At 72.6% G+C, this 56,505-nt stretch carries 48 protein-coding genes, 4 pseudogenes and 1 riboswitch (1 of these 53 only partly in view); of the genes and pseudogenes, 19 read left to right on the top strand and 33 right to left on the bottom strand.

Annotation, left to right across the window (positions count from 1 at the left end):
- Positions 1-39: 39 nt before the first annotated feature.
- The 5 genes from ACFQO7_RS10560 to ACFQO7_RS10540 form a co-directional block, all read right to left on the bottom strand.
- Positions 40-1,131 carry an ABC transporter permease gene (locus ACFQO7_RS10560; RefSeq protein ID WP_376806185.1) on the bottom strand — a complete coding sequence of 364 codons (1,092 nt, stop codon included), beginning with the start codon at positions 1,129-1,131 and terminating at the stop codon, positions 40-42.
- Positions 1,128-2,690 carry a sugar ABC transporter ATP-binding protein gene (locus ACFQO7_RS10555; RefSeq protein WP_376806184.1) on the bottom strand — a complete coding sequence of 521 codons (1,563 nt, stop codon included), beginning with the start codon at positions 2,688-2,690 and terminating at the stop codon, positions 1,128-1,130. The genes ACFQO7_RS10560 and ACFQO7_RS10555 overlap by 4 nt, the downstream gene beginning before the upstream one ends.
- 25 nt (positions 2,691-2,715) lie before the next feature.
- Complete coding sequence (locus tag ACFQO7_RS10550) at positions 2,716-3,903, bottom strand: ROK family transcriptional regulator (protein ID WP_376806183.1); 1,188 nt, start codon at positions 3,901-3,903, stop codon at positions 2,716-2,718.
- 824 nt (positions 3,904-4,727) lie between these two features.
- On the bottom strand, positions 4,728-5,225 hold the full coding sequence (locus ACFQO7_RS10545; protein WP_360522797.1) for a GbsR/MarR family transcriptional regulator: 498 nt from the start codon (positions 5,223-5,225) through the stop codon (positions 4,728-4,730).
- A 117-nt stretch (positions 5,226-5,342) separates the two neighbouring features.
- Positions 5,343-5,780 carry a hypothetical protein gene (locus ACFQO7_RS10540; protein WP_360522794.1) on the bottom strand — a complete coding sequence of 146 codons (438 nt, stop codon included), beginning with the start codon at positions 5,778-5,780 and terminating at the stop codon, positions 5,343-5,345.
- Between the two features lie 159 nt (positions 5,781-5,939).
- Between ACFQO7_RS10540 and ACFQO7_RS10535 the strand changes: the two genes are divergently transcribed.
- Positions 5,940-6,863: a DUF1835 domain-containing protein gene (locus tag ACFQO7_RS10535; protein ID WP_376806182.1), complete on the top strand. Its 924-nt coding sequence runs from the start codon at positions 5,940-5,942 to the stop codon at positions 6,861-6,863.
- Positions 6,864-6,875: 12 nt separating this feature from the next.
- Here the strand turns inward: ACFQO7_RS10535 and ACFQO7_RS10530 are convergent, their stop codons facing one another.
- Complete coding sequence (locus ACFQO7_RS10530; protein WP_376806181.1) at positions 6,876-7,430, bottom strand: DM13 domain-containing protein; 555 nt, start codon at positions 7,428-7,430, stop codon at positions 6,876-6,878.
- Positions 7,431-7,543: 113 nt separating this feature from the next.
- Here ACFQO7_RS10530 and ACFQO7_RS10525 point away from each other — a divergent pair, with 113 nt between their 5' ends.
- From ACFQO7_RS10525 to ACFQO7_RS10500, 6 genes are all read left to right on the top strand, one after another.
- On the top strand, positions 7,544-8,248 hold the full coding sequence (locus ACFQO7_RS10525) for a response regulator transcription factor (protein ID WP_376806180.1): 705 nt from the start codon (positions 7,544-7,546) through the stop codon (positions 8,246-8,248).
- A complete protein-coding gene (locus ACFQO7_RS10520; protein ID WP_376806179.1) occupies positions 8,241-9,254 on the top strand; it encodes a sensor histidine kinase in 1,014 nt (337 codons plus the stop codon). The genes ACFQO7_RS10525 and ACFQO7_RS10520 overlap by 8 nt, the downstream gene beginning before the upstream one ends.
- Before the next feature lie 88 nt (positions 9,255-9,342).
- Positions 9,343-10,374: a lactonase family protein gene (locus ACFQO7_RS10515; RefSeq protein ID WP_376806178.1), complete on the top strand. Its 1,032-nt coding sequence runs from the start codon at positions 9,343-9,345 to the stop codon at positions 10,372-10,374.
- Positions 10,375-10,505: 131 nt separating this feature from the next.
- The gene (locus tag ACFQO7_RS10510; protein ID WP_203698648.1) at positions 10,506-10,796 is read left to right on the top strand and encodes a GlsB/YeaQ/YmgE family stress response membrane protein; all 291 of its coding nucleotides are present in this window, start codon (positions 10,506-10,508) and stop codon (positions 10,794-10,796) included.
- Between the two features lie 109 nt (positions 10,797-10,905).
- A complete protein-coding gene (locus ACFQO7_RS10505) occupies positions 10,906-11,403 on the top strand; it encodes a hypothetical protein (RefSeq protein WP_360522776.1) in 498 nt (165 codons plus the stop codon).
- Positions 11,404-11,530: 127 nt separating this feature from the next.
- The gene (locus ACFQO7_RS10500; RefSeq protein WP_360522970.1) at positions 11,531-11,920 is read left to right on the top strand and encodes a PaaI family thioesterase; all 390 of its coding nucleotides are present in this window, start codon (positions 11,531-11,533) and stop codon (positions 11,918-11,920) included.
- A gap of 21 nt (positions 11,921-11,941) precedes the next feature.
- Here the strand turns inward: ACFQO7_RS10500 and ACFQO7_RS10495 are convergent, their stop codons facing one another.
- Entirely contained in the window at positions 11,942-13,408 is a 1,467-nt protein-coding gene (locus ACFQO7_RS10495; RefSeq protein WP_376806177.1) for a pyridoxal phosphate-dependent decarboxylase family protein, read from the bottom strand.
- Positions 13,405-14,799 (bottom strand): MFS transporter, encoded by a 1,395-nt coding sequence (locus ACFQO7_RS10490; protein ID WP_376806176.1) that lies wholly within the window; start codon positions 14,797-14,799, stop codon positions 13,405-13,407. The genes ACFQO7_RS10495 and ACFQO7_RS10490 overlap by 4 nt, the downstream gene beginning before the upstream one ends.
- Before the next feature lie 141 nt (positions 14,800-14,940).
- Between ACFQO7_RS10490 and ACFQO7_RS10485 the strand changes: the two genes are divergently transcribed.
- Complete coding sequence (locus ACFQO7_RS10485; protein ID WP_376806175.1) at positions 14,941-15,561, top strand: GTP cyclohydrolase II; 621 nt, start codon at positions 14,941-14,943, stop codon at positions 15,559-15,561.
- Positions 15,562-15,687: 126 nt separating this feature from the next.
- On the opposite strand, the gene ACFQO7_RS10480 is transcribed toward ACFQO7_RS10485, so the two are convergent.
- The 4 genes from ACFQO7_RS10480 to ACFQO7_RS10465 all read right to left on the bottom strand — a co-directional run bounded on the left by ACFQO7_RS10480 (position 15,688) and on the right by ACFQO7_RS10465 (position 21,487).
- Positions 15,688-18,108, bottom strand: coding sequence for a glycoside hydrolase family 2 protein (locus tag ACFQO7_RS10480; protein ID WP_376806174.1), 2,421 nt, complete (start codon positions 18,106-18,108; stop codon positions 15,688-15,690).
- Positions 18,109-18,131: 23 nt separating this feature from the next.
- Positions 18,132-19,001, bottom strand: a complete 870-nt coding sequence (locus ACFQO7_RS10475; RefSeq protein WP_376806256.1) for a carbohydrate ABC transporter permease — start codon at positions 18,999-19,001, stop codon at positions 18,132-18,134.
- Positions 19,002-19,069: 68 nt separating this feature from the next.
- Positions 19,070-19,948 (bottom strand): carbohydrate ABC transporter permease, encoded by an 879-nt coding sequence (locus tag ACFQO7_RS10470; RefSeq protein WP_376806255.1) that lies wholly within the window; start codon positions 19,946-19,948, stop codon positions 19,070-19,072.
- 258 nt (positions 19,949-20,206) lie between these two features.
- Positions 20,207-21,487, bottom strand: coding sequence for an ABC transporter substrate-binding protein (locus ACFQO7_RS10465; protein ID WP_376806173.1), 1,281 nt, complete (start codon positions 21,485-21,487; stop codon positions 20,207-20,209).
- Positions 21,488-21,761: 274 nt separating this feature from the next.
- Between ACFQO7_RS10465 and arfB the strand changes: the two genes are divergently transcribed.
- Positions 21,762-22,187 (top strand): alternative ribosome rescue aminoacyl-tRNA hydrolase ArfB, encoded by a 426-nt coding sequence (gene arfB / locus ACFQO7_RS10460; protein ID WP_376806172.1) that lies wholly within the window; start codon positions 21,762-21,764, stop codon positions 22,185-22,187.
- Between the two features lie 141 nt (positions 22,188-22,328).
- Here arfB and ACFQO7_RS10455 read toward each other — a convergent pair whose 3' ends face one another.
- The 4 genes and pseudogenes from ACFQO7_RS10455 to ACFQO7_RS10440 all read right to left on the bottom strand — a co-directional run.
- Positions 22,329-22,676, bottom strand: coding sequence for a hypothetical protein (locus ACFQO7_RS10455; protein WP_360522753.1), 348 nt, complete (start codon positions 22,674-22,676; stop codon positions 22,329-22,331).
- Positions 22,677-22,783: 107 nt separating this feature from the next.
- The gene (locus ACFQO7_RS10450) at positions 22,784-23,749 is read right to left on the bottom strand and encodes an isopenicillin N synthase family dioxygenase (RefSeq protein WP_376806171.1); all 966 of its coding nucleotides are present in this window, start codon (positions 23,747-23,749) and stop codon (positions 22,784-22,786) included.
- Positions 23,750-24,931: 1,182 nt separating this feature from the next.
- Positions 24,932-25,390 (bottom strand): annotated as a pseudogene (locus ACFQO7_RS10445) (SigE family RNA polymerase sigma factor); the annotation flags it as partial.
- 1,267 nt (positions 25,391-26,657) lie between these two features.
- Positions 26,658-27,116 (bottom strand): annotated as a pseudogene (locus ACFQO7_RS10440) (SigE family RNA polymerase sigma factor); the annotation flags it as partial.
- A gap of 163 nt (positions 27,117-27,279) precedes the next feature.
- Between ACFQO7_RS10440 and ACFQO7_RS10435 the strand changes: the two are divergent.
- Together ACFQO7_RS10435 and ACFQO7_RS10430 are read left to right on the top strand one after the other, a co-directional pair.
- Complete coding sequence (locus ACFQO7_RS10435) at positions 27,280-28,926, top strand: FAD-binding dehydrogenase (RefSeq protein WP_376806170.1); 1,647 nt, start codon at positions 27,280-27,282, stop codon at positions 28,924-28,926.
- A 218-nt stretch (positions 28,927-29,144) separates the two neighbouring features.
- On the top strand, positions 29,145-30,569 hold the full coding sequence (locus tag ACFQO7_RS10430) for a carboxylesterase/lipase family protein (RefSeq protein WP_376806169.1): 1,425 nt from the start codon (positions 29,145-29,147) through the stop codon (positions 30,567-30,569).
- On the opposite strand, the gene ACFQO7_RS10425 is transcribed toward ACFQO7_RS10430, so the two are convergent.
- Positions 30,566-31,285 carry a helical backbone metal receptor gene (locus tag ACFQO7_RS10425; protein ID WP_376806168.1) on the bottom strand — a complete coding sequence of 240 codons (720 nt, stop codon included), beginning with the start codon at positions 31,283-31,285 and terminating at the stop codon, positions 30,566-30,568. The two genes, ACFQO7_RS10430 and ACFQO7_RS10425, sit on opposite strands and share 4 nt — an antisense overlap.
- Before the next feature lie 10 nt (positions 31,286-31,295).
- Positions 31,296-34,304, bottom strand: coding sequence for a putative bifunctional diguanylate cyclase/phosphodiesterase (locus ACFQO7_RS10420; RefSeq protein WP_376806167.1), 3,009 nt, complete (start codon positions 34,302-34,304; stop codon positions 31,296-31,298).
- A 328-nt stretch (positions 34,305-34,632) separates the two neighbouring features.
- Here ACFQO7_RS10420 and ACFQO7_RS10415 point away from each other — a divergent pair, with 328 nt between their 5' ends.
- Positions 34,633-35,676 carry a coiled-coil domain-containing protein gene (locus ACFQO7_RS10415; protein ID WP_376806166.1) on the top strand — a complete coding sequence of 348 codons (1,044 nt, stop codon included), beginning with the start codon at positions 34,633-34,635 and terminating at the stop codon, positions 35,674-35,676.
- A gap of 108 nt (positions 35,677-35,784) precedes the next feature.
- A complete protein-coding gene (locus ACFQO7_RS10410) occupies positions 35,785-35,988 on the top strand; it encodes a hypothetical protein (RefSeq protein ID WP_203694153.1) in 204 nt (67 codons plus the stop codon).
- Between the two features lie 8 nt (positions 35,989-35,996).
- On the opposite strand, the gene ACFQO7_RS10405 is transcribed toward ACFQO7_RS10410, so the two are convergent.
- The gene (locus ACFQO7_RS10405) at positions 35,997-36,479 is read right to left on the bottom strand and encodes a MaoC family dehydratase (protein ID WP_376806165.1); all 483 of its coding nucleotides are present in this window, start codon (positions 36,477-36,479) and stop codon (positions 35,997-35,999) included.
- A 186-nt stretch (positions 36,480-36,665) separates the two neighbouring features.
- On the opposite strand from ACFQO7_RS10405, the gene ACFQO7_RS10400 reads away from it, so the two are divergent.
- Positions 36,666-37,439 (top strand): helix-hairpin-helix domain-containing protein, encoded by a 774-nt coding sequence (locus ACFQO7_RS10400; protein WP_376806164.1) that lies wholly within the window; start codon positions 36,666-36,668, stop codon positions 37,437-37,439.
- 2 nt (positions 37,440-37,441) lie between these two features.
- Complete coding sequence (locus ACFQO7_RS10395; protein WP_376806163.1) at positions 37,442-38,473, top strand: OmpA family protein; 1,032 nt, start codon at positions 37,442-37,444, stop codon at positions 38,471-38,473.
- Positions 38,474-38,545: 72 nt separating this feature from the next.
- Here the strand turns inward: ACFQO7_RS10395 and ACFQO7_RS10390 are convergent, their stop codons facing one another.
- Complete coding sequence (locus ACFQO7_RS10390; RefSeq protein WP_376806162.1) at positions 38,546-40,213, bottom strand: PQQ-dependent sugar dehydrogenase; 1,668 nt, start codon at positions 40,211-40,213, stop codon at positions 38,546-38,548.
- Positions 40,214-40,338: 125 nt separating this feature from the next.
- Positions 40,339-40,827, bottom strand: coding sequence for a COG4315 family predicted lipoprotein (locus tag ACFQO7_RS10385; RefSeq protein ID WP_376806161.1), 489 nt, complete (start codon positions 40,825-40,827; stop codon positions 40,339-40,341).
- Between the two features lie 349 nt (positions 40,828-41,176).
- Here ACFQO7_RS10385 and ACFQO7_RS10380 point away from each other — a divergent pair, with 349 nt between their 5' ends.
- The 4 genes from ACFQO7_RS10380 (at position 41,177) to ACFQO7_RS10365 (ending at position 45,647) form a co-directional block, all read left to right on the top strand.
- Complete coding sequence (locus ACFQO7_RS10380) at positions 41,177-43,645, top strand: sensor histidine kinase (protein WP_376806160.1); 2,469 nt, start codon at positions 41,177-41,179, stop codon at positions 43,643-43,645.
- Positions 43,642-44,070 carry a roadblock/LC7 domain-containing protein gene (locus ACFQO7_RS10375; protein ID WP_166382903.1) on the top strand — a complete coding sequence of 143 codons (429 nt, stop codon included), beginning with the start codon at positions 43,642-43,644 and terminating at the stop codon, positions 44,068-44,070. The genes ACFQO7_RS10380 and ACFQO7_RS10375 overlap by 4 nt, the downstream gene beginning before the upstream one ends.
- Complete coding sequence (locus ACFQO7_RS10370; RefSeq protein ID WP_376806159.1) at positions 44,064-45,038, top strand: TAXI family TRAP transporter solute-binding subunit; 975 nt, start codon at positions 44,064-44,066, stop codon at positions 45,036-45,038. The genes ACFQO7_RS10375 and ACFQO7_RS10370 overlap by 7 nt, the downstream gene beginning before the upstream one ends.
- 78 nt (positions 45,039-45,116) lie before the next feature.
- Positions 45,117-45,647 carry a DUF6790 family protein gene (locus ACFQO7_RS10365; RefSeq protein ID WP_376806158.1) on the top strand — a complete coding sequence of 177 codons (531 nt, stop codon included), beginning with the start codon at positions 45,117-45,119 and terminating at the stop codon, positions 45,645-45,647.
- Between the two features lie 157 nt (positions 45,648-45,804).
- On the opposite strand, the gene ACFQO7_RS10360 is transcribed toward ACFQO7_RS10365, so the two are convergent.
- From ACFQO7_RS10360 to ACFQO7_RS10305, 12 genes and pseudogenes are all read right to left on the bottom strand, one after another.
- Positions 45,805-46,140, bottom strand: a complete 336-nt coding sequence (locus ACFQO7_RS10360) for a hypothetical protein (protein WP_465252381.1) — start codon at positions 46,138-46,140, stop codon at positions 45,805-45,807.
- A complete protein-coding gene (locus ACFQO7_RS10355; protein ID WP_376806157.1) occupies positions 46,137-46,862 on the bottom strand; it encodes a CbtA family protein in 726 nt (241 codons plus the stop codon). The genes ACFQO7_RS10360 and ACFQO7_RS10355 overlap by 4 nt, the downstream gene beginning before the upstream one ends.
- An 11-nt stretch (positions 46,863-46,873) precedes the next feature.
- Positions 46,874-47,113, bottom strand: a complete 240-nt coding sequence (locus tag ACFQO7_RS10350; RefSeq protein WP_376806156.1) for a hypothetical protein — start codon at positions 47,111-47,113, stop codon at positions 46,874-46,876.
- A gap of 32 nt (positions 47,114-47,145) precedes the next feature.
- Positions 47,146-47,341, bottom strand: a riboswitch (cobalamin riboswitch).
- 55 nt (positions 47,342-47,396) lie between these two features.
- A pseudogene (locus ACFQO7_RS10345) lies at positions 47,397-48,305 on the bottom strand (sirohydrochlorin chelatase); the annotation flags it as partial.
- Complete coding sequence (locus ACFQO7_RS10340) at positions 48,302-48,919, bottom strand: precorrin-8X methylmutase (protein ID WP_376806253.1); 618 nt, start codon at positions 48,917-48,919, stop codon at positions 48,302-48,304. The gene ACFQO7_RS10340 and the pseudogene ACFQO7_RS10345, both read right to left, overlap by 4 nt.
- Before the next feature lie 32 nt (positions 48,920-48,951).
- Positions 48,952-49,134, bottom strand: a pseudogene (locus ACFQO7_RS10335) (4Fe-4S binding protein); the annotation flags it as partial.
- The gene (gene cobJ / locus ACFQO7_RS10330; RefSeq protein WP_376806155.1) at positions 49,119-50,840 is read right to left on the bottom strand and encodes a precorrin-3B C(17)-methyltransferase; all 1,722 of its coding nucleotides are present in this window, start codon (positions 50,838-50,840) and stop codon (positions 49,119-49,121) included. The gene cobJ and the pseudogene ACFQO7_RS10335, both read right to left, overlap by 16 nt.
- Positions 50,837-52,129: a precorrin-6y C5,15-methyltransferase (decarboxylating) subunit CbiE gene (cbiE, locus tag ACFQO7_RS10325; RefSeq protein WP_376806154.1), complete on the bottom strand. Its 1,293-nt coding sequence runs from the start codon at positions 52,127-52,129 to the stop codon at positions 50,837-50,839. Before cbiE ends, cobJ begins: the two co-directional genes overlap by 4 nt.
- A gap of 88 nt (positions 52,130-52,217) precedes the next feature.
- On the bottom strand, positions 52,218-53,369 hold the full coding sequence (locus tag ACFQO7_RS10320; RefSeq protein ID WP_376806153.1) for a cobalt-precorrin-5B (C(1))-methyltransferase: 1,152 nt from the start codon (positions 53,367-53,369) through the stop codon (positions 52,218-52,220).
- 247 nt (positions 53,370-53,616) lie between these two features.
- Positions 53,617-54,414: a precorrin-4 C(11)-methyltransferase gene (gene cobM, locus ACFQO7_RS10315; protein WP_376806152.1), complete on the bottom strand. Its 798-nt coding sequence runs from the start codon at positions 54,412-54,414 to the stop codon at positions 53,617-53,619.
- Complete coding sequence (cobI, locus tag ACFQO7_RS10310) at positions 54,411-55,136, bottom strand: precorrin-2 C(20)-methyltransferase (protein ID WP_376806151.1); 726 nt, start codon at positions 55,134-55,136, stop codon at positions 54,411-54,413. The genes cobM and cobI overlap by 4 nt, the downstream gene beginning before the upstream one ends.
- Positions 55,127-56,505: the 3' portion of a cobyrinate a,c-diamide synthase gene (locus ACFQO7_RS10305; RefSeq protein ID WP_376806150.1), read on the bottom strand. The gene runs 22 nt beyond the window's last position; the window shows 1,379 of its 1,401 coding nt (coding positions 23-1,401); the start codon falls outside the window, past its right edge; it ends in the stop codon at positions 55,127-55,129. The genes cobI and ACFQO7_RS10305 overlap by 10 nt, the downstream gene beginning before the upstream one ends.

Raw genomic sequence — 56,505 nt, 5'->3', positions numbered from 1 at the left:
AGCCGGGGCGGGCCGATCGGGCCGCCCGCCCCGCGGCGGTCAGGTCTGCGGTTTCGCCCGGGTGAGACCGTGCCTCCGGGCGAACTGCGTGAGCGACGAGAACCGCACCTGCTGGAGAAGGACCGCGACCACGATGATCGCGCCCTTGACCATGTTCTGGACCTCGGTGGGCAGGTTGGCGATGGCGAACAGGTTGGTGATCGCGGAGAACACGATCACGCCGAACAGCGAGCCGATGATGGTGCCGCGGCCGCCGGACAGCAGCGTGCCGCCGATGATCGCCGCGGCGATCGCATCGAGTTCGTAGAGTTCGGCCGCGGCCGCCTGGGACGAGGTGGCGAGCGAGGTGAGCATGATCGCGGCGATGCCGCAGCACAGGCCCGAGAGGGCGTACAGCAGCATGGTGTGGCCGCGGACGTTGATGCCGGCCAGCCGGGCCGCCTCGGCGTTGCCGCCGATGGCGACGGTGCGCCGGCCGAAGGTGGTGCGGTTGAGCAGCACCCAGCCCAGCCCGGCGACCGCCAGCAGGATGATGACCAGCAGCGGGATGCCGACGATCCGGGTGGTGGCGATGCTGTTGATGAACTGGTCGCCGGAGATCTGGGTCTGCTTGCCGGAGATCTGCGCGGCCAGGCCGCGCGCCGCCACCAGCATCGCCAGGGTGGCGATGAAGGGCACCAGCTTGCCGTACGCGATGAGCACGCCGTTGACCAGGCCCGCGCCGATGCCGACGGCGACCGCCGTGAAGATCATGCCGACCGGGCCGAAGCTCTGCGTGGCCAGCGTCGTGGCCCACACGCCGGACAGCGCGATCAGCGCGCCGACGGACAGGTCGATGCCGCCACCGATGATCACGAAGGTCATGCCGACGGTGACCACGCCGATCGCGGCCGCCTGGGTCAGGATGACCATGATGTTGTTGACGACCCAGTCGGCGTCGCTGTAGAGGTCGGGCCGGATGTACGCGCCGATCGCGAACAGCGCCAGCAGCACCCCGACCAGGCCCAGGTTGCGCCGCATCGGCTCCTGCGCCTCGTCCTTCCACCAGCTCGTCTTCACGACGCGCTCGTCAGCGGCGTGGGGCGGGTGCCCCCCGGGCGCCTCCACCTTCTCCTCGCTGGACACGCTCATGCGGCCACCTCTTCAGTCGTCGCGGCGGTCAGCGATCCCGCCATAACCAGATCGAGTACGTCTTCCTCGTTGATGTCGGCCGCGGGCGCTTCGCGCACCACCCGGCCCTCGCGCATGACGAGGACCCGGTCGGCCAGGCCGAGCACCTCGGGCACCTCGCTGGAGACCAGCAGCACCCCGACGCCGTTCGCGGCGAGGTCGCGGATCACCTGGTAGAGCTCGGCCCGCGCGCCGACGTCGACGCCGCGGGTCGGTTCGTCGAGCAGCAGCAGACGGGTGCCGCCGAGCAGCCACCGGCCGACGACCACCTTCTGCTGGTTGCCGCCCGAGAGCGTGCGCACGGCCCGGCGCACGTCACGCGGGCGCAGTTCCAGCTGGTTCGCCACCCGCATGGCCTCGTCCTGCTCCTTGCCGGCGTCGGTGAACCCGGCGGTGGCGTACGAGCTGAAGTTGGTCAGCGTCATGTTGCGGTAGATCGGCTGGCCGAGCAGCAGCGCCTGGCTCTTGCGCTCCTCCGGGGCCATGCCCAGCCCGGCCCGCACGGCCGCGGCGACGTTGCCCGGCGGCAGCGCCCGCCCGTCCATCACCACCGTGCCGGCCTCCGCCTGGCGCGCCCCGAACACCGTCTCCAGCAGCTCGGAACGGCCCGAGCCGACCAGGCCCGCGATGCCGACGATCTCGCCGGCGTGCACGTCGAGGTCGACCCCGGTGAACTCGCCGGAGCGGCCCAGCCCGCGCACCTCCAGCAGCTTCTCGCCGGGCGCGGTGTCCGGCCGGGGCGGGAAGACGTACTCGATGGAGCGGCCGGTCATCCGGCTGACCAGGTCCTTGGTCGGCGTGGTGCGGGCCGGCAGGTTGACCGCCGAGGTGCGCCCGTCCTTGAGCACGGTGACCCGGTCACCGATCTCGCGGATCTCCTCCAGCCGGTGCGAGATGTAGACCACCGCGATGCCCTGCGCGGTCAGCTCCCGGATGATCCGGAACAGGTTGCCGACCTCGTCGTGCGCCAGCACCGCGCTGGGCTCGTCCATGATGATCAGCTTGGCCGAGTGCGACAGCGCGCGGGCCATGCTGACGATCTGCTTGCCCGCAGCGGGCAGCGACTTGACCAGCCGCTGCGCCGGGATCTCGCCGTGGCCCAGCCGGCCCAGCAGCTCCCGGGCCTGGCGCGCGGCCTGGCCCTTGTGCACGAAGCCGAGACTGCGCGGCTCGTGGCCGAGGTAGATGTTCTCCGCCACCGACAGGTAGTCGACGAGGTCGAGCTCCTGGTAGATGGTGGCGATGCCGGCCTTCATCGCGGCCTGCGGCCCGCTGAACGAGACCTGCTCGCCCAGCCACTGCACGTCGCCCGCGTCGGGGCGGTGCACGCCGGCCAGCACCTTGATCAGGGTGGACTTGCCCGCGCCGTTCTGCCCCAGCAGGCAGTGCACCTCACCCGCGCGCACCTCCAGCTCGACGCCGTCGAGGGCGCGTACGCCGGGGAAGGTCTTGACCACACCGGACAGCCGCAGAACCACCTCGCCCGAGGCCTCCGCAGCGGTCGCCGCCTGCTCGCTCATGCTCGACTCCTCGCTCATCTCGGGCTCAGGCCTGCTCGAAAGCGATCTCGCTGGCCAGCACCGCGGCGCCGGCGACGCCGGCGCGGGGGCCCAGCTCGGACAGCACCAGGGGCAGGTTGCCAGTGGCCAGCGGCAGCGACCGCCGGTAGACCACGCTGCGGATCTCGGCGAGCATGATGTGGCCCAGCTGGGCCAGCCCGCCACCGATGACGATCATCGAAGGGTTCACGAAGCTGACCAGCCCGGCCAGCACGGTGCCGATGCGACGGCCGCCGTCGCGGATCAGCTGCACGCAGACCACGTCGCCCTCGACCGCGGCGATCGCCACGTCCATCGCGGTCACCGCGCCGTTGGTCGCCAGCCGCTCGGCCAGCGCGGGCGAGGTGCCCGAGCGCGCCGCGGCGGTGGCCTCGCGGGCCAGTGCGGCACCGCTGAACACGGCCTCGAGGCAGCCGACGTTGCCGCAGGTGCAGACCGGGCCGTGGCTGTCGACCTGGATGTGGCCGATGTCGCCGGCGCAGCCGTCGGTGCCCCGGTAGACCTCGCCGCCGAGGAAGACGCCGCAGCCGATGCCGGTGCCGATCTTCACGAAGAGGAAGTTGTCGACGGAGTGCGCCACGCCCGCGTTGCGCTCGCCCACGGCCATGATGTTCACGTCGTTGTCCACCACGGCCGGGCACCCGTGTTCCCGCGTGAGCAGCTCACGCACGGGGAAGCGGTCCCAGCCGGGCATTATCGGCGGCGAGACGGGCACGCCGTCGCGGAAGCTGACCGGGCCGGGCACGCCGATGCCGATGCCGTCGAGGTGCGTGAACGCGCCCTCCACCTTGGCCTTGGCGAGCAGCTCGTTGACCCGCTGCAGGGTGACCTTGGGGCCGCTGCGGATGTCGGCCGGCTCGCTGTAGTGCGCGACCGGCTCCAGCCGGCCGTTGGTCACCTCGACGTCGATCGACGTCGCGCCGAGGTCGACACCCGCGAAGCGCATGGCCGGGTTCAGCTCCACCAGCGTGGACCGGCGGCCGCCGCGCGACTCGGCCGGGCCCGCCTCGGCGACGTGTCCCCCGGCAACGAGCCGGTCGAGCTCGCCGAGCAGTCGCGGACGGGGGATGTCCAGCCGGTCGGCGAGTTCGGCGCGCGACAGCGCACCCTCGTCTCGCAGCAGCCGCAGCACTCTGACGTGCAGCGGGTCCCAGAGCGTCCGCGCGAGGCTCATCCGCTCGTTCCTCCGACCTGATAGGACTCCACCGATGTGGTGTGTCGCACAGGTTACGAGCTTTCGACAATCGTGTCCATAGCTTCTCGCCGAATCCGCGAAACTTTTGTTTGATCTAGCAGAAGTTAGCCATGACCATCCAGAACACCCCCTCCCCTACTGCGCAAGTCTTAAAAAGTCGCGGTCTCATAACGGTCTCGAAGCCGCGAGGTCGTCAGACTTGCGCCCCCGGCCGGAGCCCGGCCGGCGGGAGGCGGCGTCGTAGCAGGTGGGCGGCTGTCCGGCCAGGACCACGGCGGGCCGCACGGCAGCGGATCCGGGTGCCGCGACCGCGGCCGTGTCCGCCGGCGCACACGGCCGGCGGAGAGCGGATGCCGCCTCGACGGCACCGGCGGTGCACGGAAGAGACCTCCGCGACGCGGCCTCATGGATACTTTCGCGCCCAGCCGGGACAGTCGAAGCGACCGGTCCTTCTGATGCCCGTCCAGCCCTGTCGGACGGGCCGACCGCGCGGGTGAACGCGCCCGATTCACGCACGTCACCGAGAAAAGTCGCCCGCCCTCGCGGCGGGAACCTTTTATGGGAGCGCCTCCTCACCACGATCGTTCGACTTGCCAGGCAAGCGGGCGAAAGGGCGCCCAAGATACGCACAGGTGCCTGGCAAGTCGAATGATCGTGGAGCGATGTGCGGGCGGCGCGGATCGGGCGGGCGCGGCGCGGATCGGGTGGGCGGGCGCGGCGCGGGTGGGCGGGCGCGGAGCGGGTGGGCGGGCGCGGAGCGGAGCGGAGCGGAGCGGAGCGGATCGGGCGAGTGGGGAGGTCGGTCAGGCTCGCGGGAGGCGCTGCTCCTGCCAGCGCTGCATCGCGCCGCCTACCTGCTCCTCCACGAAGCGGAAGAAGTCGCGCAGGTCGGCCATGCGTTCGCCGGCCAGGGTCCGCGCGCCGCCTGCTGCCTCGATGACGACGTCGGCCTCGTCGGAGAACTGGCCGTAGAAGCCGCGCTTGGCGGTGGTCACGCCGTACCAGGGCTGGTCGGGCAGGCGGTAGCGGTCGCGGCGGGAACCGGGCGCGGGCTCGCGTACCACGAAGCCCATCTGCATCAGGTATCGGACGGCGCCGGAGATGGCGGCGGCGCTGACGCCCAGGCGCTCGGCCAGGTCACCGGCGGTCAGCGAGGTCTCCTCGGCGCTCATCATGGTCATCAGCACCCGGGACGGCATCCGGGGGAAGCCCATGTCGGCCAGCATCATCGCCATGTGCTCCACCGACCGGCGCACACCGTCCTCATCACGCGGCGCGACCGCGTCAACCTTGTCGCTCATCAAGGACGATCATAACAAGCTTAGGAGTATTCACAATTTTATGAACAACGTGCACGTTCCCGGCCGTACCGTGCGGTGCCCGCCTCGGCCGCGGGCACCACACGGTGGAGCAGGACGCTAGGAGCCCGCGCCCTTGGCGGTGCCGGTCAGCGCACCGACCACCCAGCCGACGAACAGCCCGTAGGCCGAGCCCGCCGCGGCGGCCTGGAGCGCGCCCACGAACGTGGGATCGCTGATGATGAACGCGGTGATGAAGGCCGCCAGCGCCGATCCGAAGATCAGTGCCGACCAGCCGAGCAGGAAGCCGCCGGCGCCACCGGTGACCGCCTTGCTGACCACTCCGAGGATGAGGGCCACGAAGAGGATCAGCAACAGCGCGCGCAGATCGTCGGCGAGCAGCCGGCGCATCGCGCTGCTGGATCCGTCGACGGGACCGAAGGCCCACCGGGGCCAGGTCAGCACACGCAGGAACCAGCCCCAGGCACTGTCGGAGCTGGTGTGCCTCGACACCCACTCCACGAAGGGCTGATTACCGAACAGAAGGACGAGCGCCACGGTTGCGATGATCCCGGCACCTGTCACCGTACGAGTTCGCGCCATGACTAATGATAGTTTCCCAAGCGCGCATATGTCGATGGGTCATACCGCTGGTAACACCTGCCTTTCCCGCCCGTCGACCGGTCACCGGCGGCTGTCGCACCTAGACTGACGGCCATGCGCACCGTCCACGTACGCTGCGGCGACGACCTCCGGGAGACCCTCGGACCGGCCGGCTTCCCCGGTGACTTCGTGTCGTTCACGGACCCGGTGTGCCAGGGTCCCGTCCCCCGCACGGCTGACCCGGCCGAGTTCGACGCGATCCGCGCGGACTGGCTCGCCGGGGCGTACGACCTCGACGCCGCACCCGTGCGCGGGCGCCTGTCGCAGGAGCGGGCCGCCCTCGACACCCTGGAGGCGTACGACCGGGTGCTGCTGTGGTTCGAGCACGACTGGTTCGACCAGGCGATCCTGATCCGGCTGCTCGCGCTGCTCGCCCACCGGCCCGCGCTGCACGGACGGCTGCGCCTGATGTCGATCGACGCGTTCCCCGGCGAGGACCCGTTCATCGGGTTCGGGCAGCTGTCCGCACCGCAGCTGGCGACACTCACCGGGCGGGAGCGCCCGGTCACCGCCGAGCAGTTCGCCGCGGCGGAGCGGGCCTGGGCCGCGCTCGCCGCGCCGGACCCCGCCGCGCTGGCCGGGATCAAGGACGAGGCGCTGCCATACCTGCCCCGGGCGGTCCGGCGGCACCTCGCCGAGCTGCCGTGGACCACGGACGGGCTGTCGCTGTCCGAGCGGCTGTGCCTGCGCGCGGTCAGCCCCGGGCCGCTGCCGTTCGCGGCCGTCTACCGGGCGCACCAGGACACCGACCCGCTGCCGTACCTCGGTGACGTGATGCTGCTGCCGGTGCTGAAGCGGCTGCACGACGCCGAGCGCCCGGCGCTGGCGCTGCGCGGCGGCGAGTACCAGCTCACCGCGTACGGCCAGCGGATCCTGCACGGTGACGCGAGCTGGCAGACCTTCCCCCGCTGGGTCGGCGGGGTGCTGCTGCCCGGCTGGCGGTGGGACCCCGACGCGGCCCGGCCCGTCCCGGCCTGAGGTCCGCCGGGGTCACGCCTCCAGCGGGGCGGCGGCGAAGGAGACCTTGAAGCGGGCGCACCAGATGGTGACGCTGCGCAGTTCGGTCGGGTCGACGTTGGCGGGCACGGCGTAGACCTGGGTGCCGTGGGTGCCCTTGAGACGGCCCAGCTCGACGTGCTTGCCGTCGTCGAAGACGTGCCAGCCGGCGCGGCCGGGCAGCACGGGCTGATCGGTCAGCCATACCCGCAGGTCGGGACCGTCCGATGTGGCCAGGTCGCGCAGGATCACCTGGTGGCGGCCGTCGGGCAGCCGCACCAGCTGCGCGGTCCCGGAGCTGTCGTGCTCGTGCGTGACCAGTTTGCCCTCCGCCAGCAGCACCGCGACGGCCGACGGCGAGGGCGCGCCCACGGTCGGGGAGGCCGGCGAGGGCGTCGCGCTCGCGGACACCACCGCCGGGGCGGCGTCGTTGACGGTCTTCGACGTGAGCAGTTTCCAGGGCTGGAACCAGTACAGACCGAACGCCAGGCCCACGGCCAGCACCGCGGCCACCGCCCAGACGGCGGGCTTGCCGAACATCCTCGTCATGCCCTGACGCTAAGGCCCGCACGGCCCCGGCGGGACCCCACGTTCGCGGATCGTAAGGTTCCGACGGCGGCGGCGTCCGGGCACCGCCGATGATCTCGACGTACGCTCGCGGCATGGCCACCAGTGTGCTCGTCGTCGACGACGACCCGACCGTCAGCGACGTGGTACGCCGTTACCTGGAGCACGCCGGGCACCGGGTGGTGCTGGCCGCCGACGGGCAGGCCGCGCTCGACGCGTACGCCCGGGAACGGCCCGACCTGATCATCCTGGACCTGATGCTGCCGGTACTCGACGGGCTGGAGGTGGCCCGGCGGCTGCGCGCCAAGCCCGGCCCCGGCGTGCCGATCATCATGCTGACGGCGCTCGGCGAGGAGGTCGACCGCATCGCCGGCCTGCAGGTCGGCGCGGACGACTACGTGACCAAGCCGTTCTCCCCGCGGGAACTGGTGCTGCGCGCCCAGTCCGTGCTGCGCCGCACCGGCCCCCAGGCCGCCCCGGTGGCCGTGCTGACCGACGGGGACCTCGTCGTCGACCCGGTACGCCGCACCGCCCACCTCGCCGGCCGCGAGCTGGCGCTGACCGTACGCGAATTCGACCTGCTGGCGTTCCTGATGGCGCACCCGAACGAGGCGCTGCGCCGGGAGCGGCTGCTGGAGTCCGTGTGGGGCTGGACCTTCGGTGACCAGTCGACGGTCACCGTCCACGTGCGACGGCTGCGCGAGAAGATCGAACCCGACCCGGCCGCGCCCCGGCGCATCCACACCGTCTGGGGCGTGGGCTACCGGTACGAGCCGGTGCAGGCGGGCGACGGTGCGTGACCTGCTGCTGATCCTGCTCGCCGCGCTGGCCGGCGCGGCGGTCGTCTGGCTGCCCGCAGCCCTGCTGCTGCGCGTGCTGCACCGCCGCTCGATCACGCTGAACGTGTGCGTGCTGCTGGTGGCCACGGTGCTGGCGATGCTGGCGGGGGTGCTGGCGGTCGCCGAGGGCATGTTCATCTCCCCGCACGACCTGCAGGTGCTGCTCGTCGTGGTGCCGCTGTCCGGGCTGGTCAGCCTGGGGATCGGCGGCTGGGTGGCGTGGCGGCTGGCCCGCTCGGCGATGTGGGCGGCCGACGCCCGCGAGCGCGAGCGGCAGGTCGAGGCGAGCCGCCGCGACCTGGTCGCCTGGGTGTCGCACGACCTGCGCACCCCGCTGGCCGGCATGCGGGCCATGGCCGAGGCCCTGGAGGACGGGGTGGTCAGCGACCCGGCCACGGTCGCCGAATACCACCGCCGGATCCGCACCGGCACCGACCGCATGGCCGCGCTGGTCGACGACCTGTTCGAGCTGTCGCGGATCAATGCCGGGGCGCTGCAGCTGTCCCCGGTGGACGTGCCGCTGGGCGAGGTGGTCTCCGACGCGGTCGCCGCGGCCGCGCCGGTCGCCGCCGCCCGGGGCGTACGCCTGGTCGCCGAGGGCGACTGGCCCGTGGTGCGGGCGGGCGAGCGCGAACTGTCCCGGATCGTGGCGAACCTGGTGCTCAACGCGGTGCGCTACACGCCCCCCGACGGCACCGTGACGGTCACCGGCGGACGCGACGCCGAGGGCGGCTGGCTGGCCGTCGACGACACCTGCGGCGGCATCGCCGAGCCCGACCTGCCCCGCGTGTTCGACGTGGCGTTCCGCGGCGCGAAGGCGCGCACCCCGGACGCCGACGGCGGCGGAGGCGGGCTCGGCCTGGCCATCGTCGCGGGGCTGGTCGACGCGCACGGCGGCCGGGTCGACGTCGCGAACACCGCCGCCGGCTGCCGATTCGAGGTGCACCTGCCCGCCGTGGCGGGCTGACGGCCGCCCAAGATCGCTGCAGGGCGTGGCGTCCGGTCTGCGGGACGGGCCCGATTCGCGTGGTGGATCGCGCATTAGGCTGCCTGGCATGCCTTCGGTTTCCCCTGACCTGGTCCACATCGGCTCCTACACGGCGAAGGCCGGCACCGCGCAGGCGATCACCGCCTGGCGGCAGGACCCGGACACCGGGCGGCTGGAACCGGCGGGTCCGCCCGTCGCGGCGGTCGACCCGTCGTGGCTCGCCTGGCACCCCGACGGCACCCACCTGTACGCGGCGAGCGAATCCGCCGCGCAGGTGCTGTCGTACGCCGTGACCGCCGACGGGCTCGAACTGCTCGGCGCGCAGCCCAGCGGCGGCGCGGACCCCTGCCACCTGGCCGTCGACCCGCAGGGCCGGTTCGTGGTGGCGGCCAACTACAGCGGCGGCTCCGTCGCCGTGTTCGCGATCGGCGCCGACGGCGCGCTGCTGCCGTACCACCATCTGATCGCGCACGAGGGCAGCGGCCCGGACCCGGAGCGCCAGGAGGGACCGCACGCGCACATGGCGCTGCTCGCCCCCGACGGGCTGCTGCACGTCACCGACCTGGGCACCGACGAGGTACGCAGCTACGCCGTCGGGCCCGGCGGCCTGCGGCCCGTCGCGACCTCGCCGCTGGTCGCCGGGATGGGGCCACGCCACCTGGCCGTGCACCCGTCCGGGGTGGTGTTCGTCGCGGGCGAGCTGGACTCCACGGTCGTGGTCTGCGAGGTCGCCGACGGGCTGCTGCGGCCGGTGTCGAGTGTCGCGGCGACGGCCGGCGAGCCGGGCGAGCGCAACTACCCGAGCCACCTGGAGTGCTCGCCCGACGGGCGCTTCCTCTACGTCGCGAACCGGGGTGCGGACTGCCTCACCGTGTTCGCGGTGGAGGGAACCGCGCTGCGGCCGGTCGCGGACGTGCCGACCGGCCGCTGGCCGCGGCACTTCGCGCTGCTCGGGGACTTCGTGTACGTCGCCGACCAGGACGGCGACACGGTGAGCGGGTACCGCCGCGACCCGGCCACCGGCCTGCCGTCGCCGACCGGCGACACCGTCTCGGTGCCGAACCCGTCCTGCGTCCTGCCCGCCCCGCGCCGCGCCTGACCACTGGGCCGTCCGGCACGGAAAATCCTCCCCGAGGCGCCGAACGCGGACGAATATCCCCGAAGAACTCCATACCCTCCCGGGACCGGCTGATACTGGCCACGTAGCAGTCATGATCACGGGAGGCGTACATGATCGGGGCGATCCTCTGGGGCATCATCGGCGGCGCGATCGTCGGCTACCTGGGCCGGCTGCTGCTGCCCGGGCGCCAGAACATCTCCGCGCTGATGACGGTGATCGCGGGCATTCTGGCCGCGACGCTGGGCGGCATCATCGCCACCTGGCTCGGCGTCGGCGAGACCCGGGGAATCGACTGGATCAGGCACATCATCCAGCTCGCGCTGGCCATGTTCTTCGTATGGCTGGCCGCGCGGATGTCCGCCAAACGCCATACGCAGGCGGTGCAGCCGCGCACCCGCTGATCCCTCAGGAGCCGGGCGCACGTCCGCTGTGCGCCCGGGTACGCAGGATTAATCAGTACACACTGGACATGAATGTTTACTGACCGTGGCGCGCGGCAATCGCAGCGCCATGGTACTGACCGCATCGCGATACCGCACCGCGACCGGTGCGGGCGTCATCGCCGCACTCATCCTCGTGCTGGTGTTCGGCAGCCCCGTCTACGTCGACTGGGCCAACGACAACGCCGACACCAACACCGCCGGTGGCTGGTTCCTCAAGCTGCTGACGTGGCCTGCCTGGAGCTTCGACGCGGACAGCTCCGTGCAGGACGTGCTCGCCGCCGACCTCAAGGCGATCCTGCTCATCATCTTCACGGCGGTGTTCCTGGCCCTGTCGACCAACGCCCAGCTGGGACGCGCCCGCGGCACGTTCAGCCAGCTGATGGCCGGCTGGTCCGGGTACATCTTCGCGGGTGCGGTGGCGGGTCTGCTGACCGCCTTCATCCGCTCGGACGCCTCCCTGCTGGGGGCCTTCCAGGCGGCCGGTTCCGGCGCCATCTACGGCCTGTTCGTGGGCTGGATCGTCGGCATCGCCACGCTGGGCCACTACCGCGGCTCCACCCCCTGAGCCCTGCGGCCCAGTTGTTTCTGGGGAATCCGCCTCCTCCGCTCCCCCGGAGGCCGCGGGTTCCCCGGAACCGTCTTCCGGCCCCTGTCTGCCGTGGTGACCGGCGGGTAACGTGCGGCGGGTGGAGATGACTTACGACACGACCATGCAGGGCGCGCTGGCCGAGCGCATGGGCATCAAGCTGCTGGAAGCGACCCCGGAACGGCTCGTCGCGACGATGCCGGTGGACGGCAACACCCAGCCCTTCGGCCTGCTGCACGGCGGCGCGTCCTGCGTGCTGGCCGAGACCCTCGGCTCGATCGGCGCCACGCTGCACGGCTCGACCATCGGCCGCCCGTACGCGGTGGGCGTGGACATCAGCGCCACCCACCACCGGGCCGCCCGCTCCGGCCTGGTCACCGGCGTCGCCACTCCCCTGCACCGCGGCGGCAGCATCGTCACCTACGAAATCGTCATCACCGACGAGGACGACCAGCGCATCTGCACCGCCCGCCTCACCTGCCTCCTCCGCAAGTAACCGCCGCCGAGCAGCCCGTCATTACCAGGAGGGGCGTTGGAGGAGGCTGACGAACTCGACGAGGAGGCGTTCGCGCAGGCGGGGTGGGGCCGCGGCGAGCACGGCGTTGACGACGGCCAAACGGGGGGCCGCGCCGGGTTCACCGCCGGTGAGGCCGAAGGTGTCGGCCAGGCCGGCGACCATCTCGGCGGTGAGCTGGTCCGGCGGCAGGTGGGCGGCCATCGCGAGCAGTTCCGCGGGCAGCTCGACGGGGCCGTGGGCGCGGGCGGCGGCGGCCGATTCGGCCAGGGCCGGGCCGAACTGGGGCACCTGCGGGAGCACGGACGCGGTGACGGTGAGGTGGATGCTGGCCGGGATGCCCTGGTACGGCAGCTGCGGCTGGGTGTGCCAGCCCCGCGCGGCCAGCTCGTCGGCGAGCACGAACAGGTCCAGCCCCGGGTCGTCCGAGGTCAGGCACACGACGGTGAAGTCGGCCGGGGCGAGCAGACGCAGCCCGTCCACCTCGGACACGGCCTTGGCCAGCCCGGCGACGGCGTCGCGGGTCTGCCGGGCCAGTTCCAGGTATCCCTCGTCGCCGACGTGCCGCAGCGTCGCGAACGCCGCCGCGATCGGCCCGCCGGACCGCGTCGACGAGATCACCGGGTTGACCATGGTGTACCCGGGCCAGTCCGCGAACGCGAAGTACTGCGGACGGCGCAGGCCCGCGTCCCGGTGCAGCAGCACCGACACGCCCTTGGGGGTGTAGGCGTACTTGTGCAGGTCCACCGACATGCTCGTCACCCCGGGTACGCCGAAGTCGAACGCGGGCACCGCTACCCCGACCCGGCGCAGGAACGGCAGCGCCCAGCCGCCGAAGCACGCGTCTACGTGGCAGCGCACGCCCCGCTCCGCGGCGATGGCCGCGATCTGCTCGACCGGATCGACGACCCCCTGCGCGTACGACGGCGCGGAGCACGCCACCAGCACCGTGTCCGCGGTGATCGCGGCGGCGACCGCGGCCGGGTCGGGCGTGAACGTCGCCGGGTCCACCGGCACCAGGTCCAGCTCGACGCCCAGGTAGTGCGCGGCCTTGGCAAACGCCGCGTGCGCGGTCGACGGGGCGACCAGGCGCGGGGAGTTGATCTCCGGGTGCGCGTCGCGGGCCGTCTTCACGGCCAGGATCAGCGACTCGGTGCCGCCGCTGGTGACCGAGCCGACCACGTCCGGCGCGGTGGTGCCGGGGCCCGCCCCGAGCACCCGGGCCGCGGCGGCGACCAGCGCGTTCTCGGTGGCCAGCAGGGACGGGAACGCCGTCGGGTCCAGGCCGTTGACGTGCGCGGACAGGGCGTACGCGGACATCGCCAGCTCGTCGAGCCCCGCCTTGGCCGGGTCGTACACGTAGGCGAACAGCCGCCCGCCGTGCGTGGGCAGGTCGGCCGCGCGCATCCCGCGCAGCTCGGCGAGCACCTGGTCGGCGGGCACGCCCTGGGGCGGAAGTGCGTCGATCATCGGGTCACCGTACCTGTCTCCACCTGCACCGATGCCAGCCGCTCCGGGGTCAGGTCGTAGCGGCGCAGCAGCAGCGTCACCGGGCCGACCAGCAGTGCGGGCACGAGGCTGAAGCCGAGCAGCACGCCGAGCTTCGCGCCGTCGGACTGGACCGCCGCGCCGCTCGCCGAGGAGACGTAGCCGGACAACTGGAGCACCAGCGCGTACAGGCCGGGTCCGAGCGCCAGGCCGAAGGTCTCGCCGGCCGTCCACAGGCCGGTGAACACGCCCGCCTGGCGGCGGCCGGTGCGGGCGGCGTCGTACGCCACGCAGTCGGGCAGCATCGCCATCGCGAACACCTGCTGGCCCGCGTACCCCACGCCGATCAGGCCGGTGATCACGTACGCGACGACCGGCGGCACGGAGCCCGCCACGATCAGCGCGAGCGCGCCGCCCGACAGCAGCACCGAGGCCAGCACCAGCGCCTTCGTCTTGCCGACCCGCGCACCGACCCGGCTCCACAGCGGCATGACCAGCAGCGCGGGGCCGACGAAGCAGGCGAACAGCAGCGTCGGGCCGTCCTCGGGGCGCTGGAGCACGTGGTCGGCGACGTACTTGACCCCGGCCAGCATCGTCGCGACGCCGATCGACTGCACCACGAACACGGTCAGCAGCACGGTGAACGGCCTGTTCCGGCGTACGACGGCGAGCTGCGCGCGCAGCGTCGGCTCGCTCTCGGTGACCCGGCCGACCGGCGCGCGCCGGGTGCCCAGGAACGCGCCCAGCGCCCCGACCACGATCAGCGCGGCGACGAACAGGCCCATCCAGCGGTGGCCGGGCACGCCCCCGCCCCCGGCCTGCACCACGATCGGGGCGACCGCGCCGGAGACCAGGATCGCCACCGCGAGCACGGCGACCCGCCAGGTCATCAGCCGGGTGCGCTCGCTGTAGTCGTCGGTCATCTCGGCGGGCATCGCCACGTAGGGCACCTGGAAGAAGGCGTACGCGGTGGCGGTGGCCAGGAACGCGACCGCGACGTAGACCGCTGCCCCGGAACCCGCCCCGAACGGCCCGGCGAACATCGCGGCGAACAGCACCGCCACGGCGAGGCCGCCGAACAGCAGGTACGGCCGGCGCGCGCCCCAGCGCGAGACGGTGCGGTCGGAGATCCGGCCCGCGACCGGGTTGATCAGCACGTCCCACGCCTTCGGCACGAGCACCAGCAGGCCGGCCAGGCCCGCGGCGACGCCGAGGTTGTCGGTGAGGTACGGCAGCAGGAGCAGGCCGGGCACGGTGCCGAAGGCACCGGTTGCCAGCGAGCCCAGCGCGTATCCGGCGCGTACACCGCCGGTCAGCGGCTGGTCCCGGTCAGGGGCGGTGACCTCGGAGGATGTGGGGGGCGACACGGTCATGGCTGCGGATGCTACGCGCCGTGTGGCGTAGCGCACAGAGGGAGGTGAGGGAATTTCACACTGTTCTTGATGCTTCAACAATCAAGTAGCAACGGGCGCGTCACCTGGACGGGCACGTTCCGACGACGAGACTGGTGAGCCATGACCGAGCAGCCGGCAGTACGCACGAGGGTGACCGTTCCGCTGCGTTTCCCGGACGGGTACGCCACCACCGCCGAGGTCTTCACCTTCACCGGCCTGTCCGACGGCCTGGAGCACCTCGCGCTCGGCCTCGGGGACTTCGCGGACGCCCAGACGCCGCTGGTGCGGGTCCACTCGGAGTGCATGACCGGCGACGTCTTCGGCTCCGCCCGCTGCGACTGCGGCCCGCAGCTGCGCGAGGCCGTGCAGCGCATCTCCGAGCGGGGCGGCTACCTGCTGTACCTGCGCCAGGAGGGCCGGGGCATCGGCCTGTACGCCAAGCTCGACGCGTACGCGCTGCAGGACGCGGGCCTGGACACGTACGCCGCGAACCGGGCGCTCGGGTTCGGCGACGACGAGCGGGACTACACCGCCGCCGCGCAGATGCTGGCCGCCCTCGGCGTGCCCCGCATCGACCTGCTCACCAACAACCCCGACAAGCCCAGCCAGCTGCGCGACCACGGGGTCGAGGTGGCGCACGTGGTCCCCACCGCCGTGCACGCCAAGCCGGACAATCTCCGCTACCTGCGCGCCAAGGTGACGCATACCGGCCACACCATCGCCCTGCCGGCCGCCGCCTGACGGCCCTGCTCAGCCCCCATCGACCGTTAAGAAGGGCACCTTCTACATCGCATAGCGATGTGAAGGTGCCCTTCCTTTCGCTCGGGTGCCGAGCGGCCGCGGACCGTCGAGGTCCCGCTGGTGGTGCTAGGCGGTGATGTCGTTGACGCAGCGGAGCACGGGCTGGGCGGCCAGTGCGGTGGCGTCGAGGCGGGCGGTGGTGTGCACGGTGAACGTGACCGACTCGCCGGGCAGCAGCGTGACCAGGGCCTGGTCGACGGTGGCGGCCGGGTCGAGCCGGTCGGGGAACAGGGACAGGTCGCGCAGGATGGTCGCGGCGGTGACGGTGACGGCGTAGCCGTCGGCGGTCGGTGCGACGGTCGTCTCGTACCGCGCGGCCGGGTAGTCGATCTCGCGGTCCTCGGCGTGGAACCACCAGGCCTGCTGCTCGCCTACGACCGCGCGGAGCAGTTCGGACCGCGGTTCGTCGGGCAGCGCGACGCCGTCCGGGATCGGCGTCACCGTCACCGAGCGCGGCGCGGCGTCGAACGCCACCGCGGTCGCGTTCAGCGCCTTGCCGGCGAGATCGTGGCTGGTCACGTCCGCCGAGGCCGACCACGGGCGGTCGGTGTCGTTGGAGGCGACCAGGACCAGGCCGCCGTCGCGCGGCTGGATCGTCAGAAGCCGGTCGGCGTACGCCTCCCGCAGCGCGTGCCACAGGGGTTTGCGCCGGCCGTCGCCGTCGATCGCCGCCCAGGACGTCACCGGCCAGCAGTCGTTGAGCTGCCAGACGATCGCGCCCATGCAGACGGGCTGGTGGGACCGGAAGTGCTCGACGGCCAGCCGGATCGCACGGGCCTGGTTGACCTGCGTGAGGTAGTGCCAGTCGTCGAAACCCTGCGGGTCGGGCAGGTGCGCGTCCAGCCCGCGCCGCAGCTTCAGGTCGCCGTCGGCGGCCTTCTGGTGGTGGCGCATGCCGGGCGAGTCGCTGGCCAGCGGCTCGTCGTGCAGCGCCCGGCGCAGCGTCGCGTACGCCGGCGGGGCCTGGAACCCGAACTCGGCGCAGAACCGGGGCACGTAGTCCCGGTAGTGCGTGTAGTCGATCTGGTTCCACACGTCCCAGATGTGCATGGTGCCGTGCGCCGGGTCGTTCGGGTGGATGTCCGGCGTGCCCGACCAGGGGCTGCCCGGCCAGTACGGCCGGGTCGGGTCCAGCTCGGCCACGATCGCGGGCAGCAGCTCGTGGTAGAAGCCCGCGCCCCAGCTGCGCCCGGCGAGCTTCTCGGGCCAGCCCCAGTCGGCGAAGCCCCAGATGTTCTCGTTGTTGCCGGTCCAGGTCACCAGACTCGGGTGCGAGGCCAGCCGCACCACGTGCTCACGCGCCTCGGCGGCCACCTCGGCCGCGAACGGCTCCTCCTCCGGGTACGCCGCGCACGCGAACAGGAAGTCCTGCCCGACCATCAGCCCCAGCTCGTCGGCCAGCTCGTAGAAGTCCTCCGACTCGTACCGGCCGCCGCCCCATACCCGCAGGTAGTTGATGTTCGCGTCGCACGCCTGGCGGAAGCGCTCGGCCAGCCGCTCCCGGGTGATCCGGGTGACGAAAGCGTCGTCGGGGATCCAGTTGACCCCCTTCACGAACACCGGCACGTCGTTGACCACCACCGTGTACGGCGTGCCGTGCTCGTCCGGCGTCGTGTCGACCCGTACCGTGCGGAAGCCCACCCGCCGCTCCCACCGGTCCAGCTCGCGCCCGCCCTCGGTGGCCAGCACCACGCGCAGCGGGTAGAGCGGCTGCTCGCCGTAGCCGCGCGGCCACCAGCGCCGCACGTCGGGCACGGACAGCCGCAGGGTCGTGCCGATGCTGCCGGCGCCGATGGAGGCGACGCCGACCACACCGCCGACCTCGACGGTGACGGTGAGCGACTCGGTGGACGCCCGCTCCACGTCGACGTGCACGTCCACCACACCGGTCGTGCCGTCCACGGTGACCTGCGGGCGCACCTGCGCCAGCCGCGCCGTCGACCAGCTGTGCAGGCCGATCGGCTGCCAGATGCCGGCGGTGACCACAGTCGGGCCCCAGTCCCAGCCGAAGTTGCAGGCCATCTTGCGGATCAGGTTGTACGGCTCGTCGTAGGCCCCCGGCCGCGAGCCGACCTGCTGTGCCATCGCCGCCGTGTAGTCGTACGCGGAGTCGAAGGTGATGCGCAGGTCGTTGCGGCCGGGGGTGAGCGCCGAGCGCAGGTCGAAGCGGTAGCCCCGGTGCATGTTCGCGGTGCGCCCGACCTCGGTGCCGTTGAGCGAGATGACGGCGACGGTGTCCAGCCCCGCGCAGACCAGGTCGATCCGGTCGTCCTCCGGGCCGGACCAGCCGAAACTGGTCTCGTACGTCCAGCGGGTGCGCCCGATCCAGCTCAGCTCGTTCTCGTTGGAGTCCAGATAGGGATCCGGAATGAGACCGGCTGCCAGCAGGTCGGTGTGCACGCACCCGGGCACGGCCGCCGGCACCCGGTCGACCGGCACCGGCGTGTTGCGCGCCGACACCTGCCAGCCGTGGTGGAGCTGGACCATGCTTCGGGACCGAGACGCCATCATCACGATTTGACCGCACCCTCCATGATGCCGCGGACGATCTGCCTGCCCCCGACGAACAACAGAATGATCAGTGGCACGGTGGCCACGAACGCACCGGCGAGCACTCGCCGGTACAGCACATAATTACCGCTGGCCAGGTCGAACAGCGCGACCATCGAGGTCGGGTAGTCCGTGCCGCCCAGCGTGATGAGCGGCCACTGGAAGTCGTTCCAGCTGCCGACGAAGGTGAGCAGGCCCAGCACGGCCAGCGCGGGCCGGATCGCGGGCAGCACGATGCTCCCGTAGATGCGCATGGTGGTCGCGCCGTCGACGCGGCCCGACTCGATCAGCTCGTCGGGCACCGCGCCGAGGATGAACTGCCGCATGTAGAACACGCCGAACGCGCTGACCAGGCCGGGCACGATGACCGCGAGCAGGCTGCCGTTCCAGCCGCCCTCGCCGGGCAGGTAGCCCATCAGGATGTAGAGCGCGACGATGCCGAGCTGGTTGGGCACGGTGAGGGTCAGCACGACCATCACCATCAGGATCCGGCTGCCCCGGAAGCGCAGCTTGGCGAAGGCGAAGCCGGCCACCGAGCAGAAGAACAGCACCGACACGGTGACCACGGTGGACACGATGAGGCTGTTGACCAGCGACTCGGCGAAGTACACGTCCTGCAGCGAGAAGACCTCGGTCAGGTTCTTCATGAACTCGCCGCCCGGCAGGAACTTCGGCGGGATCTCGGCCAGCGCCGCGTCGGTGCTCGTCGCGATGACGAACATCCAGTAGATCGGGTAGATGGACAGCAGGAACGTCAGCCCGAGCAGCAGGTAGGTCCACTTGCCGGCGGGGGTGTCCTGGGGCGCGCGGCCCAGCAGCGCGGGCTTCATCCTGCGGCGCGGCTCCAGGTCGGGGGGCGTCTCGGCCGGGGTAGCCGGGCGGGTGTCGGTGGTGGTGCTCATCGCTTTCCTCCTCCGAGCCGGTTGGTGACCAGGGTGTTGACGACCGCGACGATGACGATGATCAGGAACAGGGCCCACGACATCGCCGCCGCGTAGCCCAGGTTGAGGTTCTTCCAGCCGACCTTGTAGATGAGCTGGGCGATGGTCTGCCACTCGCCGTTGGAGCCGCCGCTGGCCGAGGCCGGGTTCGCGTCGAGCAGCATCGGCTCGGTGAACAACTGCAGGCCGCCGATGGTGGACAGCACGACGGTGAAGATCACCACGGGCAGGATCATCGGTACGGTGATCCGCCACAGCTGCTTCCACGAGGTCGCGCCGTCGAGGGCGGACGCCTCGTAGATGTCGCGCGGGATGGTCTGCATCGCCGACAGGTAGAGCAGCGCGTTGTAGCCGATCCACTTCCAGTTGACCATCGTGGCGATGGCGACCCAGGACTGCAGCTTGCCCGCGCGCCAGTCGATCGGGTCGTCCATGCCGAAGACGGACAGCACCCAGTTGGCCACGCCGTAGTCGCGGCCGAACACCACGAGGAAGACCAGCGTCGAGGCGGTCAGGGGGGTGATGTACGGCAGCAGCATGCTGACCCGGAACCAGGTCTGCCCGCGCAGCCTGCGGTTGAGCAGGAACGCCACGCACAGGGCGAGGAACAGTTGCGGCACCGTGGACAGCACGAAGATGCCGAAGGTGTTGTAGAGCGCGTTCCAGAAGTCCTCGTCGGTCAGCAGCTTGGAGAAGTTGGCCATTCCCGCCCAGCCGTCCTGGGCCGGGTCGTCCAGCCGCCAGGTGCGCAGGGCCACCACGCCGTTGAAGATCAGCGGGAACAGCCCGAAGATCGCGAAGAGGATGAAGAACGGTGCGATCAGGACGTAAGGCATCTGCTTCACGTCGAATCGGTGCAGCCGGTGCGATAGCCCGCGCACGATTACCTCCGTTTACCGAGGACGGTCGATATGATGCGGAACGTGGCGCGGCGGGCGAAGGGGTGGACGCCGTAGGGAGACGCCCACCCCTTCTGATCCCCACTGCAACGCGCGTGACAGGAGCCCGCGCAGCGGCCGCTCGGTGTACAGCCGGAGCGCAGCGGAGGCTGGACGACCGATTAAGGCCGCGTAGCGGGCTCCGCATGACACAGGTCAGGCCTTCGAGGCCTTCTCGGCTTCCTTGACCGCCTGTGCCCAGGCGTCGGCGGCCTTGGTCGTGCCCGCCTGGACGGAGTTGATGACGTTCTCGACCGCGACCCGGGTCGGGCCGTTCTTCTTGCCCAGGTACTGCGGGGTCAGGCCCTCGGCGGTCTTGCTGAAGATCGCGCCGACCGGGGCGTCGCTGAAGAACGGGTTCTTGAAGTCGGCGATCGCCGGGTCCTTGTAGAGGGCCGGCTGCGAGGGCAGGTTGCCGACCTTCTTGAAGATCTCGATCTGCTGCTCGGGCTGGATCAACCACTCCAGCAGCTTGTACGCCTCGTCGACGTTCTTGCCCTGCTTGGGCACGGTCAGGAACGAGCCGCCCCAGTTGCCGCCGCCACCGGGGATGGCCGCCACGTCCCACTTGCCGGCGGTGTCCGGCGCGGTGTTCTTGATGTGGCCCTGCATCCACGCCGGGCAGGCCAGCACCGCGAAGTCGCCCTTGACGAAGGCCGCGTTCCACTCCGGCGACCAGGCCGGCAGGTTGGCCGACAGGCCCGCGTCGATGGCCTTGAGGGTGAGGTCGAACGCGGCCTTCGGGCCGCCGTCCATCTTCAGCGCCTCGGACTCGTCGTAGAAGCCCACCGGCTGCTGGCCCAGGATCGGGTTGAACAGGTTGGTGGCGTTGTCGACGAACTTCTTCTTCGACTTGGCGGTGTAGTTCTGGCCGGTCTTGATGAACTCGTCCCAGGTCGGCCACAGGGCCGACACCTTGTCCCGCTCGGTCGGCAGGCCCGCGGCCTTGAACAGGTCGGTGCGGTAGCACATGGCCAGGCCGCCGACGTCGGTGCCGAGGCCGATCTGCGTCTTGCCGTCGGCCGACAGGGACTGCTTCCACTTCCAGCCCAGGTACTTGTCCTGGTACTTGCTCGCGCCCTTGTCGAGCAGGTTCACGAACTTGTCGGCCTGGCTGCGGAAGCTGACGATGAAGCCCTCGTCGATCGCCGCGATGTCGGGTGCGCCGGAGCCGGCGATCAGCTTCTTCTGCAGGTCCTCGTGCTGGGCGTTGTACTCGCCCGAGTTGAGGACGATCTTGACGTTCGGGTTGGCCGCCTCGTACTTGGCCTTGAGCTCGTCGAGACCGAAGTCGCCCCAGAAAGCGATCTTCAGCTCGACCGGGCCGCCGGGCTTCGCCGGCTCGTCACTGCCGCCGCCCTTGCAACCGGCGAGCGTGAGCGCGCCGACCGCGACGAGCGCGGTGGCCACCACCCAGCCGGACCTGTGCAGTCGCATGTACGTCCTCCGAAACAACTTGGAGCGCTTCCGGGGATAGCGAAGCGTCTACTGAACCGGATAAGTGCACACACGGTATGGGCGCGCTCCCAACGTGTCAATAGGACGTCATCCTCGTGACGATCCTGTGACGTGGACCATGAAAACCGCTTAAGTAATCTTGACTCACATCGATGGCTAGACTGATCGAAGAGGAAAACCGTGCGGTGAACACGCTCTCCGTACGGCATGATCGGCGGGCGCACGAGGACGCCGGAAGGGGGTGCGCGGCACCGTGGCCGAGGACTTGAAGATCACCGATCGGGTCGTGATACCCGACAGCGAGCTGCGTGAACGCTTCTCGCGAAGCTCCGGCCCCGGCGGGCAGGGGGTCAACACGAGCGACAGCCGAGTGGAGCTGTCGTACGACGTGGAGCGCTCCCAGGCCATCCCCGACGAGCTCCGCGACCGCGTCCTCGAACGGCTGGGCCACCGGCTCACCGGCGGGGTGCTCACCATCGCCGCCAGCGAGCACCGCGCCCAGCTCGCCAACCGCGAAGCGGCCCGCGAACGCCTCGCCGCCCTGCTCCGCGAGGCGTTGGCTCCCCCGCCCCCGCCCCGCCGCCCCACCAAGATGAGCAAGGGCGCCAAACAACGCCGCCTACAGGCGAAAAAGCACCGCTCCGCCATCAAACAACTCCGCCGCGGCTCTCACGACTGACCCCACTCCTGCCCGCGGGCCCACGCGCCCACTCCCGCCGCAACTTTTAAAGACTTGCGGCCACGGGGACGTGTCGATGCCGCGACTCTTTAAAAGTTGCGGCAGGGGTGGGGGCGGTGGGGGCGGTGGGCGCGGCCGGGGTCAGGCGCGGGTCTGGCGGACGTCGGTGTTGACGGGGGCTTCGACGGCGAGGCGGAGGAAGAGGTCGCAGGCCGTCTGGGCCTGGACACGGCGCTGGTAGGCGCGGCTGGCCACGGCCACCGAACCGGGGCCCGCCTCCAGGCGCCAGGCCCAGGCCAGCCGGCTCACCCGGTGGATCACCGGTTCGGCCTCGGTCGCGGCCGCGCGCACCTCGTCCACGGCGCGCAGGCAGGCGTCGACGTCGGGAAAACCCACACCCGACCGGCCGAGGTCACGGTTGTTGCTGGACAGCAGGCGCCAGGTGACGCCGGCACACGCCCGCTCGTAGAACTCGAACCGAGCGGTCAACGTCATCTCCAGCGGTCGGTGAGCCGATCACTCGACCTTTTCCCGGCAAGATGGACGGATGCTGACTTTCCCGTGAACAGCATGTCCCCTTCTGGGCGAAGAGACGGTCACAGGACCTCGCCGCGCAGTTGCGGAAACACCTTGCCCACCTTGCCGAGCAGGTAGTCGCCGTACGTGCCGGCGAAAGCGCGCAGGTCCTGGCCGTCCCAGCGGGGGTGGCCGTCCGCGCCCGCCCGCGCCCGGCCCGGCAGCGGCGGCACCTCGGCCGAGAAGTCGGGGTCGAAGAAGAACGGGAACGACAGCCGTTCGTTGCCGCTGACGTTGCGCACCCGGTGCGGCGTCGAGCGGTACCAGCCGCCGGTCAGCCGGTCCAGCATGTCGCCGATGTTGCAGACGAACGTGCCCGGCACCGGCGGCGCGTCGACCCAGCCGGCCGGCGTACGCACCTGCAGGCCGCCGTTGCCGTCCTGGGCCAGCAGGGTGAGCAGCCCGTAGTCGGTGTGTTCGCCGACGCCCCAGCCGTCGTCCCCGGCCGGCGACGGCGGGTAGCGGAAAACCCGGAACAGGATCGTCGGGTCGGCCGTGTATCCGCTCGCGAAGTAGTCCTCGGGCAGGTCCAGGCTCACCGCCACCCCCCGCATCACCTCCTGCGCCACCGCGGTCAGCGCCGCCAGGTACGCCGGCACGACCTCGGCCAGCTCGGGCACCTGCCGGGGGTACAGGTTGGACCCGTGCAGCGGCAGCCCGGCGACCACGCGGGGGTCGTCTGCGGGCAGCTCCGCGCCGAAGTACAGGCCCTCCTTCAGGTCCGGCCGCCCGGAGGTCAGCTCGCCGCCGACGGGGAAGAACCCGCGCCAGGCCCGGCCGCCCCGGGCCATGGCGATCTCCGCCTTGGTGTCCTCGGGCAGCGCGAAGAACTCCCGCGACGCCGCGTCGAGCCGCCGCGGCAGCTCGTCCGGCACGCCGTGCCCGGCCAGGTAGAAGAACCCGCTGTCGCGGCACGCCGCGCGGATCCCGGCGGCCACGGCGGCGCGGTCGGCGGACAGGTCGATGATCGGCAGAGAACCACCCATCCGATCATTCTGGCAGCCCGCCGCGGACCGCGCCGCCGCTGCTCAGCCCTGTGCGAGCGCGGTACGGCCGCAGCCGGGCAGCCGGTAGCCGTACAACGCGTCCAGCGGCAGCCGGTAGCCGTCGCCGAGCACGGCCGCGCCGTCGGTCCACAGCAGATCCGTGCCGCGGAAGCACAGCGGCAGGGTGTAACCGTCCGCCGGCAGGTCGATCCGGTGCAGCACGCGGCCATCCCGGGGCGAGAACATGACCACGGCGGCCACCGTGTCGTCAGGCCCCGCGGGAGACCGCAGGATCTCGATGCCCGCCGTGCCGTCAGGGGCGGCCAGCACCACAGCGATCAGGTCGCGCCTGCCGGTGTCGCCATAGGTGATCTCAAGGGAGACGGCGCTCTCGCCCGCCCGAAGCACCCCGCGCAGGTCCACCGTGAACCGGTGGGCGGCCAGTGTCATCGGATCGACCCGGTCGAGGGTGACCGTGGTGTCGGTGATCCGGTCACCCAGCCGCAGCAACTCCCCGCTGTCCAGCACCGCTGCCACGGGCCGGGTCAGCTCGGAGGTGGGCAGCACGTACACGGTCCAGTCGGCGGTCCGGACGACCACCTGGCTGCTGTCGCTGTAGCGCGTCACGTGGAGCCAGCTCCCGGAGGGCGACCAGCGGGCCTGGCCGACGGGGTACGGCAGCTCGCGCACGGTGGTCGAGGTCAACTCACGCGCGACGGTGCCCTGCGGCGACGACCAGACCAGCCATCGGCCGTCCGGCGAGAGCACGGGGTCCATCGTGAAGCCGCCGGTCGGCCTCGGTGGCAGCCGGTAGCGCACGCCGTCGCCGCCGAGCAGCTCGTACACCGGGTCGTCCGAGTCCCGCTTCGCCAACAGCAGCGCGCCGCCCTGGACACCTCGGTCGGCAGGCAGGTCGACTCGGGCCTCGCCGGGCGGCACCCGGGTCGGCAGCGGCGTCGCCGGTGAGCGCGACGGGGCCGGGGCGGACGGGCTCGGTGAGGTGGTCACCGGCGGCGGCACGAGCGCGGGGCCGAGCAGGGCGAACCAGATCGCGCCCAGCAGCGGCACGGCCACGAGCACCGTCGCCGCGCCCGCCAGCCGGGTCCGCCGGCGGCGGGCCGTCGCCAGGGCCGCCGGTGCGTCGGCGTACTGCCCGGCCTCCTCGGCGACCAGCGGCAGCGAGCGCCGCAGGTTGGTCAGCGCGAGATTGGTCTGGCTCTTCACGGTGCCGACCGAGCAGCCCATCGCGGCGGCCGTGTCCGCCTCGGACAGGTCCTCGTAGAAACGCAGCACCAGCACGGCCCGCTGGCGTGGGGCGAGCGTGGCCAGTGCCCTGGTGAGCGCGACCCGCTCCACGACCCGGCCCGGCTCGTCGGGACCGGCCCGCTCGGGCAGCTCGGCCATCGGCCGCGCGGGCCGCCTGCGCCACCACGAGATCTGCTCGTTGACCATGATGCGCCGGACGTACGCCTCCGGCTGGCCGTACTCCCGGATCTGCCGCCACCGCGTCGCGGCCTTGGCCAGCGCGGTCTGCACCAGGTCCTCGGCCGCGTGGTGCTCGCCGGTGAGCAGGTACGCCGTGCGTGACAGCGCCCCGCCCCGCGCGACGACGAACTCGTGGAAGCCGTCGTATCGGCTCATCCGCCACCTCCACCTCCCCCTACGTGGCAGCGGGCCGGAAGGTTGGGATCATCTCGCACGGCCGCGTCCGGCATCTGCCGCCCGGCGTGGAGGGCTCGCCCGCGCCTGGGGCCGCCGCGGCCGGGCGGACCCCGGTGGTTCAGCCGGGCGACGCGATCCGGCCGGTGCCCGAGCAGCCGGGCGGCCTGATCGCCGAACCCTGGTCGAGCGGCATCACCACCTCGTCGTGATCCGCACCCGCCGGTCTGCGGCGCAGGTACTCGCCGTCCTTCCACAGCAGGTCCCCACCCCGGTAGCAGAGCGCCCAGGCGGTCGGGCCGGAGGCCAGGCCCAGCCGGCGCAAGGCTCGACCGTCCGCGAGCGAGAACTCGATCATGGCGAGCTCGTGGGTCACGTTCCCCGTCTCCCCCGGCACTACCTGCAGCGCGGCCACCCCGTCGGCCGACACCATGACGTCGATGCGCGATACCGACCCGACGTCCGCCGTGGAACCGCCCACGGATTCGCCCGCACCGAGCAGCTCGCCCGCGTCCACCGTGATGACCCGCGCCAGCCCGGTGAACGGATTCCTCAGTTCGAGCCGGACGGCGGTACGGCTCACCGGGCTCGCCGGCAGCAGCAGCTCCCCGCTGTCCAGCACGGCTCGGGCCAGCCTGTCCGGCGGCGCCAGGGCCAGCGGGTACACCGTCCAGTCCGGTATCCGGTAGAGCAGGTCGCCGCGCTCGGACGTGCCGGGCACGACGAACCAGCCGCCCGACGGCGACCAGAACGGTGTGCCGGACGACGGCGGCAGCTCGTGCACCGTGGTCGTGGTCAGGTCGCGCACGAGCGTCGCCTGGGCGGTCGTCCAGGTGAGCCAGCGGCCGTCCGGAGACAGGGTCGGCGCGTTGAGGAGCTGGTCGGCGGGCACGTAGTGGGAGTACAGGCCGCCGTCGCCGACGACCAGCTGCACCAGGCCCAGGGACTCCTCCAGCAGTAGCGACGCGGCCCCGACGCCGCGATCGGACGGCAGCCTGCCGGCGGTCGACGGCCGTTCCGGACGCGGGCGCAGCGGGGGCAGCGACACCGGGCTCACCGAGGGTGGCACGGTCACGGGCGGCGGCACTTCGGCGGGGGCGCGCACGGCGTACCAGATCGTGGTCAGCAGCAGCGGCACGAGCGCGAGCGCCGTCACGGCCGCCCGGCGGGCCCGGCGTCGGCGGGCCGTGACCAGGGCCGCGCCCGCGTCGGCATACTGCCCGGCCTGCTCGGCGTAGAGCGGCAGGGCCTGGCGCAGCCGGCTCAGCGCGTGGTGGGTGTGGCTCTTCACGCTGCCGACCGAGCAGCCCAGCACGGCTGCGGTGTCCGCCTCGGACAGGTCCTCGTAGAAGCGGAGCACGACCACGGCGCGCTGGCGGGGCGAGAGCGTGTCCAGCGCCTTGCCGAGCGCGACCCGCTCCACGACCCGGTGCGGCTCGTCGGGACCGGGCAGGTCGGGCAGGTCTGCCACGGGCCGGGCCGGGCGTCGCCGCCACCACGAGATCTGCTCGTTGACCATGGTGCGCCGGATGTACGCCTCCGGTTGCCCGTACTCCACGATCTGCCGCCACCGGGGTGCCGCCTTGGCCAGCGCCGACTGCACCAGGTCCTCGGCCGCGTGGTGCTCGCCGGTCAGCAGGAACGCCGTGCGCGACAGCGCGCCTCCCCGGGCGAGCACGAACTCGTGGAACCCGTCGTACCTGTCCATCCGCCACCTCCGCTCCTTGATACGCAGCGGTTCGCTCCGGGGTTGAGGGCTCGCGCAGGCCATCATCCGGTAGTGCGGCGCGCCCCGGTGCCGAGCGAGGCGAAGGAGTTTCGCGTTCGCTATGCTGCCGGTCACATCGCCGTGAATGCAGGGAGTGGGCAGCGTGGACGCAGACGTCATCGTGGTCGGGGCCGGGCTGGCCGGGCTCGTGGCCACCGCCGAGCTGGCCGACGCCGGCAAGCGCGTCATCCTGCTCGACCAGGAGCCGGAGGCCTCGCTGGGCGGGCAGGCGTTCTGGTCGTTCGGCGGCCTGTTCCTGGTCGACACCCCCGAGCAGCGGCGCATGGGCATCAAGGACTCCGCCGAGCTGGCCCTGCAGGACTGGCTGGGCAGCGCCGGGTTCGACCGCGAGTGCGACGCCTGGCCGCGCAAGTGGGCGCAGGCGTACGTGGACTTCGCCGCCGGGGAGAAGCGGTCCTGGCTGCACGCGCAGGGAGTGCGGTTCTTCCCCGTGGTCGGCTGGGCGGAGCGGGGCGGTTACCTCGCCGACGGCCATGGCAACTCGGTGCCGCGGTTCCACATCACCTGGGGCACCGGGCCGGGCGTGCTGGCCCCGTTCCTCCGCCGGGTCCGCGCCGCGGTGGACAAGGGCCTGGTCACGCTCGCGTTCCGGCACCGGGTCGACGAGCTGACGGTGACCGCGGGCGCGGTCGACGGCGTACGCGGCGCGGTGCTGGAGCCCAGCCCGGCCGCCCGGGGCGAGGCCAGCTCGCGTACCGAGGTGGGGGAATTCTCCTACCGCGCGCAGGCGGTGGTCGTGACCTCCGGCGGCATCGGCGGCAACCACGACCTGGTGCGGCGCAACTGGCCGCAGCGGCTGGGCACCCCGCCGCAGCGGCTGCTGTCCGGCGTGCCCGCGCACGTCGACGGCCGGATGCTCGGCATCACCGAGGACGCGGGCGGCAACCTGATCAACCGCGACCGGATGTGGCACTACACCGAGGGCATCGAGAACTGGGCCCCGATCTGGGACCGGCACGGCATCCGGATCCTGCCCGGCCCGTCGTCGCTGTGGCTGGACGCGACCGGCAAGCGGCTGCCGGTGCCGCTGTTCCCCGGCTTCGACACGCTCGGCACGCTGGAGCACATCATGGGCACCGGGCACGAGTACACCTGGTTCGTGCTCACCCAGAAGATCATCGAGAAGGAGTTCGCGCTCTCGGGCTCCGAGCAGAACCCCGATCTGACCGGCAAGAGCGTGCGGCAGGTGCTCAAGCGGGCGCTGCCCGGCGCGCCCGGCCCGGTCGAGGCGTTCAAGCGCAACGGGGCCGACTTCGTCGTCGCGGACACCCTGGACGAGCTGGTCGCGGGCATGAACAAGCTGACCGGGCAGGGCCTGCTCGACCTCACCGAGGTGCGCCGGCAGATCGAGGCGCGCGACCGCGAGCTGACCAACACCTTCACCAAGGACCTGCAGATCACCGCGATCCGCGGGGCGCGCAACTACCGCGGGGACAAGCTGATCCGGGTGGCGACGCCGCACCGGCTGCTGGACCCGAAGGCGGGGCCGCTGATCGCGGTCCGGCTCAACATCCTCACCCGCAAGACCCTGGGCGGGCTGGAGACCGACCTGTCCGGCCGGGTGCTGCGGGCCGACGGCACGCCCCTGCCCGGGGTGTACGCGGCCGGCGAGGTGGCCGGGTTCGGCGGCGGCGGCGTGCACGGCTACCGCTCGCTGGAGGGCACCTTCCTCGGTGGCTGCATCTTCTCCGGCCGCCAGGCGGGCCGCGCCGCCGCCGCGGCCGTGTGACCGGGCCGTGGCCGACCACACCCGGCCACGGCCCTCCTTCCCGACCACCGCGCCCGGCCGCCCGCCGGCTGCGCTGCCCCCGGCACCTGGCGCGGCTCGCTCCGCCCCTGTGTAGCGCACCTGATGCGTTAAGAAGGGCACCTTCTTCTACGCAAAGCGTTAAGAAGGTGCCCTTCCTTTCTTTCGGGCGGGAGAATGCTGGGGTGACGGAGACTGCGGTGGGGGTCGTTGTCGCGACCCGGAGCGGGCGGGTGCGGGGGCGGGTCGACGACGGGGTCGCGGTGTTCCTGGGTATTCCGTACGCGGCTGCGCCGTTCGGGGAGCACCGGTTCACGGCTCCCGCGCCCGTGACGGCGTGGACGGGGGTGCGCGACGCGCTGGCGTACGGGCCGACCGCGCCGAAGGCACCGTTCCCGCCGCCGATGGACCGGCTGCTGGCCGACCCGTCGATCCCCGGCGACGAGTGCCTGAACCTGAACGTGTGGGCCCCCGCGGGCGCGGCCGGGCGGCCCGTCATGGTGTGGATCCACGGCGGCTCGCTGCGCAACGGGTCGAGCAGCCTGCCCGCGTACGACGGGCGCAACTTCGCCCGCGACGGCGTGGTGCTCGTGTCGATCAACTACCGGCTGGGCATCGAGGGCTTCGGCGTGTTCCCCGACGCCCCCGCCAACCTCGGCCTGCGCGACCAGATCGCGGCGCTGACCTGGGTGCGTGACAACATCGCGGCGTTCGGCGGCGACCCCGGCAACGTGACCGTGTTCGGCGAGTCGGCAGGCTCGATCTCCATCGGGGCGCTGCTGACCAGTCCTCACGCGCAGGGCCTGTTCCATCGGGCGGTGCTGCAGAGCGGGGCCCCGGCCGCGCAGCCGCCCGAGGCCGCGGGCCGGTCCACCCGGCTCATCGCCAAGCGGCTGAAGATCCCGGCGACCGCCGAGGCGTTCGCGCGGGTGGACCGGGCCCGGCTGCTCGCCGCGCAGGTCTCGATCACCCGGGGCGGGCCGCCGATCGGCAACGGCAACGGCTTCACCCTGACCGTCGACGGCGACGTGCTGCCCCGCGACCCGATGGTCGCCCTGCACGGCGGCGCGGCCGCCGACATCCCGGTGCTGCTGGGTTACAACGCCGAGGAGTACCGGCTGTGGTTCGTGCCGACCGGCCTGGTCGACCGGATCAACCGGCTCACGCTGCGGCTGGCGCTGGCCAAGTTCCGGGTGCGGGCGCGCACCGCACGGGCCTACCGGGCGGCCCGGCCCGAGGCCACGCCGGGCGAGCTGCTCGGCGCCATCGCCACCGACCGGCTGCTGCGCCGCCCGCTCAACCTGCTCGCCGACGCCCGACCCGGCGACACCTGGCTGTACGAGTTCGCCTGGCCGTCACCGGTGGAGCGGCTCGGCGCCTGCCACGCTCTGGAGATCGGCTTCGTCTTCGACACCCTCGGCACCCCAGACGGGCTGCCCCTGTCCGGCCCGAACCCGCCGCAAGAACTCGCCGACGCCATGCACCGCGCCTGGATCGCCTTCGCCACCACCGGCGACCCCGGCTGGTCCCCCTGGAACCCGTCCCGCCCCGTCATGCGCTTCGACGCCCCCACCTCACTCCTCGTCCACGCCCCCAACGACGACGAGCTGCGCTCCTGGTCCTAACGTCCGGTCCGGGCGAGCTGGGCGGTGAGCAGGGTGGGGGCTTCGATGAGGGAGGGGCCGTACCAGGTGAGGTGGCGGCCGGAGATGAGGGCGCAGGGGGTGCCGGGGAAGGCCTCGGGGCCGTCGGCGCGGGTGAAGGCGTAGGGCTCGTCGGGCAGCACGATCAGGTCGGCGGTCTGGGCGTGCAGGTCGGCGAGGGATGGGCGGGGGTAACGCTCGGGGTCGTCGGCGTACACGTTGGTCACGCCGAGGCAGCGGAGCACGTCTCCGGCGAAAGTGCCGCCGCCGAGCACGATCCAGGGACGACGCCACACCGGGATCACGGCACGGCGGGGCGTCGCCGGGGCGGGCAGAGCGGCCCAGGCGGAGCGGGCTGCGGTCAGCCAGTCCGGCTCGCCGGGTGCGCCGAGGGCGGCCAGCAAACGGCCCAGCTCGTCGAGGGCCTCGTCGACGGTGCGCGGGTAGGTGACGTGCAGCTCGACGCCCGCGGCGCGCAGCGCGTCGGCGTCCTGCTCGCGGTTCTCCTCGACGTTGACCAGCACCACGTCCGGGCGCAGCGCGAGGATCCGGTCCAGGTCGGGATACTTGCTGCCGCCCACCCGGGCGACGTCGAGCCCGGCCGGATGGGTGCACCAGTCGGTGGCCCCCACCAGGGCCCCGGGCAGCGTCGCCGCGACGGCCTCGGTCAGCGACGGCACCAGGGAGACGATCCGCATCCGCCCGACCCTAGTGCTCCGCAGGGTTTTCGAGGTCGTCGACCAGCCACGGGAACGTCTCCCCGCCGGGCAGCGGCTTGCTGAACAGGTAGCCCTGGCCGTAGGGGCAGCCGATGTCGGCGAGGATGTCGCGCTGCTCCTGCGTCTCGATGCCCTCGGCGATGACCTCCAGGCCGAGCGTGTTGGCCAGCCGTACGATGCCCTCCACCAGCGCGCGCTGCTGGGCCGAAACGGCGATCTCGCCGACGAAGGACTTGTCCAGCTTCACCACGTCCAGCGACATCTGCCGCAGGTAGCTCAGCGACGAGTAGCCGGTGCCGAAGTCGTCGATGGCCACGCGTACGCCCGCCTCGCGCAGCTCGGCCAGGTCGGCCCAGACCTCCTCGTCCTCGTGCAGCAGCAGCGTCTCGACGATCTCCAGCATCATCCGGTGCGCGGGCAGGCCCGCCTCGTCCAGTTCGCGCAGCAGGTCGGCAACCACGCCGGGGGTGCGGAACTGACGCGCCGAGATGTTGATGCTGACGTACGGGCTCAGCCCGGCCCGGGTGGGCCATTGGGCGGCCGTGGCCAGCGCCTGGCGCACCACCTGCGTGCCGATCGGCACGATCAGCCCGGACTCCTCGGCCAGCCCGATGAACTCGCCGGGGGCCAGGGTGCCCCGGCTGGGATGTTCCCAGCGCACCAGCGCCTCGAAGCCGACCGTGCCGCCGCCGGTCAGCCCGACGACCGGCTGGAAGCGCAGGCTGAACTCCTCCTCGGCGACGGCCCGGTCCAGGTCCGCCTTCAGCTGGAGCCGTTCGACCAGCGCCTCGTGCAGGGCCGGCTGGTACCGCCGCCACTGCCCCTTGCCCTCGCCCTTGGCCGAGTACAGCGCCAGATCGGCGTGGCGCAGCAGCTCGTCGCCGTCGTGGGCGTGTTTGGTGGTGGCCACGCCGATGCTGGCCCCGGCGGGCACCCGCTGGTCGCCCACCGGCACGGGCACCGACAGCACCCGCACCACCCGTTCGGCCACCGCCTCGATCGCCCCGGTGCCGGTGGAGTCCTCGATCAGCGCCGCGAACTCGTCGCCGCCCAGGCGGGCGGCCGTGTCGTGCGGGCGCAGCACTCCTTTGAGGCGTTCGGCGACCGCGGTCAGCAACTCGTCCCCGACCGGGTGGCCCATGGTGTCGTTGACGTCCTTGAAGTCGTCGAGGTCGATGAAGAGCACCCCCGCGATGGACCCGTTGCGGCGGGCCCGGTCCACCGCGAGCGTCACCCGGTCGATGAACAGGGCGCGGTTGGCCAGCCCGGTCAGCGAGTCGTGGAACGCCCGGTGGGTCAGCTCCCGCTCCAGTCGCCGGCGCTGGGTCACGTCCCGCAGGGTGATCACCAGTCCGGCGACGGCGGGGTCCTCGCGCAGGTCCCGGCTGGAGACCTCGACCTGCAACCGCCGGTCCCCGAAGCCCCAGACGGTCCAGTCCGTGGTCTCGCCGCGCCGCTCCTGGCGGGCCCGCATGAGGAAGCCCGCGCTGCGCTCACGCTCCTCCGGGACGACGAGGTCGAGCAGGTGGTTGCCTTCGAGGGCCTCCCGGCCGAACATCGCCGCCGCGGACGGGCTGCAGTAGCGGATCTCGTCGTCACCGCCCACGATCATGATCACGTCCGTGGTGTTGTGCACCAGCGCCCGGAAGTAGGCCTCGCTGTCACGCCGGTTGACCTCGTCGTTCAGCATGATCCGGGACAGCGCCAGCGCCGCCTGCAGGGCGAGCACCTCCATGGTGCCCTGCAGCGTGTGCAGCACGTCCTCGTCGGCCGCGATCAGCAGCGTGCCGATGCTGTGCCCGCCCGAGGTGCCGTCGGCGGGCGCGAGCGGGCAGCTCAGCACGGTGTCGAAGCCCGCCAGCTCGTCGGCGTGCTCCGCGGGCAGCTCGCCGGTGCGGCACAGCACCGCGGGCCGGGGGCCGTCGAGCCGCGGCTCGGCGACCGGGGCCTGCTCGTTCTCCTCGACGGCCAGGATCACCCGGTGCTCGGCGTGGCTGGGCATCAGGTTGGTGGCGGTGTCGCGTACGACGTCGGAGACCTGGGCGATGTCGGTGGCCGCCACCATGCTCACGCCGGCCTCGCGCAGCAGGCGTTCGCGGGCCAGCGCCTGCCGGTGGATGCGCATGGCGTCCAGCAGCCGGATCAGCACCAGCACGAACATCGCGATGCAGAGCAGCGCGATGCCCTCGGCGTTGCGCACCGGCCCGCGCAGTGCCTGGAAGAGCAGCACCATCGGCGGGATGAACGAGGACAGCCCCAGCACCACCACGCGCCGGCCGCTGAGCTCAGCGGTCGGCGCGGGCCTCGGCTCGGTCAGCCAGATCATCGAGGGCAGCAGTGCGGCCAGCCCCCAGCCCCAGTAGAGCAGCATCCAGCCGACGTCGAGCGAACCGCCGATGTGCCAGAAGCCGTCGAGCCGGGCGAACAGGTGCAGGTTGTCGCTGACGAACATGCCGATGCCGCCCGCGGCCAGCAGCGCCACCGGCGCGCTCCAGCGCGCGACCAGCACGATCCGCACCACCATGGCCAGCAGCAGCAGGTCGGCCAGCGGATAGGCGACCGCGGCGATCTGGTCCAGTGCCGTCAATCCGGGCGTACGAAAACGCGGCTCGATGATGAACATCCAGGCGAGCAGGCCCAGGCCCAGGATCAGGGTCACCGCGTCGAGCACCCCGGCCCGGTCGCGCATCGCCCAGCCGGACCGGGCCAGACCCATCAGGCCCAGGCTCATCACGATGAACATCGCCAGGTAGATCATGTCGACTATGAGGGGCACGTCGTAGGGCGCCATGTAGTCGCTGTTGAGCACGGCGGAGAACAAGTCCCCGACGGCGAACAGCACCAGCGCCGCGGAGAGCAGGTACCACGGGCGAGGCCGGCGGGGCCGGTTGCGGCGCACGCCGTAGGCGATCGCGGCCGCCCCGCTCAGCCCGAGCGCGGCCCACAATCCCACCTGCCACGGCCTGATGACGTAATAAAACACGCCAAGCAGCACCATCCAGGCTGTGAAGAGCACTGAAACGGCGCGAGACGACACAATTCCCTCCGGATAACACTATTACGCAGCTGGTTCCCTGACGTGGCAACGCGAAAACCAACGATTCGGGCAAAGCGGCGCACGATCGTCGATCGTTTTGAGCGGCCCCCGCGAGACCGGGTACTCTGACCGCCTGCCCCCACGGCACCGAGGCTGTCTCACATAAAGATCTGCCGAAGCCACCGTCGCGCATCCCCGACGACGGCACGGCCGCCCGGTCCGCTGCTCCCCCAGCAGCGCCGCGGCACGCCGGTCCGTCCGCGCGGCAACGACGGAAGGAAGCACCTCCGTGACCCCCACCGCGCCCCGACCACGACGACGCGCCGCCCACCTCACGCTGCTGCTGGCCGCCGTGTTCCTGGTGGTGAGCGGGCTGGCGCCGGCGGCGCCCGCGTTCGCGGAGCCCAACGAGGGCAGCTCCCAGTCGCTCAAGCAGCTGCGCGAGAACCTGGAGGTCGCGGCCAAGGGCTACCTGGAGGCGCAGGCGGCGCTCGACGCGGCCGAGGCCTCGCAGAAGGCGCTGACGACCGAGCTGCTCTCGGCCGAGGCCGACCTGGAGCGGCTGCGGGTGTTCGTCGGCCAGTACGCGTCGGAGGCCTACAAGACCGGCCGGCTCGGCATGGTCAGCCTCATGGTCAACGGCACCGACCCGGGCTCCCTGCTGGCCAAGGCCAACGCCATGGACCGGATGACCCAGCGCGACGAGGCCCGCATGCGCGACTTCCGCACGCGCAAGCAGGAGGTCACCGCGAAGAAGGCCGCGATCGACATCCAGCTGAAGCTGCAGCAGGACGCGGTCAAGGAGATGGAGAAGCGCAAGAAGGCCGCCGACCAGGCCCTGCGCGCGGTCGACGGGCGCAGCTCCAGCGGCTACATCAACCCGAACTCCCCCCTGGCCAAGCCCGCCCCGCGCAACTCCGACGGATCCTGGCCCAGCGAGGGCTGCACGATCAAGGACCCGACCACCAGCGGCTGCATCACCCCGCGCACCCTGTGGGCGATGAACCAGGCCAAGGCCAACGGCTTCAAGCGCTACGTCTCCTGCCACCGCTCCGGCGGCGGCGGCGAGCATCCCAAGGGCCGGGCCTGCGACTTCGCGTCGGCCACCGGCGGCTTCACCAACTACTCCGCCAGCGGCGGCGACCGCACCTACGGCAACAACCTGGCCTCGTTCTTCATCAAGAACGCCAGCCGGCTCGGGGTCATGTACGTGATCTGGTACTGCAAGATCTGGATCAACGGCGCCTGGAAGACCTACGACTCGGCCGGCTCCAACTGCGGGGACAACCCCGCCGGGGACCATACGAACCACGTGCATCTGTCCATGCTGTGATCGGCGGACAGGGGGCGCTCTTCGAAAGAAGAGCGCCCCCTGTCGTATGTCCGGCGGCTTGTCGCGGATCGGTGGCGTAGCGGGCCGGCGAACGGGCACAGTGATGGCATGACGAACGTCGGAGATCCGCCGCAGTACTTCTGGTGCATCAAGCACAACCGGGTCGAGAGCGGCGACGGCAAGTGCGCGGCCAAGTTCCTGCTCGGGCCGTACCCCTCCCCCGCCGACGCCGAGCAGGCGCTGGCCAAGGTCAAGGAGCGCAACGAGGAGTGGGAGGAGGAGGACGCCCGCTGGCAGGGCGACCCCTCCTGAGGCGCTGATCAGCGCGGGACGGCCGCCGACTCGCGGAGCAGGATCGTCAGGTCGGCGGTGGCCGCGCGCTGCCGCCGGCCGGCGTGCTCCAGTTCGAAGGTCAGCCGCACCACGACCTCGGCGAAGCCCTTCGGCCGGGTGCGCGTCGACAGCAGGTCGGCGCCCATCCGCACCAGCGCGCCCACCGGCACCGGGGCCCGCAGCCGCAGGTTGTCCAGTCCCTGGTTGACGGTCATGTCCACGCCCTCGACCCGCCAGATCTCGGCCAGCAGGGTCGGCGTCAGCGACATGGTGAGGAAGCCGTGCGCGATGGTGCCGCCGTACGGCCCGGCCGCGGCCCGCTCGGGGTCGGTGTGGATCCACTGGTCGTCCCAGGTCGCCTCGGCGAACAGGTCCACCTGGCGCTGGGTGATCTCGTGCCAGGCGCTGTGTCCCAGGAAGCTGCCGACCACGTCGGCTAGGTCGCGCACATGCGTCACGGTCTCCGGCACGCCCGCGATCCTATGCGGACATCCGGCCTTTTGTGACCGGTGCAGGAGGCACAACCGGCCGATGCGCTGAGTCGGATGTCCGGGACGTGTGCGAAGCTGCGTCGAGCTCGTCGGCTCGCATCAGCGAGACGAGCGGCAATCCTTCCGACAGCGCGTTTCCCTCGCGCGTTCTTTTTGGAGGTCTTCGTGGCCTGGTTCATCGGCCAGTCGCTCCTCATGATCCTGACAGCGTTCCTGCTCGGCCTGCTGGTGGGCTGGCTGCTGTTCAGCAGGCGCGGCAAGTCCACCCCGGCGGAGCAGCCGGCCGAGGCCGCCGCGCCGTCCACCCCGGTCGTCGCGGAGACTCCCGCGCCGGTCGCCGCGGCCCCCGTGGCCGCCGAAGCCAAGGCCGAGAAGGCCAAGCCGGCCAAGAAGGCGTCGAAGAAGGCCGTGCCCGCCCCGGCCGCGCCCGCCGACGACGAGATCGAGGTGCAGCAGCGGCCCGTGTCGCTGGTCGCCCCGATCGCCAAGCCGGAGTCGGCCGCCGAGCCGGAGCCGGTCGCCGCCGAACCGGTCGTCCAGCCCACCCCGGAGCCCGTCGCCGTGGCGGCCGACGAGCCCGACGACGCCGTGGAGGCCGCGGTCGAGGCCGCCCAGGACAAGGCGTTCAAGGTCGAGGCGTCGACGCTCACCCCGATCGAGAACATGCTGGTCGCCGCGGGTGACAACCTGCAGCGCATCGAGGGCATCGGGCCCAAGATGGAGGCCGCGCTGACGGCCGCCGGCATGGGCACGTACGCCGCGGTCGCCGCCGCCGACAACGCCGCCCTGCGCAAGGCCATCGAGGACGGCGGGCTCAGCTTCGCGCCCGCCCTGCTCACCTGGGCGCAGCAGGCCCAGCTGCTCGCCGACGGGGACGAGGAGGGTCTGGCCGACCTGCAGCGCCGCCTCGTCGCCGGCCGCGACACGGGACGGGAATGAGCATGGCGGACAACGCTCGCAGGTTCCACCCGGTGGTCGGGCTGGCGGTCGCGGTGCTCGGCCTGGCCGGCATCGTCACCGCGCAGCACCTGCCCATCCGCGAGACCGTCCAGGACGACCTCACGACCCGCTCCGAGCAGGCGCTGGCCGCCGCGGGGCTGTCCGCTGTGGAGGTCGACTTCATCGGACGCGACGGCACGCTGAAGGCCGCTTCGGCCGCCGAGGCCGATCAGGCGCTGGCGATCGTGCGCAGGCTGGAGGGCGTACGCGTCGCCGTGGCCGAGGTGCCCGCGGTGGCCGCACCGGCCCCGTCGCCGTCCCCGACCGCCACGGTGACCCCGCCGACGGTGGTGTTCACGCTGTCCGGCGGGCGGGCCACGCTCACCGGCACGGTGCCCACCGAGGCTGCCCGCAAGCGGCTGTTCGAGGCGGCCACCTTCCTGGCCGGCACCGGCCCGGTGGACGACCAGCTGAAGATCGACCCGAGCGTGACCGACGCCGGTCTCGACGGCGCGGCGAACGTGATCTCCGCCTACGGCCAGGGCGCCAAGGACGTGTCGGTCGAACTGCGTGGCGGCAACCTGTCGCTGACGGGCACGCTGGCCTCGCAGGCGGCCAAGGACGCCGTGGCCACCGCCGCGGCCCAGTCGGGCTCGGTCGTGGTCGATCGCACCGAGGTGGCGAAGGTCCAGCAGGAGCTGGTCAAGCTGCCCGCGGTCACCTTCCTCGACAACAGCACCACGCTCACCCCGGCCGGGCGGGCGGCGCTCGGCCAGGCGGCCCGCATCCTCACCGCCAACCCGCAGGTCAAGGTGCGGATCGAGGGTCACACGGACAGCAACGGCACGGCCGCGGACAACCTGACGCTGAGCCGGGCCCGCGCCAAGACGGTGCTGGACTACCTGGTCAAGCAGGGTGTCGCGGCCGACCGGCTGACCGCCCAGGGCTACGGCGAGAGCCGTCCCGCCCGCCCCAACACCAGCGAGGCCGGCCAGGCGGTCAACCGCCGCGTGGAGTTCATCGTCCTGCCCTGACCAGGGCAGGACGCAAGAAAGGAAGGGCACCTTCTACAACGCGGAGCGTTGTGAAGGTGCCCTTCCTTTCTCTCATTCGGCGCCGGTGTAGCGGAGGCGGTAGATCTTGGCGGCGGGGGTGTCGGGCGACGCGGTGTCGGCGTCGGGGTAGAGGGCCGTGAAGTAGAGGCCGTCGGGGCCCGCGGCGAGGCCGACGACGCTGGCCTTGCCGGTGCCGTTGTACTCCAGCAGGGTCTTCGGCTTGCCGACCTTGTTGCCGTCGAAGGTGAACTCGACGATGCGCTTGCCGTTGTCCTGCGGGCCGCTGGCGAAGGTCGGGCCGCTCTCCGCGACGAACATGTGCCCGTGCTTGCTCTTCGGGAAGCCCGAGCCGTGGTGCACGTCGGGGTCGATGAAGGCGATCGAGGTCGGCGCCGTCGAGGGCGACCAGATGTAGAGCTTCGGCTTGAGCATGCTGTCGCGGGTGCCGTCCCAGCCGTAGTCGACGCCCTTGTCCACCCGGGACAGCCGGTCGATCGCGGTGCCGTTCTCGACCTGGTAGTAGCTGCCGTCGGCCCGCCACGCCCCGCCGAAAGGATTACGGAAGCCGGAGGCGTAGACGTAGTCGCGGGCGGTGATGCCGTCCTCGGCGTCGTAGAACGGGTTGTCGGCCGGCGCGCTGCCGTCCAGGTTCACCCGCAGGATCTTCCCGCGGAACGAGTTCAGGTCCTTGGCCGTGTACGCCAGCATGGCGTCGCCCATGTGCACGTAGAGCTTGCCGTCCGGGCCGATGGTGAGCTGCGAGATCTGGTGCGCGGCCGACTGCGGCTCGGCGGGCATGTCCAGCAGCGTCGTCTGCTTCGCCGCCGTGAGCCCGCCGTCCTTGCTGGAGAAGCGCACCACCTTCGGGTAGTGCACGCCGCCGCGCTCGTAGAGCACCGACGCCAGCACGTCGCCGTTGGCCGGGTCGACGGTGATGCCGGTGACGCCCTTCTCGCCGGTGCCGGGGAAGGTGCCCCGCGGGTCGAAGTTGAGCAGGTTCTTCGCGTAGACACCCGTGCTCAGGTCGCCCTTGACCACCTTGATCTGGCCGTACAGCTCGGTCACGTAGAACATCGGCTGGTCCGGGTCGCCGGTGTGCCCCGGCACCATCGCCAGGTGCACGGGCAGCTGGAAGCCGCCGGCCACCTCCTCGACCCGGTAGCCGTCCTGGCGTACGTGCCAGGTGCCGGCCCCGGCCAGCGGGGCGCGCTGCGGCAGGGTCCGGAACGCGCGGTAGCCCCACGGGCTCCAGCGCTCCTCCTTGTCCTTGGTGTCGTCGCGGTAGCGCACCCGCAGGTCGTACTCACGGTCGGGGGCCAGGTCGCGGCGGGCGGCGAACGAGTTCTCGAACTCGCCGTCGCCGAGGTGGGCGTGGACCAGCTGCGGGCCGTCCACGCAGGGCGAGTGCCAGACCCGCTCGGCGGGCTCGACGGACCAGAGCTCCCACTCGGTGCAGACGTGCTTGACCTTCTTGCCGTTCTTGCGGGCCGGCATCGGCGCGCTCTCCATGTGCACGTCGGCACCGCTGACCAGGTGCCCGTCGGCGCGCGGCTCGGTGACGGCGGGCGCGCCGGGCAGCGCCGCCCCGAGCGTGCGCACCGGCCGGGCGGGCTGCGCGGGAGCGCCGCTGCTGTACGCCTGCCGGAAGGAGAGGTAACCGATGCCGCCCAGCACGACGGCCACCACGGTGGCGGTGATCAGAAAACGTCTGTTCTTCATCTCTTCCCCACATCGCGGACAAGTCGGCGAATCCGGGCAAGAGTACCGGCGCGACGCCGGGCGGCAGGTGTTACACGCCCGAGGTCGCGCCGGTTGGCAGTGAGCTCACAGCGGCGGCCGGACGGTCACCACTGGTACATGTCGCCGTTCTCGTCGAGCATGAACCAGGCGCCGTCCATGCCCTGCCCGTTGGCGTCGCCCGGCCGGTCGGTGCCGAACCGGTAGAGCGGCAGGTCGCGATAGGTGGTCTGCATGGTCCCGTCGGGCCGGACGTGGGTGGACAGCAGGAAGCCGTCGACGCCCTCCCCGTTGACCGCGTCGCCGATCATCGGCGGCCAGGTCACCGCGCACTTGTCCAGGCAGGCGCTCTTGCCCTTGGCGTCGCGGAGGAAGACGTAGAGCGTGCGGCCCTCCTGATCGACCAGAGCCTTGCGGCCGCCCACGTTGGCGATCCGCACCGCGGCCCGGGCGGCCGACGGGGAGGCGGCCACCGGAGCGGCGACCGCGCCCGTGGCCTTCGCGTCCCCGGCGGACGGGGTGGCGCTGGAGGCACAGGCCCCGAGAGCGCCCGCGGTGATCACGGCGGCGAGCAGAGCGAACCGGCGTACGAACATTGATGCCACCCCGTCAGCGGATCCGACATTGTCACAAAGCGTAATGACCGGGTGACTTTCCATCGGCGAAACGCGCCAGAACACGCCCATCCGGAGGATATGAATCCAATTCGGATATAACTAAGTTGAACCTGCAACGACAACCGACAAACCCTGTCGAGGGCTGAACGTGTCGTTGTGTGACACCTATGTGTCCATCCGGTGGACGTTTCGGGGGTTGTGGTGAAGGTTGTTGCCCGTAACTCTCATGGGAGTCCCACCGAACAGTCGAGAGGCACAGGCGATGGCAGTCACCGGCGGCGGAGCACCGCCGTGGGCACCTCAATACGTCGAGGAAGCCGATGTTCCGATGGCCACGGCACGGCGCCGTCCCCGTCGTTCCATCGGCTTCCGCCTGCTGCTGCCCATCGCCGTGGCCACGATCGGCATCGGCGTGCTGGGCTGGGTGCAGACGTCGTCGGCCCTGGACGCCGCACGTGAGGCCGAGTCCTCCGGCGCGGTGGCCCAGGCGCTGACCGCCACGGTCAAGCTGAACCACCAGCTCGAACAGGAGCTCTCGGAGACCGAGGCGCTGCTGCAGCGCGGCGGCAAGGCGGGCGAGCTGCTGCTCACCGCGCAGCGGCGGCGCACCGACGAGGCGGTGGCCCGCTACCGGGCCACGGTGCCCGTCGCCACGCAAGTCGCGCCGGAGATCCGCGAGCTGGTCGACCAGGCCGACGCCGCGCTGGCCGAGCTGCCCCGGCTGCGTGAGCTGGCCCAGTTCCCGCCCGAGGGCCAGCCGGCGGTGAAGACCTCCCCGGAGGCCGTCTACGACGAGCTGACCCACAGCATGTTCGCGGTCGGCGAGGCGCTGGCCGCCGCGCCCGGTGACGCCCGGCTCAGCGCACTGACCGAGACGGTCGCGGCGCTGAACGCGGTCGAGCACCACTCCGCCGAGCAGCGCGGTCTGCTGCGCACCGTCTTCGCCCGGGGCCGGTTCGAGCACGGCGAGCTGGCCGAGCTCGGCGAGCTGCACGGCGCCGAGACCGAACGGATCGCGCAGTTCGAACGGGTGGCCGGTCCACAGCTGACGGCCCGCTACCGCGAGGTCGTCCGCGGTGCCGACGTGGACAAGGCCCGCGCGCTGCTCGCGGGAGCGCTCACCGCAGACAGCACCCCCGTCGGCCTGGACGTCGACCCGGACGCGTGGTTCATCGCCAAGTCCAACGCACTGCGCCGGCTCTACCTGTTCGAGCTGGAGGTCATCGACTCGCTGGAGGCCGAGGCCGCCCGGCAGCACGCCGCGGCCGAGCAGGACGCACTGGCCAGTGGCGGCGCGTCGGCCCTGGTCATCGGAGTCTCGCTGGGTGTGGCGGTGCTGCTGTCCGTACGCACCAGCCGTGGCCTGCGCCGGTTGAGCCGGTCCGCGATGGACATCGCCAGCGGCGAGCTGCCCGCCGCGATCGCCGAGGTCTCCTCCGCGCCCGGCGTCGACACGGTGCGCCGCCTGGTGCGTGCCTCCAACGAGCAGGCGGAGAAGGCGCTGGCCGGCCCCAACGACGAGATCGGCGAGGTCGGCGCGGCGCTGGCCAACCTGCACCAGCAGGCGCTGCGCCTGGCCGCCGACCAGGCCATGCTGCGCCACGACATCTCGCAGATGTTCGTGAACCTGTCCCGCCGCGGCCAGACCCTGGTGCAGCGCCAGCTGCACCTGATCGACGAGTTCGAGCGCAGCGAGACCGACCCGCAGTCGCTGGCCAAGCTGTTCGCACTGGACCACCTCGCCGCCCGCATGCGCCGCAACGAGGAGAACCTGCTCGTGCTGGCCGGTGGCGAGCCAGGCCGCCGCTTCGTCAACGCCGAGCTGCTGGTCGACGTCGTGCACGCGGCCGCCGCGGAGATCGACCAGTACGCCCGGGTGGAGACCAACTCGATCGCGGACCTGTGCGTCGTGGCGCATGCCGTCGGCGACGTCGTGCACCTGCTGGCCGAGTTGTTGGAGAACGCGACCGACTTCTCCCCGCCGAACAGCCGCGTGCTGGTCACCACCCGGCGCGGTGTGGACGGTCTCACCATCAACATCTTCGACGCCGGCATCGGCATGCCGCCCGGGCAGCTCCAGGAGATCAACGAGCGGCTGATCCGGCCGTCCATGCTGACCAGCGAACTGGCCCGCACCATGGGCCTGCTGGTGGTCGCCCGGATCGCCGCCCGCCGCGGGATCACGGTGCAACTGCGCAGCAGCCCCGGTGGAGGTACCGTGGCGCTGGTGCTGCTGCCGACCGCTCTGCTCGCCCCGTCGCACAGCGCGGTGAGCAGGCTGACGGTCCCGTCCAACGGCTCCCTGCCCGACGGCGAGACCCTGCGCACCCGGCGGCCCGGCGCCCGCCCGGCCGGCGCCCCGGCGTCCGCACTACCGCCCATCCCCGCACCACCGTCGGTGCCCGTCCAGCCGTCCACCCCCCAGCCGTCCACCGTCCCACCTCCTGCCGCCCCGTCCCCCGCTGTCCAGTCCCCCACCCCGTCCACGTCCGTCGCGCCCGCCGCCTTCGCGGTGGCCGCCGACGCGCCGACCCAGGTGATCCCTGAGGTCCGGCAGGCACCCGACCGTCCCCGACTCCTGCCCTCCGGCCTGCCCCAGCGCCGCCCCGGCAACCTCTCGACGCCAGGCGACGCAGCCACCACCCCCTCCCGGACCGACAGCTCCGGACTGCTGGACCCCGAAGCGGTCCGCGCCCGGCTGTCCGGTCTGGCCGGCGGTATCGCGGCCGCTCACCGCGAACTGGCTCGTGAGCAGCGCCTGTCAGCCCCGCCAGCAACGAAGGAAAGCACTCGATGACTCAGAACCCCGCGCAGCTCGCCGGCGCCGACGAGGTCGGCGGCCTCGACTGGCTGCTGACCTCCTTCGCCCAACGGATCGCCGACGTCACCTACGTGCTGGCGGTCTCTGTGGACGGCCTGACGATCGCCCACTCGGACGGGCTTCGTCAGGATCTGTCGGACCAGCTCTCTGCCATCACGAGCGGGATGGCCAGCCTCACCATCGGCGCGGCGCGCTGCCTGAGCAGCGGCCAGGTGCGCCAGACCGTGGTGGACATGGACGAGGGCGTGCTCCTGATCATGGCGGTCCGCGACCGCGCGTTCCTCGCCGTGGTGGCCGCGCCCGGCTGCGACCTCGGCCAGATCGGTTACGAGACGGCGCTGCTGGCACACCGGGTCGCGTACGCTCTGGAGCCGGAGGCGCGGGTGGACGGCCAGTGGTGAGGCGCCGCCGGCTGGCCCTGCTGCTCTGCGTACTGCTCTGGCCGGCGCTCGCCGCCTGCTCGGCGGACGCCGAAGAGGCCGCACCGGCCTGGCACGGCGGCACCCTGACCATCGGCACCGGCCCCACCAACGGGGTGTTCAACCAGGTGGGTGGCGGTTACGCCGATCTGATCAACCGCCACCTGCCCGGCTACGAGGCGCTCGCCCCGCCGACCAACGGCGCGGGCGAGAACCTGCAGCGGCTGGCCATCGACGACGTGCAGATCGCGTTCACCTTCGCCGACGTGGCCGCGGACGCCGCCGCGGGCAAGGGCCTGTTCGAGGGCAAGCCGGTGCAGTTCCGGGCGCTGGCCCGGATCTTCAACGGCCAGACCCACCTCGTGGTGCGCCGCAACGCGGGGATCAAGTCGATCACCGACCTGCGCGGCAAGAAGGTCGGCACCGGCCCGCAGAACTCCGGCAGCGAGGAGGTTGCCGTCCGGCTGCTGACCGTCGCCGGGCTGGACCTCAAGCGCGACATCACCCAGGTGTCGGCGTCGCTGTCGCAGATGACGTCCTCGATGCGGTCCGGCGACCTGGACGCCATGTTCTACTCGGCCGGCCTGCCCACGACCGGCATCCAGGGCCTGTTCGACCAGTCCCCGGGCGTGTTCACCCTGGTCCCGCTCGACAAGCTGGGCCAGGCCATCAGCAAGGCCCATCCCGACATCTACGCCCCCGGCAGCATCCCGAAGGGCATGTACGGCCTGGCCGCCGAGGTGGACACGATCGCGGTGCCGAATCTGATCGTGGTGCCGGTCGACATGCCCGACGACGTCGCCTACCGCCTCACCCAGCTGCTCTTCGACCACCAGTCGGAGCTGGCCGCGGTGCACCCGGAGGGCGGCAACTTCAGCCGGGACATCGCACCGCTGGTGTCGCCGTTGGAGCTGCACCCCGGGGCGCGGCGATTCTACGGAGTGTCCTGAGCCGCCGGAACGGATTCGCAGGACCGGCCCACCTCCGGACGGCCCCGGCGTAACGTCGGAGCCGTCCGGAGGTGTGTGATGCCGTTCTTCGCTGCCATCTGGTTCACCGTCGTCGTCGGCTGGCTGATCCACGTCGCCGTGGACAAGCACCCCGACCGTAAGACCAAACACCGGGTCGTCGAACTCGCCCTGCTCTGGATCATGGTGGTCGGGGCCGGGATCTGGGGCATCCTCGGCGGACTCAGCCACATCGGCCCGACGTCCGGCGACACCGCCGAGCAGATCGGCTACACGCAGTCGATGTTCCAGTGGGAGGTCGGCTGGGGCGACATCGCGGTGGCCGTACTGGCGATCGGCTGCGCCTGGCGGCGGCTGCGCGGCACCTGGCTCACCGCCGCGGTGACCGCGCTGGCCATCTCCTTCTGGGGCGACGCCTGGGGCCACTTCAACCAGTGGGTCTTCCACGACAACCACGCGCCCGCCAACGTCTGGGCGCTGCCGTCGGACATCCTGATGCCCCTGCTCGCCATCATCCTGCTGGTCATGTACCGCCGCGGCGCCCCGGCCCAGTCCTTTGAACAGGCCGCGGCCGTGACCACTCGCCCCTGACGGGCCGCACCCGACCGCCGCCGCACCCGGCCCGTGCGGCCAAGCGGGGCGGGTCGCACACCAAGGTCATTCGACTTGCCAGGCACATGGGCGAATACGGCCTCAAGATACGCGAAGGTGCCTGGCAAGTCGGACGATCAAGGACCCCCGCAGGCCGTCAGGTCTGGCCGGGGGCCTCGATGACGTACGGGATGAGGGCGACCGGGAGGTCGGCGGAGCCGGGGCCGCCCGCGGCCGCCCAGGAGGCGACGTACTCCACCGTCGCCTCGTCGAGGACGCCGCCCAGCCACACCGGACGGCCGCCGTCGCGGCGACCGGACGGGCGCGGATGCACGACCATCACGTTCGAGTGCTCGCAGACGTCCAGGCACTGTGCGATGCGCACCCGTACGCCCGCCTTCTCCAGCTGCCGCAGCTGGCCTTCGTGATCGGTGTCCGGGTGCTTGGCGGTGCCGCAACAGCAGTCACGGCACACCGTCACCCTGGCCTTCACGCGGCCGCCCGCACGGCGGCGGTGTTCGCGACCGCGCCGGCCCGCAGCCCGGCCAGCCCGAATCCGACGCCGATCCCGGCCCACAGCACCACCGAGGCCAGCAGCGACAGCAACCGGAACGACCACAGCAGATCAGCCGGCGTGCTGATCGGATCACCCGACGACGGCAGCGCGAACAGCAGGGCGAGCCCCAGCAGCACCACCCCCACCGGCGCCAGCTGACGCAGCGGCAGCGCCGCCCCGCGCTCGGCGAGCCGGCCTGCCAGCAGACGGGCCGCGCTGACCGTGGCCAGCCCGATCGCGATCGCGGCCAGCCAGGTCACCGTGCGCGCCTGCTGCGTCGCCTCGCTGCCCACCCCTGGCGGGTTGGTCGGGTAGCGCAGGAACGGCAGGAACGCCACGCCCAGGAAACCGGCCCCGGCCAGGCGCAGTGCCCGGCCCCACGGGTCGGCCCCCGGGTCACGGCGGTGCAGCACGGCGTACACCAGGCCGAACAGCAGACCGATCGCCATCCCGGCCAGGATCACCGAGACCAGCATGCCGACGTGCTGCGTATCGCGGCTGAACAGCTCCGCGCCGTGGCCTTCACCGGCGTTCGCGTGTTCGAGGGCGATCGCCCGGTCGATGACCGGCTCGGCGAGCACCAGGGACACCACGGCGGAGAGGGCACCGGCGCACGCGCCGGCCAGCCCGCCCCGCCCCATCAGCGAGAGCAGGGACATGTCCGCCCCGCTCAGTGGCAGTTGGCGGCGAACAGGTGCCGCCCGTCGTGGGACAGCTCGTGCAGATAGTTGGCGCTACGGGAGAGTTCCCCGTACACCGGGGACAGCAGCGCGCCCTGGTCCAGGAACACCGCGTAGAGGATGAACAGCGCCACCGCGACGAGCACCCCGGCGATGACCTGATCCCGCAGCCGCCCCGCGATTGCGGCCGTCTCCTGCGACGGCACCGCGGGCGTCGACAACGCACCCATGACAAATACCTCCTCCTCGGGGTTCACCGCCCCGAACTGGACAACGACGGGTCAGTGTCCTGACTCCCGGGTGGATGGAACTTCGTCGCGCTTGCCGCGCCTTCCAGCCGCTGCGGCGGCCGTGGCTCGTGCGGGGCGCTCCCCGGTCACAGTGGCGGGACCGTCCCGGATTCTCACCGGGTTCCTGCGCACCGTCGTCTGATGTGAACTTGTTGCCCTCACCATGCCAGCAACGCTCGCCGGCCGTCAAACCTCCTCAGGGGTGACGTCGGTGAATATCCGCATGAAGCGGTGCGTGATCGTGGCTGTGCGGGTGATCGTGACCGTGGCTGTGCCCCGGGTCACCCGGGTGGTGGTGCGGGGTCTGCGGCAGCCCGACCCGGTCCTCGAAGCCCGGCAGGCTGATCCGGTACACACAGGAGTCGCAGTTCATCCGGATGTCGCCGGCCAGGGCCTCGCCGTAGCGTTCGATCACCAGGTCGGCCAGGGCGTCGGTGTCGCCGAGCACGCCCGCGCTCCGCACGTGCACGTCGGGGCGGCCCGTGGCCCAGGCCGTGGCCTGCCCCGCCACCCGGCGCGGCAGCACCCCGGTGAAGAGGAAGTACGGCAGCACCACGATCCGGCGCGCACCCAGCGCCGCACAGCGGTCCAGGCCCGCGGGCACGCCGGGGGCCGCGAGCGAGATGAAGGCGTACTCCACCCCGGCCACCCCGGTCGTCTCGGCCAGCAGCCGGGCCGCCCGCGCGACCTCGGCGTTCGCGTCGGGGTCCGTGGATCCCCGGCCGACCAGCAGCACCGTGCTGTCCTGATCGGCTCCCGCCTGGTCCAGCCGCTCCCGCAGCAGGGCGAGCACCGCGGGGTGCGCGCCGAGCGGGCGGCCGTACGCCACCACCAGGCCGGGATGCCGCAACTGCTCGCGGGCCAGTGCCGCGGGGATGTCGCCCTTCGCGTGCCCCGCCGCGACCAGCATCAGCGGTACGGCCGCCAGCCGGCGGTGCCCACCCGCGACGAGGTCCGCCACCGCCTCGCCCAGCGGGGGCGGGGACAGCTCGATGAAGCCGCCGCCGACGGTCACGCCGCGCGGGGCGAGGCGTTTGCCGACCCGTTCGGCGAACGCGCGGAACTGCTCGGCGCCGTCCGCGTCGGACGTGCCGTGCCCGGCGATGAGCAGCGCGGGCGGGGTGGTGGTCACAGTCTCTCCTCCAGGGGTAGGGGGTCGCCGTAGAGCAGGGCGTTCACGGCTGCCGCGGCGACGGCCGAGCCGCCCCGAGCGCTCAGATTGGACAGCTGGGGCAGCCCGGACAGCCGCAGCGCGGCCTTCGACTCGGCCGCGCCCACGTAGCCCACGGGCAGGCCGACCACCAGCGCTGGGGCGACCTGCCCGGCCGCGGCCAGCCGCAGCAGCTCGAACAGCGCGGTCGGGGCGTTGCCGACGGCCCATACCGCGCCCGTGGGGTGTTCGGCCGCGGCCAGCCGCACCGCCGCCGCCGAGCGGGTGACGCCCTCGGCCGCGGCCAGTTCCGCCGCCAGCGCCGAGCCGACCAGGCAGCGCGTCGGGTAGCGGGTGATCCCCGCGCCGACCATGGTCACGTCCACGACCAGCGGCGCGCCCGCCGCCAGCGCCGCCGCCCCGGCGGCCAGCGCCGGCTCGTCCAGCACCAGATCGCCGACCCAGCCCGGATCGGCGGTGGTGTGCACGATGCGCTCGGCCACGTCCCGGCTGTGCCTGGGCAGCCCGGAGGTGTCCACGGCCGCCCGCAGGATGCGGTAGGACTCCGCCTCGATCGGGTGCACCGTCCTGGCCACGGTCGTCATCGCGCCTCCCGCTCGACCAGGGTCACCGCGTCGACCGGGCACACCTCGACACACTCGCCGCAGCCGGTGCACAGGTCGGGCCGGGCGTGAAGCCGGGCCGGGCCCGTCCCGCCGATCGGCCGGATCGCGTGCGTCGGGCAGGTCAGCAGGCACGCGCCGCACCCCTGGCAGCCGTCGAAGCGCACCGGACTCACCGCGCCATCCACGCGTACCCCCGCGGGGTGACCATGCGCCCGGCGACCGTACGGGTCGTGCTGGCCCCGACGATCACCACCGTGTTCATGTCCACCTCGGCCGGATCGATCGTGTCGAGGGTGGTCAGCGCGATCCGCTCACCGGGCCGGGACGCGTCGCGGACCAGCCCGATCGGCGTGTCCGGCGGCCGGTGCGCGCCCAGGATCGCCAGCGCCGCCGGCAGCTGCCGGGTGCGCCGCGCGCTGCGCGGGTTGTACAGGCAGACCACGAGGTCCGCCTGGGCCGCCGCTGCCAGCCGCCGCTCGATCATCTCCCACGGGGTGTGCAGGTCCGACAGCGACAGGTACACGTGGTCGTGCCCCAGCGGCGCGCCCAGCAGCGACGACGCGGCCAGCGCCGCGGTCACCCCCGGCACCGCGGTCACCTCGATGTCGTCCCCGGCGAACTCCAGCGCCGGCGACGCCATCGCGTACACGCCCGCGTCGCCGGAGCCGATCAGCGCCACCGCGTGCCCCTGCCGCGCCAGCTCGACCGCCGAACGGGCGCGCTCCTCCTCCGCACCGAGTCCCGAGTCGACGATCCGGGTGCCGGGGCGCAGCAGGTGCCGGACCTGGTCCACGTACTGGTCGAGGCCGACGACGATCGAGGACGCGCGCAGCTGCGCCGTCGCCCGGGGGGTGCGCAGGTCCGCCGCGCCGGGGCCGAGGCCGATCACCGCGAGCCGGCCCATCGGCACCAGCCGGGCGACCGCCACGGTCGCCATCGCCGACGCCGTCTTGCCCGCCACCAGCGCCGCCCCCCGGCCCCGGGCACCGGCGGCCAGCAGCGCCGCCGCCTCGGCCACGCTCGGCGTGCCGACAGCGGCCCGGACCACCTCGGACGGATTCGGCACGGCCACCTGCGCCAGCGCCGCCGCGGGGAAGGTCACCAGCGGCAGACCCCGGCCTGCCGCATAGGCCACCAACCCGGCCTCGTCGGCCTTCACGTCGGCGGTCGCCGCCGCGCACACCGACTCCGCCGCGAGCCCCGCGTCCGCGAGCACCCGCGCTACCAGCTCGGCGATCTCCTCGGCGGACACGCCCCGGCTCGCCCCGATCCCGAGCACCAGCGACGGCGGACGCAGCACCAGCACCGACCGGTCCCCGGCGTGCGCCACCCGGCGGTCGGTGATCAGCACCGTCCGCGTCGCGCCGGGGTGGTCACCGAGGTTCGCGGGCAGCGCCGGCAGCGGCCAGACCTGATCGGACCGCAGGTGCACGGGCTCCCCGTCGAGCAGCGCCCGCGACACCGGCGCGACGGCGTCCGGGTCCGCGACGGCGAACCCTAGGGTGTCCAGGCCCGGCAGCCCGGCGGCGTCAGTGCCGGTGGTCACCACAGCCGACGCCCCCAGCACCTCGGACACGCGCGCGGCCAGCGCATTCGCCCCGCCGCCATGCCCTCCGAGCAGCGCCACGGCCCACCGCCCCGCCTCGTCCACACACACCACACCCGGCTGCGTGTGCTTGCCGTCCGAGCCGGTGGTGAGGAGGGGGGCGAGCAGGCGCACGGTGGCGCCGGTGGCGAGGAAGGCGACGATGGCGTCGGAGCCGGACCAGGCTTGGGTGAGCTGGTCGCGGACGGTTCCCTCGTGGACGGTGCACTCGCCCGGCCACGCGGCGGCCAGCCGCGTCGCGGCATGGCGGCCGGCGGCGGTGGCCCAGATCAGGCCGATGGTCATGGCAACTCCCCGGAGACGACGAAGACGGGATTGGTCGCGGCGAGCCGGTGACTGCCGCCGGGCAGCGGGCTCAGGCGCGAGGCCTGCAGCTGTACGCCCTCCGTCCGGTACCCGGCGTCGCCCAGCACGCCCAGCGCCGGGCCGACGCGTTCGAGCCCGGCCAGCGCGGTCACGATCCGGGCCGGCCGCCGCGCGACGCACGCCGCGAGCACGGGTGGGCCACCGCCGCCGACGAAGACCGCATCGGGCTGGGGCAGCCCGGCCAGGCAGTCCGGCGCGTCGCCCGCGACGAGGCGTGCGCCGAGACCGGCCGTGTTGGCGGTGATCAGCGGCAGGGCCGCCGGGTCGCGTTCGACGGCGAGCACCGCCGCGCCGAACCGGGCGCACTCGGCGGCGACCGAGCCGGACCCGGCTCCCACGTCCCAGACCAGGTCACCGAGGCGCGGGCCGAGCCGGGCGAGCACGTACGCACGTACCTCCGCCTTGGTGATCATCGAGTCGCGGTGGGCGTAGGCGGCCTCGGGCAGCGCCCACCCGGCGGGCCCGGGGCCTGCCCCGGCGATCCAGCCGGGCCGCGGATCGCGCCGCGGCCGGTCCGGGTCCAGCACGAGCACGACGTTCGGGTCGGCCCAGCTCTCCGCAGCCGCGTCCGCCGCCTCGACGGTGACCAGCCGCTCCTGCGCGGTACCCAGCCGCTCCGCCACCACCAGCGTGCGCGCCCACCCGGCCAGGGCCGCTCCCAGCTCGGCCGGGCCGCTGCCGGGCGCGGTCAGCACCGCCACCTTCGGGTACGCCCGGCAGACGTTGACCGCCCGCCGCAGCCCACCCGCGGGTGATGATCCGTTTTTGTGGACGCCCGCTGCCCCTATAGGGGCGTCCAGCGTCCACAAAAACGGATCATCGCGCAGCGCGGAGGCGGCAGCGGCACCGTCGCGGCCGTGCGCCGACACGACGAGCGCGTCGTCCCAGGGCAGGCCCGCACGGGCGAAGGCGGCCGCGACGCTGGACACCGCCGGGATCACGACCGGCTCGACCCCGGCCCGGCGCAGCGCCGCGACGATGCCGAAGAACCCCGGATCGCCACTGGCCAGCACCACCGCCTCGCCGTCATGCGCCGCCACCCGCGCCACCACCGGCGCGACCGGCCCCATGACCAGGCACTCCGCAGCGACATCCAGCCCGGACAGATGCCGCGCGCCCCCGGCGACCAGCGTCGCCCGCGCCAGCGCCGCACCGGCGGCCGCGCTCAGCCCACCGCCGTCGTGACCCACCACCGTCACCCGCCGCATGCGACCGACCCCGGTATCTGCTCGGCGGCCGCCGGCCGGCGAACACCGCCCACCCGAGCGGCGTGCCCGGCCGGCCGCAGCCCACCCGTCATCCAGCGCATGTGACCCACTCCGGCCTGGTCGCCGCCACGACCGTCTTGCCCGTGAAGTCCACCATCGCGACGTCGGCCCGCAACGCGCCCTTGCCGAACCGCACCAGCACGTCACGCACCCGCCCGCACAACACGTCGCCCGCCGCGCGCAGCAGCCCCGCCGCCTCCCACAGCTCGTACGCATGCCGCGCCGTGTTCGCCCCGTCGACCTGCTCGGCCAGCTCCGCCGACCCGCCCACCGCCGTCGTGACCTGCCCCAGCAGCACGGTGTCCACCGCCGACCGGGTGTAGTGCGTCATCAGCACTCCGGCGGCGAGTTTGGTCAGCTTGCCGGCCATGCCGACGAACACCACCCCGGTCATGCCCCGGTCCGCCGCCGTCCGCAGCGCGGCCCCGGTGAAGTCGCCGACCTCGACGAAGCACACCTCGGGCAGGTCCGGCAGCAGCGCCATCGCGCCCGCCTCGGTGCGCCCGCCGGTGCACAGCACGATCGTCTGCTCGCCCTGCGCGGCGGCGACCTGCACGGCCTGCATCACGCTGGCCCGCCAGGAGGCGGTGGAGAACGGCCGCACGATGCCCGTGGTGCCCAGGATCGAGATGCCGCCGAGGATGCCCAGCCGCCGGTTGGTCGTCTTGCGGGCCATCCGCTCACCGTCCGGCACGGAGATCACGACCTCGACCCCGCGTCCCCCGGCGGCCTCCGCCACCGCCTGGGTGATCATCTGACGGGGCACCGGGTTGATCGCCGGGCCGCCCACGTCCAGCCCCAGACCCGGCCTGGTCACCGTGCCGACGCCGTCCCCGCCGCGCAGGGCCACACCCGCGCCCTCCTGCCACCGCACGGTCGCCGTCAGCCGCGCTCCGTGCGTCACGTCCGGGTCGTCACCGGCGTCCTTCACCACGACGGCACGGGCCGCGTCACCGTCCAGCACCGACTCCGCCACCGCGAACGTGACCCGCCGCCCCGAGGGCAGGGCCACCTCGACCCACCTCGGGGGAACGCCGCCGACCAGCAATTCCGTGGCCGCCTTCGCCGCCGCGGACGCGCAGGTCCCCGTCGTCCACCCGGTCCGCAGCGCCTTCGGGCGATCTTTCGCGGTCCGGGGAAGATCGGGTTCCCGCAGCTCCGGCACATCCGTTCCCGTCACGGCGGCCACGCCGCGGCTCCGGCCACGAGAAGCCGGCCGTGCACCGGCCGACTTCCTCGGCAGCTCTACCCCGTGCCGCTTCGTCGCGGCCGGAACGCCGGACGCATCCGGGGCGGCCGGCTCAGCCGCAGCAGGAACGTCGGGCTCGCCCGAAGCGGGCGTCTCGGTCGCGGCAGGAACGCCGGACGCGCCCGGGGCGGCTGGCTCAGTCACGGCAGGAACGTCGGGCTCGCCCAGTGCGGGCAGGTCAGTCACGGCTTGCTCGCAGGGCGGCGCGGGCCGCCGGGTCGGCCCGGCGGAAGCCGTGGAAGTGGCCGGGGTGGTACAGGTGGCTTCGCGTGCCGCCGGCCTCGCCGAGCGCGGGCCCGACCAGGAACAGCGTGTGTTTCCAGAGCTTGTGCTCCTTGACCGCCGCCGCCAGGGTGCCGACCGTGCAACGCACGATCAGCTCCTCCGGCCAGGTCACCCGGTAGGCCACCACCACGGGCGTATCGGGCGCGTACCCGCCCGCCAGCAGCTCATCCGCGAGCTGCCCCGACCGGGCCGCGGACAGGAACACCGCCATCGTCGCGCCGTGCGCGGCGAACGCGCGGACGGACTCCCGCTCCGGCATCGGGGTCTTGCCGCCCTCCAGCCGGGTCAGCACCACCGACTGCGCCACCTCGGGCACGGTCAGCTCCCGCTGCACCGCCGCGGCGGCCGCCGTGAACGAGGACACCCCGGGGATCACCTCGGTCGGCAGGCCCAGCTCGCGGCACGCGTCGAGCTGCTCGCCGAGCGCGCCCCACAGCGCCGGGTCGCCGGAGTGGATCCGCGCGACGACCAGGTCGCGCTCGGCGGCCTCGCGGTACAGGTCGAGCGTCTGCTCCAGGGTCAGCGCCGCCGAGTCCACGATCCGCGCCCCCGGCCGGGCGTGCCCGAGCACGTCCGGGTGGACCAGGCTGGCCGCCCAGACCACCACGTCGGCGGCGGCGATCGCGGCCGCGCCGCGCAGGGTGAGCAGGTCGGCCGCGCCGGGCCCGGCTCCGATGAAGACGACCTTCACAGCTTTCCTCCTCGTGCGTCCCGGCGGCCCGGCACCAGCACCGCCGACAGGTACGGCGCCTCGACCGCCTCGGCCAGCGGCGTCACGCTCTGGCCCGGCAGCCCCAGCCGGGTGCCGAGCACCGCCTCGTCCAGCCGCCCGGCCTCCCTGACCGCGTTGACCACGTCCGCCAGGTGCCGGCCGCCCTTGTACGCGACCACCGTCCCGTCCTGCGCGTACGCCAGGGCGGCCGGCAGTGCCGTCGCGCCCCGGGCCAGCGGCACCAGCACCAGGGGCTCCATGCCCTCGGCGAGCGGAACCCCGGCCGCGGCGGCGAGCGCCTGCATCGCGGTGATCCCGGGTGCGGTCTGCACCGCCACCTCGGGCAGCAGCGCGCGGACGGTCGCGGCTAGATAGCCGAAGGTCGAGTACACGTTGGGGTCGCCGATGGTGGCGAACGCGGCGGTGCCGCCGGTCTCGCGCAGCCAGTCGGCGACGCGCTCACCGGCGGCGTCCCAGTGGGACTCGCGGCGGCGCGCGTCGTCGCGCTCGTTGAGGGCGAAGACCAGCCGCTCGACGCGGTCGTGGCCGGCGTGCGCGCGTACCGTCGCCTCGGCGCGGCCCTGCTCGGCCAGGTCCATCACGGGCACGAACACCCGGCCGGCCTCGCGCAGCAGCCGCACCGCCTGCAGCGTCACCAGTTCCGGGTCGCCGGGACCGACCCCCACCCCGATCAGGCGCATGCGGCACGCACCATCCGGCGGGCGAAGTCCGGGTGCCCCGCCCAGTGCAGGTGCAGGTACGACGCGTGCACCCCGCCCTGGACGAAGCCCTCGGCGGACCGGCCGCGCCACGCCCACGCGGGCGACGGCCCGGCCTCGGGGGTCACCGCGGTGCGGTGGAACTCGTGCCCGGTGACCCGGGTTCCCGGGTCGGCGAGCACGCTGCCGGACACCGCGACCGCGTCGCGGTAGCCCAGCGTGAGCCGCTCGGTCAGCACCGCCTCGGCGTCGAGCACCCCGCACATCTCGCGCCCGTCCAGTGACCTGGCCAGCCACAGCAGCCCGGCGCACTCGGCGGCGATCGGCGCGCCCGCGGCGGCGAGTGCGCGTACCGCGTCGCGCAGCGGCTTGTTGGCGGCCAGCTCGTCGCCGTACACCTCGGGAAAGCCGCCGCCCACGACCAGCCCGGCGGTGCCTCTCGGCAGCGCCTCGTCGCGCAGCGGGTCGACGTGCACGACCTCGGCCCCGGCGGCGCGCAGCAGTTCGGCCTGCTCGGCATAGCCGAACGTGAACGCGGGCCCGCCCGCGACCGCGATCACGGGCCGGTCCCCGGCTTCGGCCGACGTTCCGTCCGCTTCCAGCCCGGCCTGCCGCGCTCCGGCCGCCTCGGCCGCCGCCCGCACGGCCTCGGCCGCCGACCACGGCGTCACCGCCAGCGGCGGCGCGCTGTGCGCCACCGCCAGCACCTCGCCGAGGTCCACCCCGTCCTCGACCAGCGCGCCCATGGCCCGCACCGCGTCCACCGCCGCGCCGCTGCGCTCGGCGGCGGGCACCAGCCCGAGGTGCCGGGACGGCACCGCCACCGCACCGGCGCGCCGCAGCACGCCGAGCACCGGCGTGCCGACCTCCTCGCAGGCCTCGCGCAGGATCTGTTCGTGCCGGTCCGAGCCGACCCGGTTGAGCACCACCCCGGCCAGCCGCACCGAGCCGAACGAGCGGAACCCGTGCAGCAGCGCGGCGACCGACCGGCCCTGGCCGGTCGCGTCCACCACGAACACCACCGGCGCGTCCAGCAGCCGCGCCACGTGCGCGGTCGAGCCGAAGTCGCCCTCCCCCGAGCGGCCGTCGTACAGGCCCATCACGCCCTCGACGACCGCCACCTGTGCACCGGTCGCCCCGTGCGCGAACAGCGGCGCGACCAGGTCCTCGCCGACCAGCGACGGGTCCAGGTTGCGGCCGGGCCGCCCGCAGGCCAGCGAGTGGTAGGTCGGGTCGATGTAGTCCGGACCGACCTTGAACCCGGCCGCGGTCATGCCGCGCGCCGTCAACGCCGCCAGCAGCCCCGTCGCCACGGTCGTCTTCCCGTGCCCCGACGCCGCCGCGGCCACCA

This window comes from Catellatospora aurea (assembly GCF_042663325.1).
In the GTDB taxonomy this organism is placed as follows: Bacteria; Actinomycetota; Actinomycetes; order Mycobacteriales; family Micromonosporaceae; genus Catellatospora; species Catellatospora aurea.
Note: the sequence above shows the minus strand (reverse complement) of the source record. Positions and strands in the feature narration are given on the sequence as shown.

What these genes read in the sequence shown, in the direction of transcription:
- ACFQO7_RS10560 (WP_376806185.1), bottom strand. Translation starts at nt 1,131, where the DNA reads ATGAGCGTGTCCAGCGAGGAGAAGGTGGAGGCGCCCGGGGGGCACCCG.
- ACFQO7_RS10555 (WP_376806184.1), bottom strand. Translation starts at nt 2,690, where the DNA reads ATGAGCGAGCAGGCGGCGACCGCTGCGGAGGCCTCGGGCGAGGTGGTT.
- ACFQO7_RS10550 (WP_376806183.1), bottom strand. Translation starts at nt 3,903, where the DNA reads ATGAGCCTCGCGCGGACGCTCTGGGACCCGCTGCACGTCAGAGTGCTG.
- ACFQO7_RS10545 (WP_360522797.1), bottom strand. Translation starts at nt 5,225, where the DNA reads ATGAGCGACAAGGTTGACGCGGTCGCGCCGCGTGATGAGGACGGTGTG.
- ACFQO7_RS10535 (WP_376806182.1), top strand. Translation starts at nt 5,940, where the DNA reads ATGCGCACCGTCCACGTACGCTGCGGCGACGACCTCCGGGAGACCCTC.
- ACFQO7_RS10530 (WP_376806181.1), bottom strand. Translation starts at nt 7,430, where the DNA reads ATGACGAGGATGTTCGGCAAGCCCGCCGTCTGGGCGGTGGCCGCGGTG.
- ACFQO7_RS10525 (WP_376806180.1), top strand. Translation starts at nt 7,544, where the DNA reads ATGGCCACCAGTGTGCTCGTCGTCGACGACGACCCGACCGTCAGCGAC.
- ACFQO7_RS10515 (WP_376806178.1), top strand. Translation starts at nt 9,343, where the DNA reads ATGCCTTCGGTTTCCCCTGACCTGGTCCACATCGGCTCCTACACGGCG.
- ACFQO7_RS10510 (WP_203698648.1), top strand. Translation starts at nt 10,506, where the DNA reads ATGATCGGGGCGATCCTCTGGGGCATCATCGGCGGCGCGATCGTCGGC.
- ACFQO7_RS10505 (WP_360522776.1), top strand. Translation starts at nt 10,906, where the DNA reads ATGGTACTGACCGCATCGCGATACCGCACCGCGACCGGTGCGGGCGTC.
- ACFQO7_RS10500 (WP_360522970.1), top strand. Translation starts at nt 11,531, where the DNA reads ATGACTTACGACACGACCATGCAGGGCGCGCTGGCCGAGCGCATGGGC.
- ACFQO7_RS10495 (WP_376806177.1), bottom strand. Translation starts at nt 13,408, where the DNA reads ATGATCGACGCACTTCCGCCCCAGGGCGTGCCCGCCGACCAGGTGCTC.
- ACFQO7_RS10490 (WP_376806176.1), bottom strand. Translation starts at nt 14,799, where the DNA reads ATGACCGTGTCGCCCCCCACATCCTCCGAGGTCACCGCCCCTGACCGG.
- ACFQO7_RS10485 (WP_376806175.1), top strand. Translation starts at nt 14,941, where the DNA reads ATGACCGAGCAGCCGGCAGTACGCACGAGGGTGACCGTTCCGCTGCGT.
- ACFQO7_RS10480 (WP_376806174.1), bottom strand. Translation starts at nt 18,108, where the DNA reads ATGGTCCAGCTCCACCACGGCTGGCAGGTGTCGGCGCGCAACACGCCG.
- ACFQO7_RS10475 (WP_376806256.1), bottom strand. Translation starts at nt 19,001, where the DNA reads ATGAAGCCCGCGCTGCTGGGCCGCGCGCCCCAGGACACCCCCGCCGGC.
- ACFQO7_RS10470 (WP_376806255.1), bottom strand. Translation starts at nt 19,948, where the DNA reads ATGCCTTACGTCCTGATCGCACCGTTCTTCATCCTCTTCGCGATCTTC.
- ACFQO7_RS10465 (WP_376806173.1), bottom strand. Translation starts at nt 21,487, where the DNA reads ATGCGACTGCACAGGTCCGGCTGGGTGGTGGCCACCGCGCTCGTCGCG.
- ACFQO7_RS10450 (WP_376806171.1), bottom strand. Translation starts at nt 23,749, where the DNA reads ATGGGTGGTTCTCTGCCGATCATCGACCTGTCCGCCGACCGCGCCGCC.
- ACFQO7_RS10425 (WP_376806168.1), bottom strand. Translation starts at nt 31,285, where the DNA reads ATGCGGATCGTCTCCCTGGTGCCGTCGCTGACCGAGGCCGTCGCGGCG.
- ACFQO7_RS10420 (WP_376806167.1), bottom strand. Translation starts at nt 34,304, where the DNA reads ATGGTGCTGCTTGGCGTGTTTTATTACGTCATCAGGCCGTGGCAGGTG.
- ACFQO7_RS10410 (WP_203694153.1), top strand. Translation starts at nt 35,785, where the DNA reads ATGACGAACGTCGGAGATCCGCCGCAGTACTTCTGGTGCATCAAGCAC.
- ACFQO7_RS10395 (WP_376806163.1), top strand. Translation starts at nt 37,442, where the DNA reads ATGGCGGACAACGCTCGCAGGTTCCACCCGGTGGTCGGGCTGGCGGTC.
- ACFQO7_RS10390 (WP_376806162.1), bottom strand. Translation starts at nt 40,213, where the DNA reads ATGAAGAACAGACGTTTTCTGATCACCGCCACCGTGGTGGCCGTCGTG.
- ACFQO7_RS10385 (WP_376806161.1), bottom strand. Translation starts at nt 40,827, where the DNA reads ATGTTCGTACGCCGGTTCGCTCTGCTCGCCGCCGTGATCACCGCGGGC.
- ACFQO7_RS10380 (WP_376806160.1), top strand. Translation starts at nt 41,177, where the DNA reads ATGGCCACGGCACGGCGCCGTCCCCGTCGTTCCATCGGCTTCCGCCTG.
- ACFQO7_RS10375 (WP_166382903.1), top strand. Translation starts at nt 43,642, where the DNA reads ATGACTCAGAACCCCGCGCAGCTCGCCGGCGCCGACGAGGTCGGCGGC.
- ACFQO7_RS10365 (WP_376806158.1), top strand. Translation starts at nt 45,117, where the DNA reads ATGCCGTTCTTCGCTGCCATCTGGTTCACCGTCGTCGTCGGCTGGCTG.
- ACFQO7_RS10355 (WP_376806157.1), bottom strand. Translation starts at nt 46,862, where the DNA reads ATGTCCCTGCTCTCGCTGATGGGGCGGGGCGGGCTGGCCGGCGCGTGC.
- ACFQO7_RS10350 (WP_376806156.1), bottom strand. Translation starts at nt 47,113, where the DNA reads ATGGGTGCGTTGTCGACGCCCGCGGTGCCGTCGCAGGAGACGGCCGCA.
- cobJ (WP_376806155.1), bottom strand. Translation starts at nt 50,840, where the DNA reads ATGACCATCGGCCTGATCTGGGCCACCGCCGCCGGCCGCCATGCCGCG.
- cbiE (WP_376806154.1), bottom strand. Translation starts at nt 52,129, where the DNA reads ATGCGGCGGGTGACGGTGGTGGGTCACGACGGCGGTGGGCTGAGCGCG.
- cobI (WP_376806151.1), bottom strand. Translation starts at nt 55,136, where the DNA reads ATGCGCCTGATCGGGGTGGGGGTCGGTCCCGGCGACCCGGAACTGGTG.